The organism is Flavisolibacter ginsengiterrae DSM 18136 (genome assembly GCF_059568575.1).
This window is the reverse complement of the sequence record NZ_JCANTR010000006.1, coordinates 57,672-115,342: the sequence shown is the minus strand read 5'-3', so window position 1 is coordinate 115,342 and position 57,671 is coordinate 57,672. Positions and strand designations below refer to the sequence as shown.

General features: G+C 42.3%; 49 protein-coding genes (2 of these 49 cut by a window edge). 21 read left to right on the top strand and 28 right to left on the bottom strand.

What is annotated here, in order from left to right; translation table 11 throughout:
- Positions 1-478: the start of an SDR family NAD(P)-dependent oxidoreductase gene (locus BP74_RS08425; protein WP_496373017.1), read on the bottom strand. The gene continues 545 nt to the left of window position 1, outside the view; the window shows 478 of its 1,023 coding nt (coding positions 1-478); its start codon is at positions 476-478; its stop codon lies beyond the left edge, outside the window.
- 51 nt (positions 479-529) lie between these two features.
- Entirely contained in the window at positions 530-1,369 is an 840-nt protein-coding gene (locus BP74_RS08420) for a 3-hydroxyacyl-CoA dehydrogenase NAD-binding domain-containing protein (RefSeq protein WP_496373015.1), read from the bottom strand.
- A gap of 68 nt (positions 1,370-1,437) precedes the next feature.
- Here BP74_RS08420 and BP74_RS08415 point away from each other — a divergent pair, with 68 nt between their 5' ends.
- Positions 1,438-1,632, top strand: a complete 195-nt coding sequence (locus tag BP74_RS08415; protein WP_496373013.1) for an LPXTG cell wall anchor domain-containing protein — start codon at positions 1,438-1,440, stop codon at positions 1,630-1,632.
- A gap of 80 nt (positions 1,633-1,712) precedes the next feature.
- Complete coding sequence (locus BP74_RS08410) at positions 1,713-2,330, top strand: hypothetical protein (RefSeq protein WP_496373011.1); 618 nt, start codon at positions 1,713-1,715, stop codon at positions 2,328-2,330.
- 67 nt (positions 2,331-2,397) lie between these two features.
- On the opposite strand, the gene pheS is transcribed toward BP74_RS08410, so the two are convergent.
- Both pheS and ypfJ read right to left on the bottom strand, forming a co-directional pair.
- Positions 2,398-3,429: a phenylalanine--tRNA ligase subunit alpha gene (pheS, locus tag BP74_RS08405; RefSeq protein ID WP_496373009.1), complete on the bottom strand. Its 1,032-nt coding sequence runs from the start codon at positions 3,427-3,429 to the stop codon at positions 2,398-2,400.
- 80 nt (positions 3,430-3,509) lie between these two features.
- Positions 3,510-4,349 carry a KPN_02809 family neutral zinc metallopeptidase gene (ypfJ, locus tag BP74_RS08400; RefSeq protein WP_496373007.1) on the bottom strand — a complete coding sequence of 280 codons (840 nt, stop codon included), beginning with the start codon at positions 4,347-4,349 and terminating at the stop codon, positions 3,510-3,512.
- 147 nt (positions 4,350-4,496) lie between these two features.
- Here ypfJ and BP74_RS08395 point away from each other — a divergent pair, with 147 nt between their 5' ends.
- Both BP74_RS08395 and BP74_RS08390 read left to right on the top strand, forming a co-directional pair.
- Complete coding sequence (locus BP74_RS08395; protein ID WP_496373005.1) at positions 4,497-6,032, top strand: bifunctional metallophosphatase/5'-nucleotidase; 1,536 nt, start codon at positions 4,497-4,499, stop codon at positions 6,030-6,032.
- 55 nt (positions 6,033-6,087) lie between these two features.
- A complete protein-coding gene (locus tag BP74_RS08390; RefSeq protein WP_496373003.1) occupies positions 6,088-6,702 on the top strand; it encodes a c-type cytochrome in 615 nt (204 codons plus the stop codon).
- Positions 6,703-6,954: 252 nt separating this feature from the next.
- On the opposite strand, the gene BP74_RS08385 is transcribed toward BP74_RS08390, so the two are convergent.
- Positions 6,955-7,503 (bottom strand): hypothetical protein, encoded by a 549-nt coding sequence (locus BP74_RS08385; RefSeq protein ID WP_496373001.1) that lies wholly within the window; start codon positions 7,501-7,503, stop codon positions 6,955-6,957.
- A gap of 180 nt (positions 7,504-7,683) precedes the next feature.
- Between BP74_RS08385 and BP74_RS08380 the strand changes: the two genes are divergently transcribed.
- The gene (locus BP74_RS08380; protein WP_496372999.1) at positions 7,684-9,048 is read left to right on the top strand and encodes an alpha-amylase family glycosyl hydrolase; all 1,365 of its coding nucleotides are present in this window, start codon (positions 7,684-7,686) and stop codon (positions 9,046-9,048) included.
- 29 nt (positions 9,049-9,077) lie between these two features.
- A complete protein-coding gene (locus BP74_RS08375) occupies positions 9,078-10,205 on the top strand; it encodes an arginase family protein (protein WP_496372997.1) in 1,128 nt (375 codons plus the stop codon).
- Between the two features lie 255 nt (positions 10,206-10,460).
- Here the strand turns inward: BP74_RS08375 and BP74_RS08370 are convergent, their stop codons facing one another.
- From BP74_RS08370 to BP74_RS08345, 6 genes are all read right to left on the bottom strand, one after another.
- The gene (locus BP74_RS08370; RefSeq protein ID WP_496372995.1) at positions 10,461-11,678 is read right to left on the bottom strand and encodes a ScyD/ScyE family protein; all 1,218 of its coding nucleotides are present in this window, start codon (positions 11,676-11,678) and stop codon (positions 10,461-10,463) included.
- Positions 11,679-11,873: 195 nt separating this feature from the next.
- Entirely contained in the window at positions 11,874-12,890 is a 1,017-nt protein-coding gene (locus BP74_RS08365; protein ID WP_496372993.1) for an alpha/beta hydrolase, read from the bottom strand.
- A gap of 308 nt (positions 12,891-13,198) precedes the next feature.
- Entirely contained in the window at positions 13,199-14,551 is a 1,353-nt protein-coding gene (locus BP74_RS08360; RefSeq protein WP_496372991.1) for a vanadium-dependent haloperoxidase, read from the bottom strand.
- A gap of 928 nt (positions 14,552-15,479) precedes the next feature.
- The gene (locus tag BP74_RS08355) at positions 15,480-16,094 is read right to left on the bottom strand and encodes an HD domain-containing protein (RefSeq protein ID WP_496372989.1); all 615 of its coding nucleotides are present in this window, start codon (positions 16,092-16,094) and stop codon (positions 15,480-15,482) included.
- 142 nt (positions 16,095-16,236) lie between these two features.
- Positions 16,237-17,094: a lytic transglycosylase domain-containing protein gene (locus BP74_RS08350; RefSeq protein ID WP_496372987.1), complete on the bottom strand. Its 858-nt coding sequence runs from the start codon at positions 17,092-17,094 to the stop codon at positions 16,237-16,239.
- A gap of 436 nt (positions 17,095-17,530) precedes the next feature.
- Positions 17,531-18,052: a dihydrofolate reductase family protein gene (locus BP74_RS08345; protein WP_496372985.1), complete on the bottom strand. Its 522-nt coding sequence runs from the start codon at positions 18,050-18,052 to the stop codon at positions 17,531-17,533.
- 147 nt (positions 18,053-18,199) lie between these two features.
- Between BP74_RS08345 and BP74_RS08340 the strand changes: the two genes are divergently transcribed.
- The 3 genes from BP74_RS08340 (at position 18,200) to BP74_RS08330 (ending at position 21,535) form a co-directional block, all read left to right on the top strand.
- Entirely contained in the window at positions 18,200-19,555 is a 1,356-nt protein-coding gene (locus BP74_RS08340) for a glycoside hydrolase family 30 protein (protein WP_496372983.1), read from the top strand.
- Between the two features lie 200 nt (positions 19,556-19,755).
- A complete protein-coding gene (locus BP74_RS08335; protein WP_496372981.1) occupies positions 19,756-20,235 on the top strand; it encodes a hypothetical protein in 480 nt (159 codons plus the stop codon).
- A 91-nt stretch (positions 20,236-20,326) separates the two neighbouring features.
- Positions 20,327-21,535 carry a hypothetical protein gene (locus BP74_RS08330; protein ID WP_496372979.1) on the top strand — a complete coding sequence of 403 codons (1,209 nt, stop codon included), beginning with the start codon at positions 20,327-20,329 and terminating at the stop codon, positions 21,533-21,535.
- 39 nt (positions 21,536-21,574) lie between these two features.
- Here BP74_RS08330 and BP74_RS08325 read toward each other — a convergent pair whose 3' ends face one another.
- The 3 genes from BP74_RS08325 to BP74_RS08315 all read right to left on the bottom strand — a co-directional run bounded on the left by BP74_RS08325 (position 21,575) and on the right by BP74_RS08315 (position 25,597).
- Entirely contained in the window at positions 21,575-22,903 is a 1,329-nt protein-coding gene (locus tag BP74_RS08325; protein ID WP_496372977.1) for a DEAD/DEAH box helicase, read from the bottom strand.
- A gap of 117 nt (positions 22,904-23,020) precedes the next feature.
- Positions 23,021-23,422, bottom strand: a complete 402-nt coding sequence (locus tag BP74_RS08320) for a hypothetical protein (protein WP_496372975.1) — start codon at positions 23,420-23,422, stop codon at positions 23,021-23,023.
- 135 nt (positions 23,423-23,557) lie between these two features.
- Positions 23,558-25,597 carry a M13 family metallopeptidase gene (locus tag BP74_RS08315; RefSeq protein WP_496372973.1) on the bottom strand — a complete coding sequence of 680 codons (2,040 nt, stop codon included), beginning with the start codon at positions 25,595-25,597 and terminating at the stop codon, positions 23,558-23,560.
- A gap of 194 nt (positions 25,598-25,791) precedes the next feature.
- Here BP74_RS08315 and BP74_RS08310 point away from each other — a divergent pair, with 194 nt between their 5' ends.
- Positions 25,792-27,084 carry a D-alanyl-D-alanine carboxypeptidase/D-alanyl-D-alanine-endopeptidase gene (locus BP74_RS08310; protein ID WP_496372971.1) on the top strand — a complete coding sequence of 431 codons (1,293 nt, stop codon included), beginning with the start codon at positions 25,792-25,794 and terminating at the stop codon, positions 27,082-27,084.
- Between the two features lie 108 nt (positions 27,085-27,192).
- Here the strand turns inward: BP74_RS08310 and mutL are convergent, their stop codons facing one another.
- Complete coding sequence (gene mutL / locus BP74_RS08305; RefSeq protein WP_496372969.1) at positions 27,193-29,058, bottom strand: DNA mismatch repair endonuclease MutL; 1,866 nt, start codon at positions 29,056-29,058, stop codon at positions 27,193-27,195.
- 253 nt (positions 29,059-29,311) lie between these two features.
- On the opposite strand from mutL, the gene BP74_RS08300 reads away from it, so the two are divergent.
- Entirely contained in the window at positions 29,312-29,908 is a 597-nt protein-coding gene (locus tag BP74_RS08300) for a hypothetical protein (RefSeq protein WP_496372967.1), read from the top strand.
- 155 nt (positions 29,909-30,063) lie between these two features.
- Positions 30,064-32,979: a serine hydrolase domain-containing protein gene (locus BP74_RS08295; protein WP_496372965.1), complete on the top strand. Its 2,916-nt coding sequence runs from the start codon at positions 30,064-30,066 to the stop codon at positions 32,977-32,979.
- On the opposite strand, the gene BP74_RS08290 is transcribed toward BP74_RS08295, so the two are convergent.
- The 6 genes from BP74_RS08290 to radA all read right to left on the bottom strand — a co-directional run bounded on the left by BP74_RS08290 (position 32,976) and on the right by radA (position 40,222).
- Positions 32,976-34,367, bottom strand: coding sequence for a PSP1 domain-containing protein (locus BP74_RS08290; RefSeq protein WP_496372963.1), 1,392 nt, complete (start codon positions 34,365-34,367; stop codon positions 32,976-32,978). The genes BP74_RS08295 and BP74_RS08290 overlap by 4 nt on opposite strands.
- Positions 34,368-34,688: 321 nt before the next feature.
- Complete coding sequence (locus BP74_RS08285; RefSeq protein WP_496372961.1) at positions 34,689-35,921, bottom strand: DNA polymerase III subunit; 1,233 nt, start codon at positions 35,919-35,921, stop codon at positions 34,689-34,691.
- 96 nt (positions 35,922-36,017) lie between these two features.
- Entirely contained in the window at positions 36,018-36,536 is a 519-nt protein-coding gene (locus tag BP74_RS08280; protein WP_496372959.1) for a glutathione peroxidase, read from the bottom strand.
- A gap of 119 nt (positions 36,537-36,655) precedes the next feature.
- A complete protein-coding gene (locus tag BP74_RS08275) occupies positions 36,656-38,056 on the bottom strand; it encodes a choice-of-anchor Q domain-containing protein (RefSeq protein ID WP_496372957.1) in 1,401 nt (466 codons plus the stop codon).
- Between the two features lie 16 nt (positions 38,057-38,072).
- Positions 38,073-38,792 carry a ComF family protein gene (locus BP74_RS08270; protein ID WP_496372955.1) on the bottom strand — a complete coding sequence of 240 codons (720 nt, stop codon included), beginning with the start codon at positions 38,790-38,792 and terminating at the stop codon, positions 38,073-38,075.
- 53 nt (positions 38,793-38,845) lie between these two features.
- Positions 38,846-40,222, bottom strand: a complete 1,377-nt coding sequence (gene radA / locus BP74_RS08265; RefSeq protein WP_496372953.1) for a DNA repair protein RadA — start codon at positions 40,220-40,222, stop codon at positions 38,846-38,848.
- 430 nt (positions 40,223-40,652) lie between these two features.
- Between radA and BP74_RS08260 the strand changes: the two genes are divergently transcribed.
- Positions 40,653-41,345: a zinc metallopeptidase gene (locus BP74_RS08260; RefSeq protein WP_496372951.1), complete on the top strand. Its 693-nt coding sequence runs from the start codon at positions 40,653-40,655 to the stop codon at positions 41,343-41,345.
- A 53-nt stretch (positions 41,346-41,398) separates the two neighbouring features.
- On the opposite strand, the gene BP74_RS08255 is transcribed toward BP74_RS08260, so the two are convergent.
- From BP74_RS08255 to BP74_RS08245, 3 genes are all read right to left on the bottom strand, one after another.
- A complete protein-coding gene (locus BP74_RS08255; RefSeq protein ID WP_496372949.1) occupies positions 41,399-42,949 on the bottom strand; it encodes an Rne/Rng family ribonuclease in 1,551 nt (516 codons plus the stop codon).
- A gap of 315 nt (positions 42,950-43,264) precedes the next feature.
- Complete coding sequence (locus BP74_RS08250) at positions 43,265-44,113, bottom strand: tetratricopeptide repeat protein (protein WP_496372947.1); 849 nt, start codon at positions 44,111-44,113, stop codon at positions 43,265-43,267.
- A 34-nt stretch (positions 44,114-44,147) separates the two neighbouring features.
- Positions 44,148-44,438 carry an HU family DNA-binding protein gene (locus tag BP74_RS08245; RefSeq protein ID WP_072834073.1) on the bottom strand — a complete coding sequence of 97 codons (291 nt, stop codon included), beginning with the start codon at positions 44,436-44,438 and terminating at the stop codon, positions 44,148-44,150.
- A gap of 117 nt (positions 44,439-44,555) precedes the next feature.
- Here BP74_RS08245 and mutY point away from each other — a divergent pair, with 117 nt between their 5' ends.
- From mutY to BP74_RS08210, 7 genes are all read left to right on the top strand, one after another.
- Positions 44,556-45,632 (top strand): A/G-specific adenine glycosylase, encoded by a 1,077-nt coding sequence (mutY, locus tag BP74_RS08240; protein WP_496372945.1) that lies wholly within the window; start codon positions 44,556-44,558, stop codon positions 45,630-45,632.
- 103 nt (positions 45,633-45,735) lie between these two features.
- Positions 45,736-46,170 (top strand): single-stranded DNA-binding protein, encoded by a 435-nt coding sequence (locus tag BP74_RS08235; protein ID WP_496372943.1) that lies wholly within the window; start codon positions 45,736-45,738, stop codon positions 46,168-46,170.
- An 82-nt stretch (positions 46,171-46,252) separates the two neighbouring features.
- Positions 46,253-47,596: a gliding motility-associated protein GldE gene (gene gldE / locus BP74_RS08230; protein WP_496372941.1), complete on the top strand. Its 1,344-nt coding sequence runs from the start codon at positions 46,253-46,255 to the stop codon at positions 47,594-47,596.
- Positions 47,586-48,170, top strand: a complete 585-nt coding sequence (gldD, locus tag BP74_RS08225; protein WP_496372939.1) for a gliding motility lipoprotein GldD — start codon at positions 47,586-47,588, stop codon at positions 48,168-48,170. Before gldE ends, gldD begins: the two co-directional genes overlap by 11 nt.
- 151 nt (positions 48,171-48,321) lie before the next feature.
- Positions 48,322-48,906: a DUF3109 family protein gene (locus BP74_RS08220; protein ID WP_496372937.1), complete on the top strand. Its 585-nt coding sequence runs from the start codon at positions 48,322-48,324 to the stop codon at positions 48,904-48,906.
- Between the two features lie 2 nt (positions 48,907-48,908).
- Complete coding sequence (locus BP74_RS08215) at positions 48,909-50,285, top strand: LutB/LldF family L-lactate oxidation iron-sulfur protein (RefSeq protein ID WP_496372935.1); 1,377 nt, start codon at positions 48,909-48,911, stop codon at positions 50,283-50,285.
- The gene (locus tag BP74_RS08210) at positions 50,285-51,634 is read left to right on the top strand and encodes a polysaccharide deacetylase family protein (RefSeq protein WP_496372933.1); all 1,350 of its coding nucleotides are present in this window, start codon (positions 50,285-50,287) and stop codon (positions 51,632-51,634) included. The genes BP74_RS08215 and BP74_RS08210 overlap by 1 nt, the downstream gene beginning before the upstream one ends.
- Here BP74_RS08210 and BP74_RS08205 read toward each other — a convergent pair.
- The 4 genes from BP74_RS08205 to BP74_RS08190 form a co-directional block, all read right to left on the bottom strand.
- Positions 51,621-52,610, bottom strand: coding sequence for a DMT family transporter (locus BP74_RS08205; RefSeq protein WP_496372931.1), 990 nt, complete (start codon positions 52,608-52,610; stop codon positions 51,621-51,623). The two genes, BP74_RS08210 and BP74_RS08205, sit on opposite strands and share 14 nt — an antisense overlap.
- A gap of 96 nt (positions 52,611-52,706) precedes the next feature.
- Positions 52,707-54,215: a bifunctional phosphoribosylaminoimidazolecarboxamide formyltransferase/IMP cyclohydrolase gene (gene purH / locus BP74_RS08200; protein ID WP_496372929.1), complete on the bottom strand. Its 1,509-nt coding sequence runs from the start codon at positions 54,213-54,215 to the stop codon at positions 52,707-52,709.
- A 156-nt stretch (positions 54,216-54,371) separates the two neighbouring features.
- A complete protein-coding gene (locus BP74_RS08195) occupies positions 54,372-56,441 on the bottom strand; it encodes a ComEC/Rec2 family competence protein (RefSeq protein WP_496372927.1) in 2,070 nt (689 codons plus the stop codon).
- A 23-nt stretch (positions 56,442-56,464) separates the two neighbouring features.
- The gene (locus BP74_RS08190; protein WP_496372925.1) at positions 56,465-57,637 is read right to left on the bottom strand and encodes an MFS transporter; all 1,173 of its coding nucleotides are present in this window, start codon (positions 57,635-57,637) and stop codon (positions 56,465-56,467) included.
- 17 nt (positions 57,638-57,654) lie between these two features.
- Between BP74_RS08190 and BP74_RS08185 the strand changes: the two genes are divergently transcribed.
- Positions 57,655-57,671: the 5' end (the start) of a hypothetical protein gene (locus BP74_RS08185; RefSeq protein ID WP_496372923.1), read on the top strand. It continues 217 nt past the right edge of the window; 17 of the gene's 234 nt are visible here — the first part of the coding sequence; its start codon is at positions 57,655-57,657; its stop codon lies off the right edge, out of view.

Sequence of the window (57,671 nt, the reverse complement as noted above, 5' to 3'; positions counted from 1 at the left end):
GCATTTCTGCATGGTGTTTTGATATCGCATAGTGCGTGTTGCTGCTATTTTCTTCCCATTTCCTTTCTTCTGTTACCATTCCTGCCTTTGTTGTTCTTCCCAGGGCCGCCACTGAACTCACATGGATCATCCTGGTAATACCGCTTTCAATAGCACAATTCACCACGTTGGCTGTGCCTTCCACATTGACCTGGTACATTCTATTGCGGTCCTTCTGGTCGAATGAAACAATGGCAGCAGCATGGATCAATGCCGACACATCCTCCATCGCTTCTTCAAGAGAAACCACGTCCAGCACCTCAGCTTCCACCCATTCCACTTTTTGCAGTATGGCTTCAGGAATAAAAGAAGGAAGTTTTGGGGATCGCCTGGTAGCTCTTACATCAAAACCTTTCTCAACAAGATTTTTTAAAATATAAGCGCCGAGAAAGCCCGTACCGCCGGTTACAAGAACTTTTCCTTTTTGATTGGTTGACATTGATGGGGGCGAAAATATTACGAATCAATGGTTTCACCTATCAACTTGTTACTAATAATCATAATAGCCTTTTTTGGTCTTCTTACCCAGGTGCCCCAATTTTACCTTTTCTTCCTGCAGGTAGGATGGTTTGAGGCGTGCAGGTTTATTTAGTTGCTCATACACCGAGCAGCTCACAGCATAATTAACATCATTGCCTATCAGGTCCATTAATTTAAATGGCCCCATCTTAAAACCCCTGCTTTCCAGTATCCTGTCAATGGTGCCATAATCTGCAATTCCTTCTTCTGCAATGCGCAGGGATTCAATATAAAAGGGTCTTGCCACCCGGTTGACAATAAACCCGGGAGCATCTTTGCATACAACGGGTTGCTTACCCAACTTTTGGGTAAATTCCACCAATGCGCTTATTGTCGCGTCACTCGTTTGTTCACCCCTGACCACTTCCACCAGTTTCATTAACGGTGCAGGATTAAAAAAATGCAGGCCTGCAAATCGACCGGGAATTGGAATATGTTGGGCTATGGCGTTGATGGAAAGTGAGGAAGTGTTGGATGCAAAGATGGTCTGCCCTGTATTGATCGCACCAAGTTGATCAAACAGCCCGGTCTTGACTTCCATTTTTTCAATGATGGCTTCTATCACCAGGTCGGCCCTGCAATCTGTAATGGATGTAGTGAACCGGAGATTGTGGTAGATATTATCTTTTTCTTTTGCCGTGAGCTTTCCTTTCTCTACCAGCTTATCAAGGTCACTATTGATCTTCTGTTTCGCTTTTTCCAATACTTCTTCATTCAGATCATAAAGTAGGGCAGTATAACCAGCACTGGCGCATACTTGTGCAATGCCGCTACCCATTGTTCCCGCCCCGCAAATGCAAATGATATTCATCTGTTGATATTAGTCAGTAAAAATATGGTACAATAATTTCTAACTTTATAAAGACCAAAGAAATCAAGATGAAATATAAAAATACCATATTGGTCGCAGTGGGTGCTGCCCTGGCCGCGTTGGCAACCATTTTCCTGGTAAGAAAAAAGCAGGAAATGGCAGGTGAAAGGCCTCCGCGTAAAGCACCCCAATTAAAGAATGTGGAGAATCCGGGTGACCAGTCGGAGTTCTTAACTTCTCCCAGTGATTCTGAAATTGGATAGCCAAAAAGATTCGGGATGACCGCGGAGAACCCTTTGCTGAAGATGCAATGCCTTTCATACAAATAATATAAATCTTCATTATGCCAACAACTGCCGGGAGAGACCTGTTTCAAAGAAGATATACCAGTTCTGTGGCTTTCCTGGTAGGACTGCTGCTTTTCTTCCTTCCATTTGTAGTGATCAAATGCAACAATACCCCCTATGCTGAAAACACCGGGCTGGGATTGGCATTTGGCACCAATTACAAGGTCATGGCTCAAAAAGATCTCCCGGATATATTGCAAAATAAAAACCATAAAGAGGTTGCCAGTGAAGAAGAAAAAGGAAAATTATATGTCTTTGCTCTGGTTGCACTCCTGGCGGGTGTGGCCGGGCTGTTATTTTCTTTATCAAGAAACCGCACTGCATCCTCAGTTTCCATGTTCATGGGCATTTTGGGTGCTTTATGCCTGGTCGTTGTTATGTTCCAGATCAACAGTGATGTCAGGCGAAACTCGGGAGGTAACGGACCTGTTGATATTTCCAATAACATAAGGGTCACGGCCAATTATACGGTATGGTATTTCATAGCTATTGCCAGCTTCCTGGCTGCGGCTTTCTTCAACTATAAACGTGGAGATATCGATATTCATCATGAGGTCGATTCTCCCAGGCAGGCAGACAGGGAAGAAATCGCCAAACCTCCTGATGGTTGGTAAGAAAACTTTAGCATCAAAAAGACCCTCTGTCAAGAGGGTCTTTTTGATTATTTTAAATAGTTATTTTTTAAACCGCACTGTCAAATTGTTTCAGGAATCGTGCGTCATTTTCACTGAACAGTCGTATATCATTCACATCATACAGTAACAAGGCAGGTCGCTCTATCCCCATTCCAAATGCATAACCTGTATACTTATTGCTGTCAATACCACAGTTTTCCAACACTTTCGGATGAACCATGCCGCATCCAAGAATTTCCACCCAGCCAGTGTGCTTGCAAATACGGCAACCTTTGCCGCCACAGATAAAGCAGCTTACATCCATCTCCGCACTTGGTTCTGTAAAAGGGAAATAGGAAGGCCTGAAACGCACCTTTGTATCCTTGCCAAACATTTCCTGGACAAAGAAATAAAGTGTTTGCTTCAGGTCAGCAAAGCTTACATTTTCATCAATATACAGTCCTTCGATCTGGTGAAAAAAGCAATGAGATCGGGCAGAAATGGTTTCATTGCGGTAAACACGCCCGGGACAAATGATCCTGATAGGCAGTTTTCCTTTTTGCATCTCCCTTATCTGTACATTGCTTGTATGTGTGCGCAATAACCAGTCAGGATTTTGATGAATATAAAATGTATCCTGCATATCACGGGCAGGGTGATTCTCCGGCAGGTTTAAAGCTGTGAAGTTATGCCAGTCATCCTCTATCTCAGGTCCGTCAGCTACAGAAAATCCTAATCGCTGGAAAATGTTGACCATGCGGTTGCGTACCAGCGTTATAGGGTGCCGGGAACCAATGGCAATGGCATCTCCGGGCAGGGAAAGGTCCACTTCTTCTTTTGTTGTAGTGGTGGTACCTGCAGATGATTCTTTGGCCTGTTCATACCTGGCTTCGGCAAACTGCTTGAATTCGTTCAGCACCTGGCCAAACTCTTTTTTGCGATCGTTGGGTACATTACGCATCTCACCAAAAAGGCTTTTCACCAGTCCTTTAGTGCCCAGGTATTTGATCCGGTATTCCTCCAGTTGTTGTGGTGTTACGATCTCGTAACCCTCAATATCCTTTCGGTAACCTTCAATTTGCTGTAACAATCCTTCCATGCCCGCAAAGATAGGAGATGAAGCATTAGAGCCCTAAGCATGGGAGGCCCAGGATAGTTCAGGAACAAAATAGTACATAGCTATAATTCTGTAGCGTTAAAAGTGTCGCCCTGGTTAATGTCTCCGGTATCAAACCCTTTTTTGAACCAATACATCCTTTGAGCAGAAGTGCCATGAGTAAAGGACTCCGGAACGACATATCCCTGTGCTTCCTTCTGTAGCCTGTCATCACCAATGGCATTGGCAGCATTTAAGGCTTCCTCAATGTCGTTGGCTTCCAGGTAGCCCTTTCCTTTTTCATAATGCGCCCATACGCCGGCAAAAAAGTCTGCCTGCAACTCCAGCCGCACGGAATATTGATTGTATTCTTCTTCACTAAGCCGGCTTCTTAGTCTCTGTACCTTATCGGAGATGCCAAGGAGATACTGGATATGATGACCCACTTCGTGAGCAACTACGTATGCCATGGCAAAATCACCAGGTGCACCAAAGCGTTCTTTGAGATCATCATAAAATGAAAGATCGATATATAACTTCTGGTCGGCAGGGCAATAAAAAGGTCCTGAAGATGCACTGGCATTACCACAACCGGATTGCGTAACACCACTAAACAAGACCAGGGTGGGTTTTGGATAATCCTTTCCCGCTTTCGACAAAATCTGTTGCCAGGTATCTTCCAAATCTTTTAATACCACGGTTACAAATTGGGCTTCCTGGTCCTGGGCGCCCTTCTGCTCTGTACTCATTGGCTGTCCCTGGTTGGGCAGGGGTAGTTGCGTGTTGCTCCCGTCGCCTCCCAATAATAGATTCAATACCAGGACGATAACTCCCAATATACCCCCACCGACAGCCACCTGCCCGCCGGATACCCCTCTTCTGTCTTCAACGTTATCGCTGCCCTTTCTTCCTTGCCAAAGCATAATTGATTGTTTTATAATTATGTATAAAAAAACGTGCCCAACAGGGTTGAACTTGAACCATTGCCCAACCTAATTTACTGCATGTTTGTCAATTTCAGTATCCACAGAAGATCAGTTTCCCCTAAAAACCATTTTATTTGCCTCCTAATGAAATCATTCATGAAACTGGTGAGGTGTATTGTCCTTTTTTTTATCCTGGTTAGCTCTGTTTCTTGTTCAGTCTTTAAAACCGGGCGTAACGAAAATAAACTTGATATCACGTTTATTCACATCAACGATGTTTATGAGATAGCTCCTTTGGCGGGAGGTACACAGGGAGGAATGGCCAGGGTAGCCACATTGAAGAAGAAGTATAAAGCTAGAAACCCCAATACCCTGTTGGTAATAGGTGGAGATTTTTTGAGTCCTTCTGTTTACAACAGCCTTCAATACGGAGGGAAAGCCATCAGGGGCAAACAAATGGTGGAGTCTATGAATGTTGCCGGTATGGACCTGGCGGTATTCGGTAACCATGAATTTGATATTAAAGAATCTGAGCTTCAGCAGCGCATCAATGAATCTGGATTTCAATGGATAGCTTCCAATGCTTTTCACCGCGAGAATAGTGCAGTAAAGCCTTTTGCAAAAAATGATACTGCATTTCCCAGGACCTTTATAATGAATTTTCGTGATGCCGATGGCACCACAGCACGCATTGGTTTCATGGGTATCGTCCTTCCTTTCAACAAGGCAGATTATGTTTCCTACACTGATCCGCTGAAGTCTGCCAAAGAGGCTTATAATTCGCTGAAAGATTCTGTGGATGCTGTAATAGCCCTAACCCACCAGGCTGTATACGAAGACAGCATACTGGCTAAGGAAATACCAGGACTGGCATTGATATTGGGCGGTCACGAACACGATATGCGTTTCCTGCAGGTCGGTAATATATACATAGCTAAAGCACATGCTAATGCCAAATCCGCATATGTAGTTAACCTGACCATTAATAAAAAGAAAAGGTCAACCCTGGTAAAGCCTAAGCTTGTTTACCTGGACCAAACTGTGGCCCTGGACAGCGCCACCAATGTAGTGGTACAAAAATGGACGGGCATTGCCAATGAAAATTATAAAAACCTGGGGTTTGACGCTGCAAAAGTGGTCATGGACCATAATGGGCCCCTGGATGGACGGGAAACAGAGATCCGGTCTCACGCTACCAATCTTACCCAACTGATAATGTCTTCTATTAAAGAGGCAGTTCCTACAGCCGAAGTTGTCCTGATGAATGCGGGATCTATAAGGGTTGATGATTTCCTGCAGATGCCTTTAACTGAATATGATATTATCCGCACCATGCCCTTTGGCGGTGGCATCAGGGAGGCAGATATGAAGGGTAGCCTGCTGATCAAAACCCTGGAACAGGGAAAAAAGAACAGGGGCAATGGTGGCTTCCTGCAATACAATAGCGAAGTAACACGCGAAGAGGGTACCTGGAAGATCAACGGTGAACCTATTATTCCTGGGAAAACCTACCATGTTGGTATCACGGAATTTCTTTTAACAGGCAAAGAAGCCAACCTGGATTTTTTGAATCCAGGCAACCCCGATGTAATAAGGATATATAAAGCTGAAACTTCCAACAATGATCCCCGTTCTGATGTAAGATTAGCTGTAGTTAGTTACCTGGAAAAACACAGGTAAAATGCTGTTGGAAAAATGGTTATCTTAAAGCTTGATAAAACCAAAACCAACACTCATGCGCACACTCTTTTACCTCCCGGCAATGGCCGCATTGGCTTTTGCATCCTGTAACGGCAGTAATGAGCAACCGTTTGTTACAAAAAACGATGATATTGATCAAGCAAGGAAACTGGAAGGCGAAGCCCTTGTCAAAAGAGGCAATTACATTGTTACCGCAGCTGCCTGTAATGACTGTCATTCACCTAAGGTCATGACAGCCCATGGCCCTGTAGTAGATTCTTCTAAAATGCTTTCAGGCCATCCTGCCACTTCACAATTGCCACCTGTAGAGGCCGCAGCTTACAAGCCAGGAAATTGGATGAGCATGGCTCCGGATGCAACGGCCTTTGTTGGACCATGGGGAATTTCTTACGCAGCTAATCTTACTTCAGATTCTGCTACAGGCATTGGTGCCTGGACAAAAGAAGTATTTATCCAAACCCTGAGAACCGGTAAACACCTTGGCCTTGCTAATGGCCGACCGATCATGCCACCCATGCCCTGGAACTATATCAATCAATACACAGATGAAGATCTTGGTGCCATTTACGCCTACCTGAAATCCTTACCAGCCGTGCCTAACAGGGTTCCGGAATACGCACCGCCACCAATGCCCACAGCTTCTAAATGATAAATGTAAAGCCCCTGGAGCCAGGGGCTATTAGTTTCTTGCATAGGGCTTAAAATAGAAAAGCCCCGGTCTCTTTCGAGCTAGGGAGCTTCCTACAGTTTAATTTTTATAAGGTAGATATACTATAATAGTAAAAAACCATGCCAACCTTATAATACATTACAATCCTGTTACCATGAGATGATTAACCCCGGGCAATAAACGAAGAATAGGGATAAACAAAGAATAAATCATGCATTTGCCACAAACATCTTACATCTTCTTCTTCGCAAATTTTCTGGTCTTTTCATCCAGCAGTGCGATCTTACCGTTTTGAATGCGCATATCATCCATTACTGATATAGAATCCCAAACGCCTTTTTGATCCTGCCATTTTTGGGTGTACCAAAGGGAAACGTATTCTTCCTTACCATCTTTGGATTTAACCGATTCGAAATCATGCATGTTGATCTGCATAGCCTTCAACCCACTGCGTTCGCGCTTGAACATGCTGGCAATACTGTCCTTTGAATATTTGCCTTCCATTTCATTAAATCGCAACTCCACTGAGTCTGCAAAGGCCGTTAATGACTTGTCGACATCGCCATTTTCAAAATCCTTAAGAGATTGCAACACCATTTTGGTATTTTCTTTAGGGCCTGCCACCCAATTATCCGGGTGTTCTATCGTATAGGCATAATCCATTTTGGGTTCTTCCGTGGTTGTGGCTGACTTTGCCCCGGTATCTGTGGTTTTAGTTTGATCACCGCTGTTGCAGGATGCCATGCCGGCAATAATAAAGAGAACTAATACTTGTTTCATTGTATGTGAAGTTTTGGTTGAAAATGACCAGGACGGTTATTGTCTTCAAAGGAAAAAGATCATTGCAAGTGGAACAGATCTTCTTTCAAGATATCGATTTCAAATCATTATATAAGAAATGCAACCATGAATTTTAGAGATGCAAAATCAAATGGAGTAATTTTATTGCAAATCAAACCTATGCGCAGATATATATTCCTGCTCTCCTCCATAAGCTTTTTCTTTTTTTCCTGCTCTGTTACACATCCTTCCACTACTGGTAGTAATTCCTCTTCCAGCATTGATGGTCATCCCGCCTGGATAGAACAGGGAAATATCTATGAAGTGAATACAAGGCAATACACACCCCAGGGAACATTCAAAGCTTTTGAAGCCAGCCTTCCCCGGTTAAAAGATATGGGTGTTCAAACACTCTGGTTCATGCCCATTAATCCTATTTCTGTTAAGGATCGCAAAGGACCTCTTGGAAGTTATTATGCCGTTTCCAGTTATACTGACATTAACCCGGAATATGGAACTATGGACGACTGGAAACAACTGGTGAAGCATGCACATGATATGGGTTTTAAGGTCATTATAGATTGGGTGCCCAATCATACAGGTGGTGACCACCCCTGGCTGACAACACACCCTGATTTTTTTGTAAGAGATAGCATTACCGGCCAACCGGTTTCGCAATCCGATTGGACAGATACTCGTAAACTGAATTACAAGAATCCTGAACTGGTTGACAGCATGATCGCCTCGATGAAATTCTGGGTCACGCAAACAGATATCGATGGCTTTCGCTGCGACGTAGCACCTGCTGTTCCTAAAGAATTCTGGACAAAATGCATCACCGGGTTGCACCAGCTAAAGAATGTTTTTATGCTGGCTGAAGGCAACGACGCCTGGCTGCATGAAGCTGGTTTTGATGCCTCTTATCCCTGGGATGCATTCAACATGATGAAACTGATTGCAAAAGGTCAACGGCCCGCATTTGGTATGGATAGCATCCTTCAAAAAGTAAATGCAACTTATCCAAAGAACGCCATACGCATGTATTTTACATCCAACCATGACGAGAACAGCTGGAATGGTGCAGATTGGCAAACCATGCCAGGGGCCATTCATGCACCTTTTGCCGTTCTGAGCCAGACCATTGAACGTTCCGTTCCTCTCATTTACAGCGGCCAGGAAGAACCTTTCCTCGATAGCATCCGTTTCTTTTATAAGGATACCATCACCTTTGGCAAATTCCAACGTGCGGGTTTCTACAAAACATTGCTGAACCTAAGGAAAACAAACCAGGCACTGGCAGCCAACGCTTCCTTTAAAAAGCTGGCGACCAACAACGATGCAGCCCTGTATGCTTTTGAGAGAATGAAAGGAGGCGACAAGGTGCTGGTGATTTTAAACCTCAGTAAAGACCCACAACAATTTAGCTGGAAAGAGCAGCCATCTGAAAAAGAGTGGAATAATGTATTTGCCGGAAATAAGGAACCTGTGGATAAAGGTTTTGGTATTGAACCCTGGGGATATGCTGTTTATCAACTTCATCAATAACTGTTGACGGAACTCCCTAAACTTGCAGAATGTTTGAATCAATAGTTGATTTTTTAGATCCTGTCAACCTTGGTATGATCTCTAATGATACCGGGTACAAGGAAGGCCAGATAGGAAAGGTGATCAAGGTTTACGAGGATGAGTTTCCTGATCTTGATAATGTGGATATTGTGCTTGTAGGTTGCGGGGAGCAAAGGGGGGCAGCGCTGCTGCAGCCTGGCACTGCGGCTGATGTGATCCGGAATGAATTTTACAATCTCTATTACTGGCACCAGGACATCAGGTTGGCAGACATTGGGAATGTGAAGATCGGCAAGGCTAACACTGACACCTATGCGGCATTAAAGATTGTGCTGCACGAAATGATGCTGGACGGCAAGACAGTGATAGTCCTTGGTGGCTCGCATGACCTGACATTGTCTCAATACTATGCGTTTGCAGATGAAAAAAGACAGGTGGACGCGGTGGGAGTTGATGCTGTTATCGACATCAATATTGATTCTCCATTCCGCAGCGATAATTTTTTAATGGAGCTGCTCACTGCCGATCCCAACTACATGAGGCATTATAATCATATTGCTTTCCAGAGTTATTTCGTGCATCCCCGTATGCTGGAAACTATGGACAAATTGCGGTTTGATTGCTTCCGCGTAGGGACGGTGAAGGAGCATATTGATGAAATGGAACCAGTGATCCGCAACTGCCAGATCTTCTCTTTTGATATTTCAGCACTGGCCAATGCGTTTGCTCCGGCCAACACCATTACACCTAATGGGCTAAATGGTGAAGAGGCCTGCACGTTGATGCAATATGCAGGCATGAGCAGCAACATGCAAAGTGTGGGCATCTATAGTTATCGACCTGAAAAAGATGTAGAGCAACTAACAGCCAAACAAATCAGCCAGATGCTTTGGTATTTTATGGATGGCCGAAGCCGGGGCAGCCGTGAAGCTGTAATTGATGAAAGAGAATCCTTTAACGAGTTTCATACAGCCTTTGCGGAGGTTGAGACTACATTTTTGCAAAGCAAAAAGACCGGCAGGTGGTGGATGCAGCTTCCCGACAAGCAATTCATTGCCTGCTCCTATAAAGATTACCTGCTTGCCAGCAGTAACGAGATCCCCGAGCGATGGCTGCGTTTCCAGGAAAGGCCGTGAGATGATATTGACAGATTGACTAGTTGAAAAGTTGACAGGGTAGAAAACAGCGTCAAACTGTACAAGTTTAGAGTAAAAGCATGTAAACAGATGATGTAATGTTACCATGCTTTCTTTATTCTTTTAAACTTGCCGATTCTAATCCTTTACTTAATACTTTGATCAAAGAAAAACCCCGCGTGATCCTTCAGTGACACGCGGGGGAAGAAAAATGTGCCAGGTAATAAAATGAACTATTAGTATAAATCTGTTTGTTTAGCCATGCCGGTGAAGCAAACGTTTTGTATTATTTCTGCCAAATGGCGGACTGGCGATGTTATCTACCGTCCATATCTCACCCCCGAGTGTAACGATGTATGCGGTGTTACCTATGATCTCAAAAGAAGTGGGACGATCAAGTTTGTCGGCGATTACGCTGACAGTTCCGTCTGCATTAACCCTCACCAATGAGCCGGAATTAGGCACCGCAGGTGAACCTTCGGGATCACCACTGCCGGGTCCTTGTGAAAGAGCAAAGAGTGTTTCTCCACGACCAAACTCCACGTCAACAAGAAGGGGGGCGCCTGAGGCAACAGTTGTAACCATTGGGGAATTAAGGCTGAATGACAAAATCTTCCCGTTTTCTGGAAGATGAGGAATTGGACCTGCCTGCGACATGTAAATATCGTTTCCTTTTACAGCCAGGCCAGTTGGAACAATATCACCAAAGCTCTTAATTATCTCAATATTACCATCAAGTGTTACGTATAACACCCGGTTCAGGTGACCGTCAGTGACAAGAAATCCTCCACGGTAAGTTTGAATGGAATATTGAACACCGGTTGAAACATCAAATTCAAAGCCGCTTGGGGGATGGGCTACGTTGAAAGCGCCAATATCAGATATTACCGTAAAACTGTTCGGGCCATCGATCCGGTAAATGCCGTTGACCTGCCCGGTCGGAAAGAGAGTAGGATCATCTACCAGTGTGACAAGCGCGTAAGCTTTCCCGCCAAAGAATGCCACATCTGAGATCCCGCCAATTCCAACATCCGGGATTAATTGGGGTAATCCGCTGGCAAATGTAGTATACTGGCCGGTTTTAGGGTCTACACGTAAGATAGCACCTGCCTTTCCGTCAGGAATAAAAAGGTCTCCACCTGGTCCCACAGTGCTACCCCAACCGCCTCCAAGGCCAGTTACCAGTTGCGCTTTCATGCTGGCCTGGATTGACTTTACTTTTGCTTTTGCCAATACATTACTATTATCATTAATTACAGTTTTATCAACAATCTGTTCCCGTTTGCATCCCGGCATTAGCATTGTAAAAAATAATAAAGAGAAGCAGAAAAGAATTAGTTTTTTCAAGGAGATGGGAGGCTTCTCAGCCGTAGGCTTGATACGGTTCAGAACTTCCTTTCTTATAGAAAGTGAGCCCTTTGATACAGCAGCATTGGTATCCGTATCGGTGATTACCTTTTGGAATGTACGCATGATGTATTATTTAAGGTTAAAAAATACTTGCTGACAATAAGCGGATTGTACGTACAGGAAAAGTATAGTCAAAAAAGTACTGGAGGAATAGTTTGGAGGGATCGGGGTATTAAGGTACTTCTTTTTGCATACTTATACAAAAGTATTTGAATGCATCGTGCAAAGAAGCATGTTGGTTTATGATACGCATCAGCATCAGTTTTTTTCACACAAGTCAATGATCCACTGAAACATTTTTTCGTTGGCAGCCCTGGCCATTTGTGTAGGGAAAAAATTAAAAGCATGGGAACTTTCCGGGTATACTGCAAGGAAGGTTTTATTGCCTGCCAGTCTCCATCTTGCTTCCATAAAGTAAGTATCGTCTATTAAAGGATCTGCAGTTCCTATAGTAAATAATGCAGGCGGCAAATTCTTCAGGTCAGCATACAATGGTGAATATTGTGGATTCCGCAATTGTTCCTTGCTCATTCCATGAAACACCAGTTCATAAGTTTCATCCATATACTTCTTAGTAAGTAGAAGTGTACTATCAGTTGCCATTCTGCACGATGGTGTACGTGAAAGATCATAACAACCATAAATAAGATTTACACCTTTTACCTTATTAATTGCATGCAGTGAATCCCTGATGTATAGAGTGGTTATAGCGCTTAAATGTCCGCCGGCAGAAGCGCCTGAAATAAATAACTTGTCTGTGCCAAAATCTTCTTTTGCATGATTAACTAACCATTTTGCTGCGGCTTTACAATCGTTGATACAAGCTGGAAAAGGATCTTCAGGAGCCAACCGGTAATCAACGCTCACAACTGCTACTTTACATGATCTTGCCATGTCATCATTCGAAATATCATCGCTGGCGGCTGTGCCCAAAGACCATCCTCCCCCGTGAATTTGCAGCACTATGGCACGTATGGTGTCAGGTTTGAAAATTCTGAGTGCAAGATTTCCTGCAGGCCCTGGAATGTATTTTACAAATGGATGTAGCTGTGGTTTCAAATTGCCTGGCACCATGGAATTCCGGGCAGCCGACAAACCTTCTTTGGTTAATATAGAGGCTCCCTGCGGTATCTGAGCCAGTTGCTGGTTGAAGGCTCTAACTTCCGGCAGGTAGGCTGAGTAATTTTCACTGGAATTTGTTTGCTGGGCAAATGAGCTGTTTATAAATAGTAAAAGTGATAGGATAAAAAAGGAACTATAAACTTGCTTTGCCATGATACCGTTTTATAGTGGTGAATATAAAGAATATGTTTCCTTATTATAAAATCAGCGAAGGATTATAAAGAACATAAGGTTAACGGGTGTTGCTTACAAACAGACCGTTCTGTGTGCTGATTTTATAAAAGCCGCACAACTTAATAGCGTCCCGCAGTTACATAGGAAATCCGTGTTTTCAGAGCGAGAACGTATTGTATGTGAAAGACGCACCTTATCGCTTACAAGCAATAAGATGCGTCTATTCGATGAGCGGTTAACTATTATCTAATGACGTAGTGGTTTTTGGCAAAAGTCATTACAAATTATTATTTCATAAACTTCACCTTACTCAATATATTCTCTGCCACTTTTTTGCCTTGTTGGATACTTTTAACTAAGGTAGCCCTGTAATGCAAGCCACTATAAAAACGGCTGTCGGATATATCGTTACTCATTTGAGTAAAGCTGGTATAACTGCGGGAAGGATACTGAAGATAATCGTACGTATGCAGCGTGATATGGAAATCCTCACCAAAGATTTTGCTCATCATGGTGAGAATAGCGCCCCCTGATGTTGAATGGCCGGAAGGAAATTCCGGATGATTTGGTGTAGGAATATAGCTCGACCAATTAGGATCAATATACGCACGGATATAAGTGACAGGACGAATCAGGTTGAAGTGGTATTTATTGGTAAAGAGCACGATACTGGCATCACGTGTTGCTAATCCAATTTTCACATAATCAAGAGCTGCCATATCCAGTGTGGGTTTTGTGATGTCCAGTAACTGCGTCATTAGGGCAAGATAAGTACCTCCTGGGGTATAGCCTGGTACATCTTTAAAGTAATCAGCCAGCGCTTTTTGTTCGGGTGTTATATTAACACGTGCGTCATACACTTCTTTTACCATATTATAAAATGGCGAACCTGGAACTGTTGAAAAAGCAGGAGGCGGCTCCAGTGTAGTGTTGTCTGCAGAGCCCGGAACTAATAACCGTAGTTGATATGCATAAGGGTTAACAATTGGGGTAGTCGATGTTGGTATCCAAAGACCCGGACCTACAGGAGGCACATATGGCGGATTAGTATTGGTTGTACCATCAGTAGCGGCCCAATTATAAACTCTTGTCGCTACTTCTTTTCCAAATGCAATTGAGCGTTGTAATGTTGCGTCATCTGTTTCTGTACTATAAGTTGCCTGGAACGAATTTTCAAGATTAGTCATGGCTGTTTTATTAGCAATGGCAGTTCCTGGAAAAAGCCTCCGGTTCATTTCTGCAAGTGCAGCATTTGCACTTGCTGCCCAATGGTAGGCTTTACCCGGCTCGGTTGAAGGCATTTCTGGAAAATCGGTTAGCTGGCCAGAGAGTGATTGATAAGCGGGCATGCCCGGAACTACTGACTCGTAAAGTGCAATACCGCAGTATGCCTGGCATCTGTCTGTAGCTTGACCAGTAGTACCAGCTGGCATTGGCACTTTTACCATTTGGAGTTGCATATTAAGCCAACTTACTACGACATCTGAAGAAAAAGTTTTTGATTGTTTTAAATGGCCATGTTCCTTGTTTTGTTTGGCGGCTATTGTCATCTGTTCCTGTGATGCTGGCGTATCTATATTCTTTTTACAAGAAAACAAAAAAACTACTAATACAGCAGTGATAAAAGAAATCCTTTTCATAATGCTAGTTGTTTTGGTTAATTAATAAATGCTTTGTGTCTTGATTTCAATGATGAATTATTCTTATTACAGAAAAATGTTTCATTTCATTGTCGGCATTCAAAACATCATGCGTATGCCTGGATTTGCATGCCTTAAAGGATCATGTAGTTATGAGTTACGGAAAAAGCTTAAACAGGTGCAGGACTGGCGTAAGGAGATATTTAGCTAACTAGCAAAAAGTAAGAAGCAACTAAACAGTTGTAACAGAAAAAAATCTACTGTTTTGCATAATAGAACTCCTTTATAGTGAGTAAATCAATTACTCATTTAGAAATTGGAGATAAACAACCTTTCTATAAAATAGTTTGGATTTCTGGTTCTATGCATATTGAAGTTAAAGTTTTTATTAATGCAGACATCTAATTCTTGATAGTTTTTGCATGCTCTACCGTAGGAAGCTGAACAGTAAAAGGGCTGCACAAAGGAAATGATAATAGACAAAACCAGGGCAGGCACCCATTTGGTTAAAATTTGTTGTCGGCCAGGAGGTTATAGTACCCAAGGCAACGTGTAAACCCAAATAAGGTATACATGATAAACTGGCAACTTTTACTGGAATAAATTAAAACTGACAACCTATTTTGGAATTACACAACCTGATACCAACTCCTGACTTCCGGGTAGTATGAGCCGCCTTTGAGCCGTGTATGAAACGCCTTTGAGCCGCCTTTGAACCGCCCCTTTAAAGAGGCGGCACATACACGGCACATTCATGGGATAAAAAGAACTAAAAGCCGGAGTATAATCGCCGGTGCCTATTTTCAGCTTTTTAGGCAACGGTCATTACCCGGGGATGTCATAGTGGTGGTGTATGCGTTAAGTGGCATGTATGGCTTTTGACAAGTTGCTTCGATGGAATCCTTCACACATGGAGAGCATATAAGAGTTAAAGACCTGACAATTCTCTCTGCAGGTTTTCTTTTGCCTGTTGTTCGTATTTCTGGTAAAAATATTCTGTTTTGAATATGGGGTCGAGGGAAAGGAAATGTTGTACTACGGCCTTTCGGCCTGGCTTATAAAGCATGTCAGAATACAGGATGTACTCTTTACGGATACCCTCAGTATACGCATCATACACTGCAGGTGGTTGACCCAGAATAGACAGGTCTGCATCTATGAAGATATTGGTATCTGTATTGTCAGATCGGTCATGAGATTTGGTAGCCATAATAAGATCCATGCAGGTATTGATCATAGGCTGTGGTACATCTAACGTAGCAAGCCTATTCTCTGCTATGATCTTACTTCTTTCCTCGTTATCCCGGCGCAGGGGATTGTACACCAGGTCGTGAAAAAAAAGGCTGAACAGAAGGGTATCCCAGTTTTGAATTGTATCCCTGGATGCTGTCAGTTCATTGTAAAACTGTTGTAAATGGGCCAGGTTATGATAGGATCGTTTGGGATTGGAATAGCTTTTTTCTATTTCAGCCCAAACCTGTTCGATCAGTCGTTTATTGCTACAATAGCGTGCAGCAAGGTCAGTAAAGGTTGCTTGCATCATAGGGAATCATTCTTCCTTGGGTCAGTACGGAAAGCTTTGCTCACAAAATAAGCTACCAGGATCACAATTATAAAAAACTTAAGCATCAATAAAAATAACAACAAAGGGTTATGTAAAAACACAACCCTTTGTTAGTTCATTTTTAGCGTACTGCAATTATGGTATTTTCATCCATCTGCAGGTTTTGTTTCACTTTATAATCTGATATTTCTTTCAGGTATTTACTGGTCTCTGACTTGGTTAGCATGGTCAGGCTTCCTTCCTGCTGGAAATAGTAATGGGTGGCAATGAATCTTTTGACATGTCCCCTGGTCTCAGCTGGCAGAAAGGCCTGCAACTTCCAGAAATTGTGACTGCCAGAGCGTTTGATAGCTTTTAATACCGGTCCTGAGCCACTGTTATAAGCAGCTATTACCAGCAGCCAGTCGCCAAATTCGTTATACAGGTCTTTTAAATGTTTGGCCGCTGCAACCGTGCTTTTGTAATAATGAGTGCGCTCATCGCGTTTGCCACTCACCTTCAGGCCCAGGTCGCGGGCTGTGGAAGCCATTAACTGCCAGGGACCCCTTGCGCCGGCATGTGACAAGGCCGAAGCTTTCAGCTGCGATTCTACCACTGCCAGGTATTTCAGTTCCACCGGCAGGTCATACTTTTTAAAGATAGGTTCGATGATGTTAAAATAAACGCCGCTCCTTTTTTCTACGATCTCAAGGGCTTCCGTGTTCTTTTTAATGAACTGGCCGGCATATTTGGCCGCCATGGCATTCATGGTGATTTTCGGGGCTGCAGGTTCTGCTTCTGCAGCAGTCAAAACTACTGTATCTGCAGCCTGTAGCACCGAAGTGTCAATGCTTACAGCCTGGTGAACAATGGAGTTGCCGGAAAGAGCTGAGTCATTACCGAGGGTTTGAGCCTTGGGGCTAACGCTAAATGGGGATACCATAATAAACAAAGCGCCATGACCAAAGAACCCTGCTTTAACTAATTTTCTTTTCAACATTGTTTTCTTTTAAGGGTTAAACAATGCCGACCCTAAGAACATGGATTACAGCAAGGGTAATTTCAAAAGGATAATTGATCGGGTTAGATCAGAGAATATTGGTAGGGGTAATTCAGGGAAAGTGGATCTTTTGAGAACTCAGATCTTCCGGGGGACGGACATATTGGGTTTTTCGCGTCCGGAGAACTGGGTTGATGTTACCTAAAGCATCAAATGTAATCTCCGGCTTTCGTAAGTCATAGCTTTTGGAGATATGAAAATTTACGATTGATATATAAGTAGTTGATAATAAAGGGTATTGCCTTATGGAATAGGTACCGTAAACTTATTCACATTGGAGAATGTTATGGTAATAAATTATTATTTGAGGCTTAAATAATGAATGAAGACTTCTAATAACTCTGTAGAAAAGGTATCGAATTCATAACTGGGGCCTTTATTTCTTTAGGTCATACTTCAGGGAGACCAGGCCTGTTTCGTAGGTTTTTGTTTCAACAAGTTGTAATAGCGTGCGGTGATCACTTTCCAGGAACAATCGCTTTCCACTGCCCAACAGGATGGGATGTACACTCAGCCAGAGATGATCTATCAATCCATGTTCAAGAAAATAGGCTGTTAGATTTGCGCCTCCAAAAAGCCAGATGTCTTTTCCAGGTTCTTGTCGGATGTTTCTGGCGGCTTCTGCGGCATCGCTTTTAACCAGTATAGCCCCTGGCTTAACTTCCTCTAAGCTATTGGAGAAAATATATTCTTTCATCTTAGGAAAACCGGGGCTGGCATTTTCACCCATAGCCTGCATCAGTTCATAGGTTTTGCGCCCAATAAAAAGACTGTCTACTTGGGTAAAGAATTCTGACATGCCATAATCCTGGTCGGTAAAACACCAATCAAATTCTCCTTTGGGACCCTCAATGAATCCATCCAGGCTAATGGCCAGTCCAAGGATGACCTTTCTCATAATGAAGTATTTGTAATTGCAAAGTAGGAAAATGGGTTAGTAAATAGTTTTGATACTACAAGAGTCTTACTGGTTTTAGATTAATGTTTGTGTAACTTATTAATTTCATATGAAGAGAACCTGTTTTTTATATTTTAATTTGAAGGAATGAAGCAATTGATAGTTCTGCATTTACTGATGGTATTCAACCTGTCATTAAATGCCCAGACCAGGGCCAGTTGGGTATCCAGTTCTCCGATAGCACAATGGAAAATTCAAAAAAGTTTGCCGGTTACCAAAGCAGCTGCAAAGGCAGATGTGGTTATTCATCCCGATCAGCCCCAACAGACTATTGAAGGCTTCGGTACCTGTTTCAATGAACTCGGCTGGACCTCTTTAGGCCTGCTGAGCGCCTCTGACAGGGAAAGCATCCTGCATGAATTATTTGCTCCTGGGGCAGGGGCTAATTTCACCCTTTGCAGGATGCCGGTGGGCGCCAATGATTTTTCCAGGCAATGGTACTCTTATAATGAAACGGAAGGCGATTTTGAAATGAAAAATTTCAGCATCAACAATGACCTGGAAACTCTTATTCCCTTTATTAAGGCAGCAAAGCATTACAATCCTTCACTCAGGCTATGGGCATCGCCCTGGTCGCCACCCACCTGGATGAAGTATAATCATCACTATGCAGCCAAAAGTGTTTTGGGAAACAGCAATTTTCAATCTGAAGACTGGGGTATGGACATGAGAGGCATCAATAATGGGTTGTCACCTGATAAGGAAGGACAGGAAGGAACCAATATGTTCATACAGGAAGAAAAATACTTTAAGGCCTATGCCCTGTATTTTGCCAGGTTCATTGAAGCTTACCGCAGGCAAAATATCAATATTGACATGGTAATGCCACAAAACGAGTTCAATTCGGCACAACCTTTCCCAAGCTGCACCTGGACTGCAGCTGGTCTTGCCAGGTTTATTTCTTACCTCGGCCCGCAGATGCAGCAACTGGGTGTTAAGCTATTTTTTGGTACTATGGAAAGACCTAATCCAAAACTGGTGGACAGTATTCTGAATGATCCGCAAAGCAGCCCTTTTGTAAAAGGTGTGGGCTTCCAGTGGGCAGGTAAAGAAGCCATTCCTGTCATCCATAAGGAACATCCTCAACTTACGCTGTACCAAACAGAACAGGAGTGTGGTAACAGTAAAAATGATTGGAAATATTGTGTGTATGCCTGGAACTTAATGAAGCATTACCTGGGCAACGGTGCCAATGCTTATATGTATTGGAATACTTCTTTGAATCAGGGCGGCATCAGCACCTGGGGCTGGAAGCAAAATTCTTTGGTGAGTGTGGATACAGTTAAAAAAACCTACCAATACAATTACGAATACTTCCTGATGAAGCACCTGAGTTATTTTGTTAAACCACAAGCCAGGCTATTGAAAACAAGTGGCCAGTTCAATAACCTGCTGGCCTTTATAAATCCTGATAAATCTATTGTTATTATGTTGCAAAATTAAAGTACTACAGACAGGCAGATACGCATTAAATTGGGCAACAGGAGCATTAGCCCCTTCCTTAAGGCGAACAGTTTTAATACCTTTTTAATTCAATAGCGCATAACCAGTATGAAGGAATTGAGAAAGCGAACAAATTATAATTTAACGTAAAAGAACAAACGCAGATTTATTTTACACTACATTAAACCATCTTATTCAGAATGAACCAGGATACACTATCAACAGGGGTAGATATAACCAACAGGAAGGAGCTTAATACTTTTTTAAGCAGGCTGACGGAATTAACAGTGGCAAAATGGGGCATCATGGAGCCTCAAAACATGATCGAACACTTAATTAAAACCCTACAGTATTCCAATGGTAAAAAAGAGATTGGCCAAAAGACAACCGAAGAAGAAGGGAGGCAAGCAAAAGCGGCATTTATTTATACAGATGTTGAAATGCCTTTGGGTTTAAAAAGCTCATTAGCTGGAGAAATACCTGATCCTTTTGTATTTGCAGACCTGCAGGCGGCCAAAAATCAACTTAACCAGGAGTTGGATGATTTTGAAATTTTTTTTGCCAATAATCCCATGGCTGAATTCGTGCAACCCAGGTTAGGAAAGCTAAATCATAATGAATGGATCATCTTGCACAATAAACATTTTACACATCATTTTAAACAGTTTGGCTTATTATAAAATGTTGGTTCGGTATTAATGCACGGAAACAGATCAAGTGTCTATATCTTTTTAATTATCTTTCACAGTAAGTACTAATTAGCCTCTATTCATGACTATTCGATTTTTCTTTTTCATCCTCTTATTGCATTTTTCACTGGAAAACGTACATGCCCAAAATATTCCTGCTAAATGGTATAAAGGCAATACACATACTCATTCATTATGGAGTGATGGAGATGATTTCCCCGAGATGATCATGGATTATTATAAATCTCATGGTTATGATTTTATTTCACTTTCTGATCATAATACTCTGGCCAAAGGAGAAAAATGGGTGGAGATACCGGCTCATCCTTTTCGTCAGCACCGTTACAATGAATATCTTGAGAAATACGGAAAAGATTGGGTGGTCTCTAAAACTGATTCTGCAGGCCGGATCAGCGTTAAACTTAAAGCCTTGCAGGAATACAGGCCTTTGTTTGAAGAGCCTGGAAAATTCCTGCTGATGCAGGCCGAAGAAATAACAGATTCCTATAAAGGCAAGCCATTGCATATGGGAGCTGTTAACGTAAAAAATGTGATCAAGCCCCAGGGTGGGAATAGTGTGACAGAAGTGATGCAGAACAATCTTAATGCCGTTTACGAACAGCGGGCACAAACTGGCCAGCCCATGTTTGCCCATATCAATCATCCCAACTATGGCTGGGCCATAAAGATCGAAGATATGTTCCACCTGACAGGCGAACGATTTTTCGAAGTGTATAACGGGCATCCTCATGTGCATAATTATGGAGACTCAGTAGTGATGGGCATGGAAGAATTGTGGGACAAATTGCTGATAAGATTTATACAGGATAATAAGCCACTTGTATTTGGCCTGGCAACAGATGATGCGCACAATTACCTGGAGCACAGGGTAGGTATGAGTAATCCTGGCAGGGGATGGATCAGGGTGAAAGCCAAAGAACTGACGCCTGCTGCCCTGATCGCTGCCATGGAGAATGGTGATTTTTATGCAAGCACCGGCGTAGAGCTCGATGATGTAAAATTTAGTAATGGAACACTAACGATAAAAATTGCAGCAAAGCAGGGTGAGACCTATGCCATCCAGTTTTGGGGTGCAGAAAGATCAGGTATGACAGGCAAAATATTAAAAGAAGTAAAAGGAACCAGTGCCAGCTATAAACTGGCAAAGAATATTCTGTATATAAGGGCTAAGGTCATTTCCAGCAAGCTTCAGGAAAATCCTTTTCAAACCGGTGACCTGGAAAGAGCGTGGACGCAACCTGTAACTTTATCATCCCATTCCTATCAATAAAGGAAGCTGTGATAAATACTCATCAAATTCCTTTTCCCATTACCTTGCTACATCGATCCGCACCTTTTTGTTCTTCATCCTTTGTTCCTTGATCATTTGAAGCACATGGCTCGCTTTTACTTTGCGAACGGCTGCAAAAGAAAAGAAATCCTTTACTTCTATAAGACCCAGGTCTTCTTTCTTCAACTCTCCCTTGTTGGTTAGAAACCCAACGATATCCACTTTGTTTACTTTATCTTTTTTCCCGGCACCAATAAATAGGGTGGTCCATTTTGGTTTTTCAGGAACGGTTAGATCAGCGGGTAATTTAATTTGTTCAACGGGAGCAGTAATGTATGCAGGCAGTTTTTCTTCATCGTTCAGGATCAGGATGGCGGTTCCGGTAGCATCCATGCGCGCTGTCCGGCCATTGCGGTGCGTAAATATTTCCTGTGTTGAGGGCAGATGGTAGTGAATAATGTATCTGATATTTGGTATGTCCAGTCCACGTGCTGCTAGATCTGTGGTCACCAGGAAGTTTACAGTTCCATTTCTAAAGCGAGCCAATGCTATTTCCCTATCTCGCTGTTCCATGGCACCGTGGTAAAATGTATTAATGATTCCTTTGTCAGCCAACAATTCTGATGTTCGTTCCACAGCTTCCCGGTGGTTACAAAAGATAATAGAAGAACGGTTGCCCAGGTAACAAATGAGTTTGAAGAGCGTATTTATTTTATCTTTTTCCGGTGAATGAATGGATTGAATGGCCAAAGCGGGAGTGGTAACTCCACCCTCCGGTAGAAAGTTCAATTCCTCAGCACCTGTTGCACCAATGAATTCAGGTATCTCCACTGCGGCTGTGGCTGAGGTCAGGATCCTTTTTTTAATGGAAGGCAGTGATTGAACAATAAAGGATATTTCTTCAAGAAAGCCCAGCTCCAGCGATTTGTCAAATTCATCAAGCACCAGTGTATGAATGCTGTCAGCAGTAATATTTCCCCTGCGCAAGTGGTCGGCAATACGCCCCGGTGTACCAATTAGCAATGCAGGTGGCTGCACCAGGTTATTTTCTTCTATTTCCCTTTTGTGTCCGCCATAGCAGCAGGAAGATTTAAAGCCTGTACCCATGGATTTGAACACCTGCTCTATCTGCAGGGCCAGTTCCCGTGAAGGAACAACGATCATGGCTGCTGTCTTCTTATCGGCGTGCTTTAATGATTTTAATATAGGTAGGAGGAAGGCTAATGTTTTTCCAGAGCCAGTTGCAGAAAGAATAATGACATTGTCGTGTTTAGCAGTGGCTTCAATAGAAGCTTGCTGCATTTCATTCAGGGATTCAATATTGAGATTAGAAAGTATAGATTCAACCGAAAAGTTCTTATTCTGCATGGGTAAAGGTACAAAAATGAAGGTGGGTGGTGATGTTAAGAGCTCATAGCTTAACATTTGATAGGGTAATTGCGTGTGCCATTCAAATATGAACCGCAAGGCCGCAAATATTGTTCATTAGATCCTGACTACCATTTCTTCTCCTGTAAGGGCATAATAAAGATTTTGCAACTGGTGCAGGTTGAAAATGTTATTGCTGACAGGAAGTCCATTGACCGTGGCCCGTGCAAAGCATTCTTTGTTGTTTTTGATATAGGCACAGATCTCATTCTTGTTATTACCAATGACAGGTAATTGTAATTTAAATTCCCTTGCCTGGGGATTTAAGGGATAGTCTTTGTTTTCCTGGAAACCAGCGCCTTCCAGTACGGAAACCTTTAAAACAATAGGAAACATGTCCTTATCCTGTCCTTTTGCTATTAATTCGAAATGTTGAAGAGCGCAACGGGTGGTAGTGATGCGGGTATTTACTTTTTGCATGATATAATTACCCAGCCTTAATTCATTGGCATCGATCATTTGGTAAAAATAGAGACAGGGCTTCAATAATCAGTTTTGATCTTAATCTAACAGTTGTTTCTTTCTTTTGGTTGCTATTATATTAAGACAAAACCCCGCAACTGCGGGGCTTTGAGATCAATTATTCCATATATCTTACCAGATGTGTATCCTTTTTTCAGGTGCCACATACATTTTATCTCCGGGTTGAATATTGAAAGCCTGGTACCAGGCATCCATATTCACCAGCGGTCCATTAGCACGGTGCATGCCAGGAGAATGGGGGTCAGTCAGTATCAACTGAGCCTGTGTTTCGGGCAGAGCATTGTTGCGCCAAACCTGGGCCCAGTTTAAAAAGAAACGTTGTGTTGGTGTCAATCCATCAATGGTTTTTCCTTTTTTAAATTGCTCTTTATTCATGAAGGCGGAATATGCCATATTCAATCCACCCAGGTCAGCCAGGTTCTCACCCAGTGTTAGTTTCCCATTCACATGAATTGTATCCAGGACAGTATAACCATTGTACTGGTTTACTACCATTGTGGTTCTTTCCTTGAATTGGTCTGCGTCTATTTTAGACCACCAGTTCTTCAAATTTCCATCGGCAGCATACTGGCTACCCTGGTCATCAAAACCATGTGTCATTTCATGACCGATCACAGCTCCAATGCCACCATAGTTTACTGCATCGTCAGCACCAAAGTCAAAGAAGGGGAATTGCAAAATGCCGGCAGGGAAAACAATCTCGTTATTGGACGGGTTGTAATAAGCATTTATGGTAGGAGGGGTCATGCTCCAGCGGGTCTTATCTACGGGCTTACCATATCGGCTGATCATATCATTGTACATCCACTGGCTTACCCTGCGTGCATTGCCCAGGTAATCATTCCGGGAAATAGTGATCTCTTTATAATCTCTCCATGTATCAGGGTAAGCAATCTTTTTGGTAAAGGCATTGAGCTTTTCCAAAGCTTTTGTTTTTGTTTCATCGCTCATCCAGTCAAGCTGCCGGATGCGGCCTGCAAAGGTTTGCTGCAGGTTATTCACCAGGTCGAGCATGCGCTTTTTGGCCTCTGGCTTGAAATATTTATTTACATACAACTGACCTAGAAGGTCGCCCAGCGATCCATCTATCAACCCGCTTACTCTTTGCCAGCGTGGTGTTTGTTCTTTCTGACCTGTAAGTACCTTAGTAAAGTCAAAATTCTCCTTTACAAAAGAACTGCTTAAAAAATCGGCAGAACTGTTGATCAAATGCCATTTGAGATAAGTTTTCCAGTCTTCCAGGGGTAAAGCAGTCAATAAAATATCCATGCTTTTGAAGAAGCCGGGATTGGTAACGATCATGCTATCGGCACCATTCAGACCAAACTGTCCCATCATCCAGTTCCAGTCTATGGAAGGTGTAGAGGAAGTGAATTCTTTAATTCCGTACTTATTATAGGTCTTATAAGGGTCGCGCATTTCTACCCTGCTCATTTGAGCTTTTGCCAGGGCTGTTTCGATACGCAATACAGTACTGGCATCTTTTTGTGCTTTCTCAGATCCTTCACCAACCAGAGAAAACATATTGGAAAGGTGTTGCTTATAGGCGTTGCGAATAGCGGAGCTGCGGGCATCATTCTTCAAATAGTAATCCCGGTCGGGCAGGGAGGTACCTCCCTGGCCAAGGCTGGGAATATAGACATTCACATTTTTGCGGTCGGGGGTAATACCAAAACCAAACAAGGCACCACCGATACCCTGCTTACGGTTTTCAGCTACCAGGGATAGTAGGTCATTAATGGAATTGACAGCATCAATACGCTGAAGATCGGCTTTGATAGGTTCGGCACCCATTCTTTCAATCGCTGCACTGTCCATGCCGCTCATGTAAAACTCACCGATCTTCTGCATAGTAGGATCTGTGGCTGATTTGGCCGATGCCTCAGTAAGTAAGGAACGAAGCCTTTTGCTGCTTTCTTCCCTTAATTCATCGAAACTTCCCCACCGGGTCTTTGAGGCAGGAACAGCGTGGGTCTTCAGCCAGTTTCCATTGGCATATAAATAAAAATTATCACCAGGTTTCACAGACAGGTCCATATTGGCCTTATCAATGTATTTGAAAGGCTTATCCTTCTTTCCACCAGGCGGAGTAAATGCAACAATGCCGGCGGCTGAAACGCCCAGCATCAGTACCTTGACATAATTATTCATTGTGTATTTTTATTTTGGGAGGGCTAATGTAATACAGAAGCAGTATAACCCATTGCTAAAAACAGTGATTTAAGACAGTTGTAAAAATTTAGGGGTTTGCTCTTAGCCTGTATATTGTGGTATCTTTTAAACTGGTGCCTGGAATACTAAACAAAATTCTTTAAGAAGTACATTTGAAGAAACTGCTGGTACTGATGAAAACAAAACTGCTTGTCCTGGTCTCTGTTATTTCCGCCTTACTGAGTTGTTCGCCCGCCCGCAAGATCGGGCAGTGGGCAAGAAAGGATGTGATCAACGATTCAGCATTGAAATCAGCGCATGTGGGTATCAGTGTATTTGATCCTGCAACAGCCAGCTTTTTGTACAATTACCAGGGTGACAAATATTTTGTTCCAGCCAGTAATACAAAGTTGCCAACCTGTTATGCAGCCATGAAATACCTCGGTGATAGCTTGCCAGGTCTGCGTTATCAACAGCGGGGTAATGACCTTTATATTATACCAACAGGTGATCCAACATTTCTACACCCTGAGTTCAGCAAGCAAAGGGTTTACGAATTTTTAAAAAATACAACACTTCATTTGAATCTTTCTCTTTCAGCATGGAAAGATGAACGATGGGGCAGTGGCTGGTCATGGAATGATTACAGTGAAAGTTATATGCCTGAAAGAAGTGCCTTCCCAGTATATGGGAATGTTGTGCGCTTTAGCGGTGGCAATAGTTTACAGGTCTTTCCATCTTTTTTCAAACAGGGAGTAGAGATCAAAGATCCGGCAAGTAACCTGTCTTCCTTCAATGTAAACCGCGATATTGCTTCCAACCGTTTCGTGGTGCAAGGCCAGGCGCAGGGAAAGCCTGTAGAAACGCCTTATTTCACAGCAAACAGCCAACTGGCGCTTGACTTATTATCAGATACTTTGCACAGGCAGGTATTGCTGTCTAATGAACAATTAACGGCGGACAAAGTCATTTATAGCCAGCCTACGGATTCAATGTTGAAGCCCATGATGCACAGAAGTGATAATTTCTTTGCTGAACAATCCCTGATGATGGTAAGTCAAAATGTATTGGGAGAAATGAATGATGCCCATATTATCAACAGGTTGCTCCAAACAGATTTAAAAGACCTTCCTCAGAAGCCTCATTGGGTGGATGGATCTGGACTGAGCAGGTATAATTTATTTACACCCCAGGACATGGTCACCATCCTGAATAAGATGCGACTGGAATTTGGAATGGTCCGTATGAAAGAAATTCTTCCTACAGGAAATGAAGGGACACTTACCAATTACTATAAGAATGAAACGGGCTATTTGTTTGCCAAGACCGGAACCTTATCTGGTGTAGTGGCTTTCAGCGGTTTTTTATTCACCAAAAAGAATAAGCTGTTCATCGTCTCTGTTCTTGTCAATAACCACCAGGCATCTGCCACTGCTGTTAGAAGGGCTGTGGAAAAGTTCGTGGAGCAATTACGGGATAAGAATTAATAAATCCGGTTGAAAAGGAGTGTCGCTATATTACCCGGGAATGATGTGCCATAGAAAAGAGTGCCATCTCCTCATTAATCTTATAAAATCCTGTCAATCCTGGTTCTATCACCGCCCGAACATCTTTTCCAGTTGGTCTTTTTTAAATTCGAGATAAGTAGGTCTGCCTGATGGGGTCACATTAGGTGTTTGACAGGCAAACAGATCTCTGGCCAGGTTTTGCATTTCTTTTTCAGAAAGCGTGGTGCCTGGTTTGATGGCCTGCTGCCAGGCGATGGTACGCATCAGCATTTCTCTTTTGGAAAGTTTCAGATCGCTGTTGAAATGCTTGTATTGTTCCAGAATTTTTTCCAATGCTCCTTTTTCATTGCCAACTTCCATATCGGCGGGGGTTCCCTGTATGACAAAGGCTGACTTACCAAAAGGTTCAATGGCATAACCCATTTGCAACAGGTCTGGTAATAACTCTGTCAGCAATACCGCATCGGCCGGCGTCAATTCTATAGAGGCAGGAAAAAGGCTTCGTTGTGTAGCCACAGGTTTCCCCTGCAGTGCCAGGGCCAGCCGTTCGTAAATAACACGTTCATGTGCAGATTGCTGGTGAAGTAATATAAATCCAACAGGTGAAGGGGCCAGGATATAGGTTTGTAAAAGCTGCGTCAGTTTTGTATCATCAGTGATCAGCGAATTTTTAGCAGGCAATGCTATTCCCTGGGTTGAAGTTGAAGGCTGTTCATCAAATTCCAGGAACTTCCTGCCAAGGGAAACAAAGGCTGGATCTTTGGGTTCGCTTTGGTTGGACCCCATATCACTCCAGTGCCTGAAGGAACTGCCTTCGATCTTGTGCGCCTGGTTGGCCTCCGTAAATGCTTGAAAAATGGAAGAAGATCGGGTAAAGGACTGTTTGTCTTCTGTAAAAGGTTTCTGAACTGATTCTAATTGTTGTATGTCAGCATTCAGGTTGAAATCAAGTGTTGGGGTGATGCTGAATTGTGCTAATGCATGTTTTACGGCCGCCTGAACAAATGCATACACGATCTTTTCATCCTCAAATTTAATTTCCTGCTTGGTGGGATGCACATTCACATCCACCTGGGTCGGGTCAAGGTCAATAAAGAGCACATACATGGGAAAGCTCTCAGAAGGGATCATTTCCTGGTAGGCATTCTGCAATGCGTGGTTCAGGTAAGCGCTTTTAATAAAACGGTTGTTGACGAAAAAGTACTGGTCGCCCCTGGTCCTTTTGGCTGTTTCAGGCTTTCCCACAAAACCCTGGATGTTCAGGTAGTCAGTATCTTCTTTTACAGCTACCAGTTTGGCAGCGTAGTTATTGCCTAATAGCTGGACGATGCGTTGTTTCAGTGTGCCAGCCTCCAGGTGAAACAATTGTTGTCCATTGCTGGTAAGTGAAAAAAATACTCCGGGAAATGCTAATGCCACACGAATAAATTCATCGACAATGTGCCTCATTTCTGAAGCGTTACTTTTTAAGAAATTCCTGCGTGCCGGCACATTGAAGAAAAGGTTTTTCATGCTAATGCTGGTACCCACCGGTGAGGCTACTGGTTGTTGTGTAAGAACCAGGCTGTTCTCTATTTCAATGCAGGTTCCTATTTCATTCTCTGCTTTACGGGTTCTGAGCTCCACTTGTGCTACAGCAGCAATGGATGCAAGTGCCTCACCCCTGAATCCCATAGTGCGAATATGGAAAAGATCATCAATGTGTTTGATCTTAGAGGTAGCATGGCGTTCAAATGCCATGCGTGCATCTGTTTCGCTCATGCCACTTCCATTATCTACCACCTGGATCAGGGATTTGCCGGCATCTGCCACGATTAGGCGGATCTCTGTAGCTCCGGCATCCACAGCGTTTTCCAGTAACTCTTTAACGGCACTGGCAGGTCTTTGGATCACTTCACCTGCCGCTATCTGGTTGGCAATATTGTCGGGAAGCAGTAATATTCTATCAGCCACGGTTTCTTTCCTTAAGGTTTCAAAAATACGGTTTAGGTCTCTATGTGTTGAGAATTAATTGGGTGGCCTGAAACGTGCGTCCTGAACTTAAATGGATTGTGGGCTGGTCTATATTTTCCATTATCCCGGCTGGGCTGCCAGGGGCTTTTCCTTACATGGTAGAAAAAGAAATCTTAATACTATCAACTTCATTTGTTAATACAATATCCATTAATACCTTCGTATAATCCACATTCCAATTCCAGAAATTACGATGAAAAACACCATTCTGATTGCGCTTTTAAGCCTGGTGATCCTGCCAGGTTGTAAAAAAGCGGTTGAAGCCATAATTGAAAAGAGCAATTCTTCCACATCTGCTAAATCCGTAATTAAATACACAATTGCCAAAGGCAGCCAGTATTGCGACCAAAATGGTTATAGGCCAGTAGAAACCCCGGAGATGAAGTTTATTGTGAAATTTGACAGTACTGCTATCTACCAGACTGCAAGCGCCGAGAACCAATATGATATCAATAAGCTCTATGGGTTTTCGGACAACAATGCAGATCACCACCAGTTCAGCGCCCGATTTGGTTGGAGATGGAGTAATAATGCGCTGCATCTTTTTGCCTATGTATATAATAATGCAGCTGTAATTTCCCGGGAGTTGGCCATTGTGGATATTGGTAAAGAGATCAGCTGTTCCATCCAGGTGACATCCAGCAGCTATTTATTTTCTGTGAATGGAGTGACTGAGAGAATGCCCAGGATGGCTACAACAGCTAATGGAAAGGGCTACCAGCTGTACCCTTATTTCGGTGGCGACGAAGTGGCCCCACACGATGTACATATCTGGATCAGGGAGCTGTAATGTTTGAGATCTTGAATAGTTACTGAACTTTTATTTGCAATAAGATATGGAATGATGATGGGCAGGAATCATTGTTTCTTAAGCCTTCCTTTCACAACCTTTTAAGTCTTCGCTATTTGTTTTGTTTTAAATTGTGGACTCCTTTTTAAGTAACTATGAAGAAGATTGTAGCCCTTTCCCTGTTCACTTTATTTGTTTCCGTTTCCTTTGCCCAGTACAAAAGCCAGCTACCTGCCAAAGCGTGGGTGGATAGCGTTTTTAAATCATTGTCAAAAGAAGAAAAGATCGCACAGCTGATGGTTGTTCGTGCACACAGTAACCTGGGCCCGGAACATGTGGAGAAAGTTGTGGAAGAAATAACTAAATATAATGTTGGTGCTCTTTGCTTTTTCCAGGGTGGCCCCTTGCGCCAGGCCAACCTGACTAATTATTACCAGTCCATAGCAAAAACGCCATTGATGGTAACCATTGATGGAGAGTGGGGGTTGGGCATGCGCCTGGATAGCATCACCAAATTTCCCTACCAGCTGACGCTGGGTGCTATCAATGATGATAAGATCATTTACCAGATGGGCCAGGCCATTGGAGAACAAATGAAAAGAATAGGGGTGCATGTGAACTTTGCACCGGTAGTTGATGTGAACAATAACCCCGACAATCCTGTGATTGGTTACCGTTCATTTGGCGAGGACAAGTTCAAGGTAGCCCGTTTTGGAGTAGCTTATATGAAGGGAATGCAGGATGCAGGCATCATGGCCTGCGCAAAGCATTTTCCGGGTCATGGTGATGTGAATGTAGATTCTCACCTGGATCTTCCGGTTATCAATAAATCAAAGGATCAGCTGGATTCTTTAGAACTGTATCCATTTAAACAATTATTCAATAATGGTGTGGGCAGTGTCATGATCGCACACCTTTCCATTCCTGCCATTGACACTACCGAACATTTGCCTACTTCTCTATCAAAGAATAATGTGCATGGCCTTCTGCAGGATGAACTGAATTTCAAAGGCCTGTCCTTTACCGATGCCTTGGAGATGAAAGGCGTAAGCAAATATTTTCCAGGAGGAGAAGCAGCAGTGCTGGCCCTGGTCGCTGGCAATGACATGCTTTGCCTGCCAGAAGATGTTCCTGCTGCTATAGATGCCATTAAAACAGCCGTAAAACAGAAACGTTTGAAATGGAAGGATATTGATGCAAAAGTAAAAAAGGTGCTTTGGGCTAAATACACCCTGGGGCTAAACCACGCACAGGTTATAGATACAACAAATTTATTGGCAGATCTGAATGCAAAGACTGATGATATCAGGAAGCAGGTAGCAAGGAATAGTGTAACTGTAATGAATAATAAGACAGGCTTTTTCCCACTGTTTCATAAAGGAAGGATTGCTTACCTGGGTATAGGATCTGACAGCACTGAAATGGGCAAACGCCTCCACGATGAAATGCATGCTGATTCCTATTATGTAAACTATAAGGATTCAACTGATAGAACGACTTTATTACTGGATTCTATCCGTTCGGGTAATTATGAAAAACTGATCATAGGCATTCATAATATCAGCACAAGGCCTGCAAAGAATTATGGGCTGTCTTCCTTTGCTTTGGCATTATGGGACTCGCTGCAATCAAACAGCACGGCCACTTTCGTTTTTGGCAATGTGTATGCTGCTGCCAATTTCTGCAATGCAGCTAACCTGGTCGCCATGCACCAGGACGATGATATTACCCAGCATACTGCAGTTGACTTTTTAGAAGGTAAGATAGCTGCCAGGGGCACACTCCCGGTGACTGTTTGTAATATTCCCTATGGCTCTGGTATTGTCATTCGGCGCTTTCTTCCTGTAGGCACTTCACCGGCCTGGCTGGCTATTGATAGCATAGTGAATGATGGCCTGGCCAAAAAAGCCTTCCCTGGTTGTGAAGTGCTGGCCGTGCAGAATGGTGAGATCAAATACCATAAAGCGTTCGGACATATAGAATTTGACCCAAGGTCATTACCTGTAACATTAGAAAGCATTTATGACCTGGCATCGGTTACCAAGATCTCTGCTACTACTGTATCTATTATGAAACTGTATGAGCAGGGTAGAATAGGATTAGATCATACCTTGGGAGATTATTTACCTTTTACCCGGGGCACTGACAAGGCAGGATTGAAGATCAGGGATGTATTGCTGCACCAGGCAGGTTTGAATCCTTACATTTCTTTTTACCGTGAGACGATAGATCCGCAATCAGGTATGCCTTCGCCTGAATTGTACAGCGATAAAAGAGATACTTTATTTACCATTCCTGTGGCCCGTAATGTTTGGTTGCGCAGGGACTGGAATGACACCATGTTGAAAAGGATCGTGCAAAGCAAACTTGGACCGGCCCCTAAATATGTATATAGCGATAATGATTTTATTTTATTGGGAAAAGTAGTTGAAGCCGTTTCAGGAATGCCACTGGACCAGTTTACGCAAAAGACATTTTATAATCCTTTGGGCATGACCACTACGGGTTTCAAACCCTGGCAGCGTTTTGGTTCTGAAAGGACAGTGCCTACAGAAGAAGAAAAATATTTCCGCCGCCAGTTGTTAAGGGGTTATGTGCATGATGAAGGAGCCGCCATGTTTGGAGGAGTATCAGGTCATGCGGGTCTTTTCTCCAATGCATACGATCTTTCCCTTTTATACCAGATGTTATTGAATGGCGGTGAATTAAACGGCGAGCACTATTTAAAACCTGAGACGATCAAACTGTTTACTGCTTACAGCAGTGATATCAGCAGGAGAGGGCTAGGTTTTGACAAACCAGAAAAAGATAATGCTGGTCGTGAAGAACCATATCCTTCAGCACTGGCTTCGCCCTCCACATTTGGTCATACAGGGTTTACAGGCACCTGTGTCTGGGTGGACCCCCAGTCAAAGCTGGTATATATCTTCTTATCGAACAGGGTGTATAATACCCGTGACAACAATCTGCTGGGTAAGATGAACATCAGGGGCAAGATACAGGACGCTATATATAAAGCCCTTAAAAGCGAAGAGGCTGCAGATGCAGCCCCTACTCAGAAAGTATATTAATCCTTAGGATCATTTGATGTTGGAGAATTTGGAGGTCGTCGCTGTTGCGGCGGCCTTTGTTGATTAGTGCCCTTTTGTTGTTGCTGTTGTCCCGGTGGGCGTGGCTGTTGCGTTCTTTTTTGAGGTGGTCTTTGTTGCTGTTGTTGTTGAGGAGGTCTTTGTTGAGGAACAGGTTTCTGTGGTCCCTGCGCCTGTGGCCCCCTCGGTAATTGTTTATTTATAGCAGGTAATGGACGGTTGGCCTGCGTGCCTTTCTGTTGTTGGCGCTGATCCCTGCCTTTCTGTTGTCTTTTCTTGTCTGCTTTTTCAAGACTTTTTAATGTAATGTGACCCACAACATCTACAAACTCGGGTTCCACTTCTTTTGGTTTGCCTGAAACTACTTCTACGGCTTCCAATTCATCAGGTACAATATTCTGGTTGTTTAAAGACCGGATCTTTTTAACTCTTTCAATGGTCAATGGATATTGCTTACTGCTATCAGGCAACACGTACCACATGAGGTTTTTAAAAATATCTTTTTTAATCAGCGTTGCCGTACCTCTTTGAACCTGTAGCATATCTGCATTTTCAGGGAATCCCTGTAAGGCATCCAGGTAGGTATCCAGTTCGTAGTTCAGGCAGCATTTCAACCTGCCGCACTGGCCACTAAGTTTGGTTTGATTAATGGAAAGGTTCTGGTACCGTGCAGCGGTAGTATTGACAGATTTAAAATCGGTAAGCCAGGTAGCACAACATAGCTCGCGTCCACAGCTACCAATGCCACCCACTTTACCCGCTTCCTGGCGGGAACCAATCTGTCTCATTTCGACCTTGACCCTGAATTCCGAAGCATAGATCTTGATCAGTTCGCGGAAATCTACACGGTCATCAGCAATATAAAAGAAAGTAGCTTTTTTGCCATCAGCCTGTATCTCCACCTGGCTCATTTTCATGTTCAGGTTTAATTGCCTGGCTATGGCCCTGCTCCTGATCAATGCTTCCTTTTCCCTTGCTTTATTCTGCTTCCAGATATCTATATCCCTGTCAGTAGCCCGGCGAAGGATCCTTTTCATTTCTGTGCTGAATTCATCAACACCTTTTTTCTTTAGCTGCAGCCTTACCGCTTCGCCAGTGAGGGAAACCTCACCTACATCAAAGCCGCTGACACCTTCTATGGCTACCAGTTCTCCTTTTTCGAATAATTGTAAAGCACTATTGCGATAGAAGTCCTTTCTGCTACCCTGGCTGAAGCTGATCTCGACTACCCTGCAGGCGGTTTCCGCATCGCTGATCGGGAGGTTCACCAGCCAATCGTAAGTATTCATCCTGTTGCATCCACCTGTACTGCAGCCTCCGTTGCTTTTACAGCCATTAGGTTTGCCTGTTCCACATGTACCACATCCCATACTATTTCAATTCCTTAATTGTTGTTATTAAAATTGTTTACAGGAGCAGGCTGTAGAGTAGCTATGAAATTTCATTGTATGTACGGCAAGCCAATGGCAAACCGGAACTTACTCTTATACGTTGATATTATCGCTATATGCTGAGAGCAAGCAACTACCTGAGGATGAGAAAAACGTCAACATCAATCAGTGTATATATAGAAAATTCAGTAGCTAATTAAATCACTCTTCACCAGCCAAAATGCCCCGGATATATATAGAGGCCTCTTGCGAGACGTACGCAAATATAATTTTTTTATGCCAGTGGCGCTAGCAGGATTTTCAGACGGAAACTACCACGTTGTTTTTGACGATATGAAATATCTTGATGGTAAGGGCGTGAAAAAGGATCTTGGCATTGGCATTTCGCTCAATATAATACGTGGCTTTGTCTAACTCTTCAGCCAACGCTTCTTTTTGTTCCAGGCTCATTGCCTTGTTCAGGCGGCCGGTAAAGTCTTGTTCTGCGGGCGAGAGGCCTGCCAGGATCTTTGTTTTCATATCCTCATCTGCTGCCTGTATCCTGACTGCCTGTTCTATTTGCTGGGTAAAATGCTTTAGAAATTGCTTTTGTTTTTCGCGTCCCAGCCTGGCGATTTCTTCTATCACCTTAACCTGGACGATGGGTTGATTCTTTAAAGTGGCATTGAGCCATTCCTTAAGGAGGCTATGAAAGTCCTCATCAGCATGTTGTAAAAGTTGCAAAGCTTCCCGGTAATTACCGTCACTGGCATTGGCAACCAGCCTGGCAGTATCCGGATTACTGCCAGACCTGCGGATAAGGGATTCTTCTATAGCCAAAGGATCAAGGGCGGGTACCTTTACCAGTTGACACCTTGATAAAATAGTGGAAAGAATGCTGCTTTCGCTTTCCGCTACCAGGATGAACAGGGTATCTGCGGGTGGCTCCTCTATAAGCTTTAAAAGCTTATTGCCTTCTTTCCCTAAATATTCAGGCATCCACATCAGCAATATCTTATACCCGCTTTCAAAGCTTTTCAGGTTTAGCTTACGGATGATATCATTACACTCATTCGCTGTTATGTTTCCCTGTTTGTTCTCTGCCCCAATAAATTGCAACCAGTCGTAAATATTGCCATAAGGATACTGCCTGATGAATTCTCTCCAATCTGCTGCATAATCAACACTCAAGGGTGGACTGCCTGGCTTTTTGGTTACCACAGGATAAGAGAAATGAATATCGGGATGGACCAGGTTTTGTGCTTTGGAAAAAGAGGGCTGCTTTTGCATCCAGGCATCTGCTTCTTCTACATTGGATGGTAACTTCACTTCAATAGCTTCTCCGAATAAGGAAGCACCATCCTGTGCATCTCCTCCTGCATTATTGTTGGGCGGAAGACTGGCGATGTATTGGGCAAAAGATATGGCCAGTGCTAAAGCGCCACTGCCTTCCCTTCCTAAGAACAATAAAGCATGACTGAGGCGATTATGCTGAACCATCTCAACCAATTGCTGCTTCACCTGCTGTTGCCCGATCACATCTTTAAATAACATAGGATCTTTTTGACTTAATCGTCTTGAATAAAAAAAGCTGCCTTCCGGCAGCTTCAAATATCAGGATAATATCAGAATTGCTATTCTTTACTAAGTTTAATTTAAATATTTGGTGATATCATCGCTCATAGGGTTCACCTTATGAAAGAAGACCTTTACCAGCTTTCCATTTTCATCAACCAGGAATTTGGTAAAGTTCCATTTGATAGGATCTTTTTCACCCATTTTTTCGGCTTCACCCACCAGGTATTTAAACAGGGGATGAATATCATCACCTTTAACTGAAACTTTTTCAGCCATAGGGAAGGTGACGCCATAATTTTTAGTGCAGAATTCCTTGATCTCAGAATTAGATCCCGGTTCCTGCTGCCCAAAATTATTGGCAGGGAATCCTATAATAACCAGTTTGTCTTTGTATTTCTCGTACAATTTTTCCAGGTCGGCATATTGTGGAGTGTTACCACATTGAGAAGCCGTATTTACAATCAGGATCTTCTTTCCCTTGTACTGTGAAAAATCAATAGTTCCGCCGGAAAGTCCCGGAACTTTAAAATCATATATAGATGTAGTACCCATAAATAAAGTGAACAATAAGGCTATAACCGCTGTTTTCATTGTAAATGAATTAAGTTGATTAATAAATAAAGGTAACAAAACTCTTATTGGCCCAATCGGGACATGGTTTTCATTCAACCAATAACATGTTAAAGAATGAATAGTTCAGTTGGAACTGACTATTGCTTTTCATAGGCGCCCAGGTCAGGTGATGCGACGGGGCGGGGCTTGCCATCAAGGTCATTGTTGATCCCTGCATCAGATCCTTTATTGATAGCGGGTGAATTTTCTTTTAAGCGAAAGCTGTACAGGTTTTCACTAACCTGTATGTTTTCAAATAAAGGATCATCAGAAATAATATTCCCGGCTGCATTCACATTGGCAGGGATTATAACTGAAGGCCATAGTACATTATTGAAATTTACAGTTGTATTACCGCCTTGTTTATCTACGAGTATTTCATTTTTAACCAGGCCTCCGCTTTGGGCCCAAAAAATACAGTTGGTAAACAGTGCATTTAATGGCTGGGTTGTAATGTTATTATTTTCTTTTAAATAATCTGTTAGGATCACAATGGGTTCTTTGTGCTGGATAAAATTGTTGGAATAAGAAGCTACCGTGCAATGGGTGAAATTATAATTACCTCCTTTCACCAGCAGGATGTTCTTTCCGCAATTGCTGATTAAAAGATTTCGGGCACTGATACTGGTATTGATACCAAAGATGCCTGCATCATAGGCATTGTCAATAATGGTCTCATTGAGTGTAAGCTTCGTGCTGCCTCCATGATCGATGGCAACTATTCCCTGGTATGCATTCTTTATAATACCATAGTTGATAGTATTGTTAGTACTTGTTTCTGTAAATATGAGCCCGGGATAACTTGCCGGGAAGTCACGGTAAGGTTCATCGAGCCTGTCACCAGCAAATACTACCCTTGTGCTGTCAAATTTATCTCCATTTACCTTTAGTGTTCCATTAACTATAAAAGGAGCGTCTGCATGAATGAATATATTGCATCCTTCTTCAATGGAAAGGGTTGCGCCAGGTGCCACAGTCAGGTTTCCAAGGATCACATAAGGCAGATCCCTGACCCATGATGTATTGGAGGTGATTGTATTGTTTCTTAAGAAATGCGCATTGCGACCATATGCATCCAGTTGAACCCACGAGCTGTTTCCATTATAATTCAATTCCACACTATCCTGCACTATAAAAGGTAGTGGTCTGCCTGAGGGATCAATTTTCACGGTAACAAAAACATAGGCGCTATCGCCCGATGCAATCTCGATGTTGTTTGCTTCCGGACCTGTAACACCATCAACATTGATCTTGAAAGGAGATGCGGATCCTCCTGCCAATCGGACAGAATTGATCCTTACACCTTTATTATTTGGATTGAAGATCTTGAATACCTGTGAAGCAGAGCCGGTGGTGGTAAAGACAGTATCGAAATGAAGTGTGTCCACATCCGTTCTCAAAATTGCCTGCCTGTCAGTTGTAAAACCTTCTTTTTTACATGAAAGGAAGATCAATACCAGGACTGAAAAGAAGGATAGGTTTCTCAAGGAAAACTTCATATAGTATAAAAATACACTAGTGCGATGAAAAACAAAGGGTAGCGATACTTAATTGCATATTTTCTGCTTTCAGCAATTCACGTGCGCAGGCCTCAAGTGTTGCCCCCGTCGTTACCACATCGTCAACCAACAGCACGTGTTTACCGGAAATGCTTGCAGCATCTTTTAATTCAAACTTACCTTCCATATTTTGCCAGCGTTCAACACGGTTCTTTTTGGTCTGGCTTTCGGTATGGGTAGTTCGTATAACAATTCTATCCAGGACAGGTTTGTCCAAAACCATAGAGATTCCTTCACATAACAACCTGGATTGGTTATAACCTCGCTTCTTTTCTTTTGCTGGAAATAAAGGAAGCGCCACCAGTGCATCAATATCACTAAAGCGTGTTTTGAGTGCATGCCCAGCCAGTTTTCCCATATAAATTCCTAAATCCTTTTGGCTTCTATATTTCAATTGGTGCACCAGGTGCTGCATCAATGATTCCTTTGTAAAATAATAAAGGGCGGCTGCCCCTCGTATAGGTATCCTGCCCCAGAATAATTTTTCCATGGGATTGTCGGGGTGCAGGTGAAAGTTCGTTTCGGGCAAGGCAGAAAGGCACCTGAGGCATATTTCATTCTCCAGGTCAATGATATCGCTGCCGCAACCTTTACAAACATGTGGAAATGCAAGATGTAATAGGGATTCTTTGATAAGACCCAACCAGGATCCGGCTGTTTTGACTGATGGTAACATGAAGATGAAATACAAAATAGCAACATTTCATCTGCCTGCAAAGTAGCTGTATACTAAAAAAGATGGCGGTATACTTCTTCCACCCTGCCCATGGTAACAATTTCTATATTGAATCTTTGCCTGGATAGAACATTTTGATTGTATTTGGAAACAATGATCTTTTGAAAGCCTAACTTCTCTGCTTCGGCAATTCTTTGTTCTATCCTGTTTACGGCCCTGATCTCTCCACTCAGGCCAACCTCTCCCGCAAAACAAACTTCATGAGGGATGGGCGTATCCTCGTAAGAAGAAAGAAGCGCACAAAGCACCGCAAGGTCTATTGAAGGGTCTTCCACTTTTAATCCACCGGCGATATTTAAGAATACATCCTTTACTCCAAAATGAAAGCCGCCTCTTTTTTCCAATACTGCCAATAATAGTTGTAACCTCCTTAGATCAAATCCGGTAACAGTTCGCTGCGGAGTGCCATAAACAGACTGGGTCACCAATGCCTGCACTTCTATCAATAAGGGTCTTTGTCCTTCAATGGTAGCGGCAATTGCTATCCCGCTTAACTGGTCTTCTTTTTGAGTGATTAGAATTTCGCTTGGATTTAAAACAGGGTTCATGCCTGTTTCATTCATTTGGTAAATACCCAACTCGGCTGTGCTTCCAAACCTGTTCTTTAGAGTACGGAGAATGCGATAAGCATAATGCCTGTCACCTTCAAATTGCAATACCGTGTCTACCATATGTTCCAGTACTTTCGGACCTGCAATACTTCCTTCCTTTGTTATATGACCAATTAAAAAAACAGGCGTATGAGTTTCTTTTGCAAACTGCTGGAATTCTGCAGCACATTCCCTGATCTGTGATACACTGCCTGGTGAGGATTCTATAAAAGGTGATTGAAGTGTTTGAATTGAATCAACAATGATCAGGGAGGGCTTCAGCTTTTTGATCTCCTGGAAGATCACCTGTGTAGATGATTCGGTTAATAAATAAAAGTTTTCATTTTGCATATTCAGCCTGTCAGCTCTCATCTTTATTTGCTGTTCGCTTTCTTCACCACTGATATATAAAGTGGTGCCTTCCTGCATTTGAAGTCCCATCTGTAAAAACAAAGTTGACTTACCTATGCCTGGTTCACCAGCTACTAATACAATACTGCCGGGAACGATGCCTCCACCCAATACCCTGTTTAACTCTGTATCAGTTGTGGTAATTCTTGGTGTGTCTTTGGTGATGACCGTATTTAATAGCTGTGTTTTTTTAGTGGAAGTATCAGCATGATACGATTGCCAATCATTAGCTGAAGTTTTTTTATTGTCTTTTTGAATCAGTTCCTCAACAAACGTATTCCATTGATTGCATGACGGACATTTACCTAACCATTTAGCACTTTCGTATCCACAATTCTGACAGAAATATGCTGTTTTGATTTTCGACATGAAACTAAATTACTCGATGATAAATAAAAATTGAGGACACAAACCAATCGTTGTGGAAGAAAATAAACTGAGAGAAAAATCAAGTAAAAAGGGCTGATCTTGCGACCAACCCTTTTACTTACTAACCCATTAAATTCTGACACTAAATTACAAATCTGCCCCACATTACAAAATTATTTTTTGGCCTTGTGCATAACTTTTGCATCATTTTATATAAGAGATCTTAACAAATAACTTGATCTAAGTCATTGAATATCAAATACTAATAATGTTGAGTTTTTTGCCTGTAAAGATTATGATTGCTGCTAAACTGTCACTGTAATCACCATTTTTGTTAGAGGTATGACAAAACGTTAGATAAGCCCGCTCCAGGGAGTGAAAAAGGAGTTTTGGTTGTAGATTTGATCATTAAGAAATAAAGGTTTTATACATGACACCATCAATTTTTTTAGTTTCCCTGTTATTTGTCGGTATCAGTATGATCGTTTCAATGATCCTGAAGAGCCGGTTTGCTGCCTATAGTAAAATTCCGCTGGCCTCCAGGCTGACGGGAAAGGAAGTTGCAGAAAAAATGCTTAGGGAAAATGGCATATATGACGTAAAAGTTACATCCGTAGATGGCTTTTTAACAGACCACTACAACCCGATTAATAAAACTATCAATCTAAGCCCTGAAGTGTATAACAATTACAATGTGGCTTCGGCAGCCATTGCAGCCCACGAAACGGGACATGCTGTTCAGCACGCTACAGCTTATGCCTGGCTGAACCTGAGAAGTAAGCTAGTACCTGCTGTTCAGTTTAGCTCCAGTATTGTGAACTGGATCCTCCTGATTGGGATATTTATGGCTAGTTCAGGAAATTCAACCTTGCTGTTGGTTGGTATAGCCCTGTTTGCCATGACTGTGATCTTCTCTGTTGTTACCCTTCCTGTTGAGTTTGATGCCAGTCGCAGAGCCCTGGCCTGGCTGGAGCATACCAATGTTACCAATTCACAGGAATTTCCAAAAGCTAAAAATGCATTAACCTGGGCAGCAATGACTTATGTGGTAGCAGCACTGGCAGCGGTAGTTACCCTGGTACAATATATCATGATCTTTATGGGTAGCCGAAACAGGAATTAATACTTTTTGAAATATAGTAAATGAAAAAGGGCCCGTTTGGAGCCCTTTTTCATTTACATTTTTATTTCTTCACCATTCTGGTCAAAAAACCTGAATTCGGTTAGATGATAGTTGTTGTCGGAAGTAATGGTAATATTCTGCCTAAACTTACGCTTCCATTTGGAAGCCCTCGACCATAGCCAGCCTTTTGTAAGATAAGCGTAAACTATTGGATGCACATTCAACGTCAGGTTACGGTGTTTATGAGTGATCAGGTAATTTAAATTCTTTTCTATCTCATCCTCCAGTATCAGGGTTGAGGCTATTTTACCTGTTCCATTACAGGTTGGGCATACTTCCTGGGTATTAATATTCATTTCCGGCTTCATGCGCTGCCGGGTGATCTGCATCAGCCCAAACTTTGAAATGGGGAGAACGGCATGCTTGGCCCTGTCTGGGCGCATGAATTCTTCCATATACTCAACCAGCTTCTTTTTGTTATCTGGTAGCTTCATATCGATGAAGTCCACCACGATAATGCCTCCAATATCACGCAATCGCAACTGGCGGGAAATCTCTTCGGCGGCTTCCAGGTTGGTTTCCAAAGCATTTTGCTCCTGGTTGTTGCTTACACTTTTATAACCGCTGTTCACGTCTATAACATGCAAAGCCTCGGTATGTTCAATGATCAGGTAGGCCCCACTGTTCAGGTTTACGGTTTTGCCAAAGCTGGCTTTTACCTGTTTGGTAATTCCAAAAGTGTCGAATATGGGTGATCCATTCTGGTGAAAGGCGACTATTTCCGCTTTTTCCGGGGCAATCCGTTGTATATAGCTTTTGGCATCCGCGTAAATGCCCTTGTCGTTGGTAACTATGCGGTTAAAGTCCTCATTCAGCAGATCACGAAGGATACTTGTAGTCTTTGTTTGCTCGCTTAAGATCTTTGTCGGAGCCACTGCACCATGTAGGTTGGTTTGGATAGACTTCCACATATCGGTGAGTTCAGAAAGGTCTTCATGCAGTTCTGCGGTATTTTTCCCTTCGGCAGCAGTACGAACGATCACTCCAAAATTCTTGGGCTTGATAGATTCAACAATACGCTGAAGGCGCTTTCTTTCTTCTGATGAATGGATCTTTCGGGAAACAGCAACAATATCATTAAAAGGTGTAAGCACAACGAAACGGCCAGGGAGTGATATTTCACAACTTAACCTGGGACCTTTGGCGGCTATTGGTTCTTTCAGTATCTGAACGAGGATGTTAGGTTTACCACCCAGCACTTCGTTGATCTTGCCTGTTTTAATGATCTCTGGTTCCACCTGGAACTGGCCAAAGTCAAGACCTTCCGGAGACTTATCATTTATGGTCTGTTGGGTAAACTTCAGCAGGGACTTTGCATAGGGGCTCAGATCTGTATAATGAAGGAAGGCATCTTTTTCATAGCCTACATCCACAAATGCGGCATTTAAGCCAGGAATAAGTTTCTTTACCTTTCCTAAATACAGGTCCCCGACAGCGAAACGGGCATCCGTTTTTTCACTGTGTAGTTCAACTAGCTTTTTATCTTCTAATAGAGCAATCTCTACGCCGTGGGCAGTAGAATTAATTATCAATTCCTTATTCACATTACTACAGCTTTATTAATATGCTTTATGGTAATGCTAATTGCTTGTACCGTACTGCTGCAGTAATTTTTCAAAACTAAATTATAGCGGGGCAAATTGATGGGAGGTGCAAACGGCAATAAGGCAATCAGCTATAAAACAGATAAACCGGGAACAATTCAATTGTTCCCGGCTATGTTTAGAACCAACTATTTCCTTTTCTTATGACGGTTCTTTCTTAATCTTTTTTTACGCTTGTGCGTCGCAATTTTATGACGCTTTCTTTTTTTACCACAAGGCATACTTCGTTAATGTTTTGTATTAATTAAAATGAGTTTATTTATTAAGCTGGCTGATTCTTTTCTCAACCTCTTGTTTTAACCCGGTAGCTTTAATGAATGGCAGGCTTTTGCGGTACCACTCAACGGCTGCAGTCTTGTTTCCCAACTGTTCGTACGTTTCAGCTATTCGGAAAATAGCTTCCAGGTTTCCAGGGTTTTGCCGGGCAACAGTCTGAAAACGCTCATTCGCTTTCTCCAGTTGTCCTGATACAAGGCTTGCTTCACCCAGGGTCATTTGTGCATGTATATTAGTGGAATCTTTATCTGCAACTTCTTTAATAAGCCTGATACCTTCCATTGGGGTGGAAAGCCCTCCATATAAATATACCGCTCCCAAATTCACCTTTGATGAATCGTTTGCCGGATTAATTTTCAAAGAACGTTCAAACAGATCTTTTGATTGAACTGCTTCCCATTGTCTTAATTGAGGATCCTGTTCGTTTTTCAGACCTTCTAAAAACAAGCGGGCTGCAAATGTGAGGGATTTTTCTGAATTTTCCAACCTTGCTGCTTCAGCAGTGTACCATGCGAAGGGGGCAAATACTTTAGCAGTATCTTTCCAGAAGCTAGCCAACTGGTGAAAAAGATGCAATTTTTGATTATTTACATCACCCCTTGAGATGCTGTTTTCCAATTGGCTTAACCTGCTAACCTGTTCGTTGGTTAGACTTTCCTTACTGTGGAATAAAATCGTATCTACAGAGAGCGTTTGGGAAGGAGCAGCAGAAGCCCTGGGCGTAGCCATGCGTTTGTGCTCGCCAAAAAGCTGTTTTTGTGTTGCTGCATATAAGCCAAGAACTAATAGGATAGCGATGCTAAGCGTGATCCACTGAGATCTGTTCATAGAAACCCCTCATTTATCTAAGGGGTGGGCAAAGTTACTCCACAGTAGTGGTTTTCTTTACCTCTGCAACAAATTCTTTAGCGGGCTTAAATGCAGGAATGAAATGCTCCGGAATATGCACAGCTACATTCTTCTTGATATTACGTCCTATTTTGGCTGCTCTTTTTTTAGTTATAAAGCTGCCAAAACCACGGATGTAAATGTTTTCGCCTTTAGAAAGCGAATCCTTGATTTCCTTGAACATAGCTTCAAGCGTTACCAGCACATCCACCTTGGGAATGCCTGTTTTTTCTGAGATCTGGTTGACTAAATCTGCTTTTCTCATAGCAAAGTTTTAGGCGTAATTTGAAGCCAATATAATACAAAAAATAGTGATTGTCAATAAAATAGCGATATTCTTGAATTAATTTACGCACTTATTTTATCTCTGTAAAAAAAATTGGTGAAACAAGGGGACCTAAACGGGAAAGAGAAGCAGATCGATCAAATCTTTGTAAAACGGTTGCTTTACTGGAACAAAAAGGATAATAAGCGAGAGATGCCCTGGAAAGGTGAAAAGGATCCCTATAAGATTTGGCTCAGCGAGATCATATTGCAACAAACGAGGGTAGAGCAGGGCCTCAAATATTATGAAAACTTTATCACTGCATTCCCTAATATACAGGCTCTTGCCAATGCTCCTGATGAAAAAGTCTTCAAACTATGGGAAGGTTTGGGTTACTATTCCCGTTGCAGGAACATTCTTGCTACAGCAAGGCATATTTGCAGAAACCTTGAAGGCGAATTTCCAAAAGATCATGCATCCATATTGCAATTGAAAGGGGTAGGTCCTTACACCGCAGCTGCCATAGCTTCCTTTGCGTACAATTTGCCATTTGCTGTTGTTGATGGAAATGTTTTCAGGATCCTATCCCGCGTTTTTGATATTGAAACACCAGTTGATTCCACCCAGGGAAAAAAAGAGATTAATACGATAGCCCAGGAACTGTTACCACTAAAACGTGCGGGTGAATATAACCAGGCGATCATGGACTTTGGTGCATTAGTATGCAAACCATCGCCAGAATGCAGCCAATGTTTCTTAAATGACCTGTGCAAGGCCTACCTGGTTGGTAAACAGCAACTGTTACCCGTAAAAGAAAAAAGGATTGCCATCAAAGAAAGATGGTTTAATTACGTGGTAGTAAAGTATAAAAATGAAATAGCAGTTCACAAGAGAAATGAAAAAGATATCTGGCAGCAATTGTTTGAATTTGCATTGATTGAAACCGCGGAAAGGTATAATACCAGGCAGGTTTTGCAATTATTTGAAAAGCAATTCGGCATCTCTGAATATACTGTTCAGGACACACCAACGGAAAATACCCAGAAATTAACCCATCAACTCATCCATTTCAGGTTTATAACTATTTCCCTTCCACGAAAACAGCCAATTCCTCATTGTAACTGGATTTCTATAGATAACATGCATGCATTAGCCTTTCCCAGGAGCTTAAAGAAATTTGTTGAAACCCTTTAGTCCGGATTATAAGCTATTTGCTGGCAGTAAATTTGATTAACTTTTTTTAAATTTATGTAGAATAGCCTTTAGACGATTTGTAAACAAGATAAATAGTTATTGTATGAGAGGAGTAAATAGAGTCATGCTTATTGGCAATTTAGGGAAAGATCCGGATGTACAATTCTTAGAAGGAAATATAGGAGTAGCAAAATTTCCATTAGCCACTACAGAAACTTTTAAAGACCGCTCAGGAAAATTGATCTCACAAACAGAATGGCATACCGTGGTTTTATGGAGAGGATTGGCGGAACTGGCTCAAAAGTACCTGCATAAAGGCAGTCTTGTTTACATAGAAGGACGTTTAAGAACCAGGAGTTGGGAAGATAAAGAAGGTAACCGCAAATTCGCCACGGAAGTGGTGGGTGATAACCTGATCATGCTGGATAAGCGTTCTGACGCTGCAGGTCCGGCGGCCGGGGGACACGTGGATTCCGGGTTGGAAGGATTTACAGGCCCTGATGCACCAATAGATGAACCAACTGATCTTTCATTCTAACAAATCTATTATTTTTACTTGTAAATACAGGGCAGGCCTTTGACCTGCCTTTGTGATTTATCTGTTCACCAAAACCTTTGCATTGGATCACTCGTCGGTAAAAAACTATTTATATCATTTCGCCCAGATCGCTCATACAGTAAATCCACAGAGCAGTGTATTCCTGGTAGTTTTATTATTAGTGCTCCTCTTACTAAGCTTTATTACCTCGGGTGCTGAAGTAGCCCTCTTCTCACTTCAAAACAGGGATCTTAATATGCTGAAGACTAAACAGCATGCAGCAGCCCGCCGTATTACCAACCTGCTTGAAGAGCGTAAAGCTGTGTATACCTCGCTGCTGATCGCGGGGGGTGTTTTTAATATCAGCATCATCATCCTGGCCAACTTCCTTCTATCTTCAGTTTTGCATATTGGAACCATCAACCTGTTCCTGCCTGTCAATATTGACATGCTTATCAAAATTATCATCATTGCCTTCGTTATAGTTTTCATTGGTAAGATGTTGCCTAAAGTTTGGGCCACTCAAAATACATTGCGTTTTGCCTATAGTACATCAGCGGTGGTGGAAGCATTGCATTTACTCTTACGCAGGATCAGTTTACGCATGGTAGCCATTGCAGACCAGATCAGTGAGACCAGTGGTGCCAATGAATCTGAAGCTGCAAGCATGAAGGAGCTGGATGATGCAATTGAGATCAATAATGTGCAGACTTCCATCGAAGAAAAGAATATCCTGAAAGGCATCGTTAAGTTCAGTAACATCACCGTAAAACAGATCATGAAATTCAGGCTGGACGTTAATGGAGTAGATTATACCACCAGCTTTCCCGACCTGATTAAAAAAGTTGAGGAGTTACATTATTCCAGGCTCCCTGTTTTCAAAAACAGTTTGGATGAAACCATTGGCATTTTAAATACAAAGGACCTTTTACCTTATTTAAATCAACCGGATTTTGACTGGCACCTTGTGATCAGGCCTACCTTATTTGTGCCTGAGTCAAAATTGATCAAAGACCTGCTCAAGGAATTTCAAACCAAGCGTATACATTTTGCCATCGTTGTGGATGAATTTGGAGGAACCAATGGTATCGTTACCATGGAGGATATACTGGAGGAGATCATTGGTGATATCAGGGATGAATTTGATGAAGAGGAGAATGCTATCAGAAAACTGGACGATGTTACCTATATAGCAGATGCCAAGATCATGTTATATGACCTTTGCCGTGCTATGAGCCTTCCCATTGATACCTTCGACCAGGTGAAAGGCGAAAGCGATTCGCTGGCCGGCCTGGTATTGGAAATTGCTGGTGAATTTCCTGCCATTAATGAAGTTGTGTCCAGCGGTGATTTTGATTTTACTGTTTTGGAAACAGAAAGGAACAGAATTAAAACAGTAAAGATTTTCATTAACCATGAAGCTTAGTTTTCTTTTAGCCTTATTGGGTTTCGTTATTATTAGCTGTAATAGTGAATACACGCAAAAGCCCCGGGGATACTATAAGATTGACCTGCCAAAGAAACAATACCAGTTGTTTGAGCAGCCGGGCTATCCTTATTCATTTGAATACCCTGTATATGGTAAGATCATTAAAGATTCCTTATTCTTTGATGAAAAAGCAGAGAACCCTTACTGGATAAATATTGATTTCCCTACGCTGAACGGCAGGTTTTATATCTCTTACAAGGAAATAGGTAAGAATAAATTTGATTCACTGGTAAATGACGCATATACCCTTTCTTACAAGCAGCATACATACAGGGCATCGGCCATTGAGCCTGAACCCTTTACCACTGCTTCAGGGATCGAAGGTGTATTTTTCACTTTGAAAGGTAATGCAGCCACCTCCAGCCAGTTCTTTGCCACTGATACAGTGAAGCATTTTTTGAGGGGCGCATTATACTTTAATGTAACACCTAATGAAGATTCATTGGCTCCGGTTACCAATTTCCTGCGTGAAGACCTTCGGCATCTCATCAACACACTTCGCTGGAAATAATTGACATTAAATAATAACCATTGTCATTATTTAACTATCAAACACGTGAATGCCTGTGTGCTCCGGTATATAATCGTGATGAAAATTAAATATCCCGTTAATACGCTTTATCACTGCCACAGGGAAGATTACCTTTGTTAAAACCTTTTTTGTGATTGCAATTGATAAAATATTGGTCAGTGATGAAGTGGTAGAGGCTCAATTTGTTTGCGACCTTCATAAATGTAAAGGTGGCTGTTGTGAAGATGGAGACGCCGGCGCACCTCTTCTGCCTGAAGAAAAGAAGTTACTGGATGAAAATTTTGGAGTGATCAAACCTTACATGACCCGCGAAGGCCTCCAGGAAATAGAAAGGCAGGGAAAATATTTATATGACCGGGAGTTTGGATGGGTAACACCTACTGTCAATGGCAAGATCTGTGCGTATGGCTACAGGGATAAGCAAGGCATTATTAAATGCTCTATAGAGCAGGCCTGTAATGATGGTAAATTAGAATGGAAAAAGCCAATAAGCTGTCACCTTTACCCCATTAAGCTCACAAAAAGCAAGGAATACACAATGCTCAATTATGAGCCCAGGGAGACCATGTGCAAACCCGCCTGCACTTTAGGTAAGAAATTAAAATTACCTGTTTACAAATTTTTAAAGGAAGCGATCGTTCGTAAGTTTGGAAATGATTTTTATGATGCCCTTCACCAGGTGGCGATAGAGCATTTTGATGAACAAAAGAAGTAACCATGTCTGAGCAATCTTTGGATTTCAACGCAAAAAGCGCCATCAAGGCAGCCGACAGGGACCATCGTCGAAAGATCAACTTCAATATGTCACGCTACAATGCTGTTGTACCTATGGGAAAGCAGCAATTCAAAGATGTGCACCTGGCGCGGGAAAAAGCAAAGAATATTAAGTGGAAGGCCATTGAAACGCTTGATAAGCAACTCGAAAACTTCGAAATGCAGATCAGCAGGAGAGGAGCTAAAGTGATCTGGGCAGAGACTGCAGATGAAGCCTTAGCTGAAATTTTAAAAATTTGCCAGGCCAAAAAATGCTCCACTATAGTTAAGAGCAAGAGCATGGTTACAGAGGAGATACACCTGAATCATTTCCTTGAAGAAAATGGTATTGAAAGCGTGGAGACCGACCTTGGCGAATACATCCAGCAATTGGATGGTGAGCCACCTTACCATATTGTCACACCTGCCATGCACAAAAGCAAGGAAGATGTGGCCAGGGTGTTTGCCCATAAATTAGGCACTTCTCCCCACCTGACACCAACCCAGCTTACCCTGGTTGCAAGGGAAAAATTGCGTGAAAAATATACTGAAGCACAAATAGGAATAACAGGAGCCAATTTTATCATAGCAGATATTGGCGGCATTGCTGTTACTGAAAATGAAGGGAATGCGCGTCTCAGTTCTGCCTTCCCCAAAACCCATATTGTAATTGTTGGCATCGAAAAAGTATTGCCTTCCATTACCGACCTTGGATTATTCTGGCCCTTGCTGGCCACCTATGGCACAGGACAAAAGGTTACAGTGTACAATTCTATCATCTCGGGGCCCCGGCAGGTGAATGAGAACGATGGCCCCACTGAAATGTTTGTGATACTTTTGGATAATGGCCGTACCAACCTCTTAGCCAATGAAAAGGCAAGGGAAGCATTATACTGTATCCGTTGCGGCGCCTGCCTGAACGCATGCCCGGTTTATAAAAATATAGGTGGACATACTTATGGAACCACGTATAGTGGCCCTATAGGTTCCGTCATTACACCACACCTTCGGAATATGGATGAATGGAAGCATTTGAGTTATGCTTCTTCACTATGCGGAAACTGTACCGAAGTTTGTGCGGTTAAAATAAACCTGCACGAATTGCTGCTTGAAAACCGTCATGAGGCGGTTGACGAAGGAGCTGCATCCTTTGGAGAAAAGATGGCCTGGAGGTTCTGGAAAAAGGCTATGTTGAACAGGAAAATTATGAATATGGGTTCAGCGCCTATAAAAACCTGGGTGGTCAATAGCTTTGTAAAAGAATGGAAGAAGAACCGAAGTGAACTCCAATTTCCTAAAAAATCCTTCAATCAATTGTGGAAAGAAAGAAATAACCTGTAATGATCTTTGCAGCTCTGATCTTTAGTCATAGTATTACTCCAAGACTGGAATATATAGCTGCTTTCCTTTCAAGATATTACGGAGCCTTATTTAAATTGACCAGTGATGAAGATGGTTATATAAAATCGGGCTGTTTATGCAAGATCAATTACAGCTACCATCCTCTAGATAAGGGGGAGATATGGATGCATTCACATGCCCTGCTGACTGAATCCGCCATTCATCCTGTAAAGCTTGAGCTATTTGATCATGCGCCATTTTCGGGTGCGCCTGGTAGCTATAAGGCATTTTTTAAAACAGAAGGGAATACGGGCTTTGACCTTTTTGCTGCTATCTTTTTCCTGATCACCAGGTACGAAGAATATTTACCACATAAAAAAGATATGTATGGCAGGTATGCCCATGTGAATTCTTTCGCTTTTAAAGAACAATTTCTTTCAGAGCCTTTGGTGAACACCTGGCTTGAAGATTTCAGGATCTTACTGGCAGAACGGGACCCTTTATTTCGAAAGAATATACCTTCATTTACATTCACGCCTACCTATGATATTGACATGGCCTGGAGTTATATGCACAAGGGGTTAAAAAGGAATGGAGGCGCTTTTTTAAAATCATTTGTAAAAGGTAGTTGGCGTTCTGTATCTGAAAGATCTAAAGTGCTCAGGGGAAAACAGCCAGATCCTTACGATTCCTACGAATGGATGGAGGCTTTGCATAGTCAATATCAATTGGATCCCATTTATTTTTTCCTTGTTGCACATCAACCTGGTAAGTATGATAAGAATATTTCTCTGCATAACCAGGCATTCAAAGAATTGATCAGGAATACAGCTGACAAATATAAAGTTGGATTACACCCTTCCTGGCATAGTGGAGATGTACCGCATTGGTTGATCAGGGAAAAAGAATGGCTGGAACATACTTCAGGCAAGGCCATTAATTCATCAAGACAACATTATATCCGTTTTGAATTGCCCCAAACATACCGGAGGCTGATCACCGCAGGTATCAGGAATGACTATTCCATGGGATATGGCAGTATCAACGGATTCAGGGCTTCTATAGCCTCTTCCTATTACTGGTATGACCTTAAAAATGACGAAGCTACCAACCTGCTTATTCATCCTTTCTGCTTTATGGACGCCAATTCATTTTATGAGCAGGGACAAACGGCAGATGAAGCTGCCAAAGAACTTGCCAGGTATTATGAAACTATTCGTGCAGTAAATGGTACCATGATCACGATCTGGCACAATAGCTTTTTAGGCAATGCAAAGGAATTTAATGGCTGGCGGGAAATTTACCAAATGTTCATAGAAAAGATTAACAGCGATCTCATTTCAGCTTGATGATGGACCTGTTCACGAGGTAAACACCGTACAAAGTGACCAGTACACCCGCAATGATAAAAGGTGTCAGCATTTCTCCAAAAAGGATCCATCCTAATATAACAGCCACTATCGGGTTGATATACGCATAAATGGAAACCTGTTCGGTTGGTAGATTTTGCAAAGCATATAAATAGGCAATAAAGGAAATTACCGAACCAAAGACCACCAGGTAGGCAATGCCCGTCCATGATTGCCAGGGTATTTCTTTATACGGTAGGGCATCATTAGATATATGGGAAACTCCGATAAGGGCAATTCCTGAAATGAACATTTGTAACCCAAGGCCAAAATAGGGATTGAAGATGGCAGCATGTTTTTTGGTGTAGAGAGTGCCAAACGCCCAGGACCATGTAGCTGCTACTGAAAGAAAAATACCCAACCTGAAATCTCCAATGAAAAAATCATTCAGATGTTCATAGAAGATGATGCAAATACCAACAAATCCTATTAAAAGGCCTGTGATCGTTTTCTTATTTAGCCTGGAATGGGAAGAGAACAATCCTATGACCACCAGCCATAAAGGAAAAATGGCACCAATAATTGATCCTAAGCCTGCTGAAATAAACTTAACTCCCCAGGTGGATAGGCCATTGCTCAGCGTAAAATTGAGAAAACCCAATACGAAGATGGTTATCCATTCTTTGCCCCTGGGAAATTTAGCTCCTTTAAATAAAAAGAACAGGATATAACAGGTGCCTCCAAAAAACTGTCGCATGCCTGCCATTTGGAGAGCCGGCATATGACTTACTGCTTCCTTGGATGCTACCCAGGTAGTGCCCCAAAAGAAACAGACCAATGCCAGCGCAATAAATGCTTTGACCTTTGTGCCCTGCTTCTTAAAATTAAAAGGATTCAGGTAAGTAAAATACCGTAAAGGAACATTACTCTTCCGGTCAGGATCAAGGGAAGTTAAGTTAGGTTCCTTATTGTTCATTTATTTTACTGTGGCGCCTATTACATCGCCTTTAAAAATCCTGAGTTGTTTTGGTTTCGTTGCAATCCTTGTTACACTGCTCTTAAAAGCTGCGTATCAATGCCGGAAATGTCTCATGCCAGTCATTACCATTGCCAGGTTGTTAGCCTTACAATATTCAATACTGTCTTTATCTCTTATTGATCCTCCGGGTTGAATGAATGCTGTAATACCTGCCTCGTGCCCTAATTGTACACAGTCATTAAAAGGGAAGAAAGCATCACTGGCCATCACTGCACCGTTCAGGTCAAAATGAAATTGTTTGGCTTTTTCCACAGCATGACGCAGGGCATCTATGCGGCTGGTCTGCCCACAACCTTTTCCAACCAATTGCTGGTTTTTCACCAGTGCGATGGCATTAGATTTCAAATGTTTGCATACCAGGTTGGCAAATTCAAGATCTTTTCTTTCGGCTTCGGTAGAGCCACGGGCTCCAACTTCTTCCCATTTTTCAAAATTGCCCTTGTCCTTCTGCTGTTGCAGTGTTCCGTTTACAGCATTTTTATAAATATTATGGGTCGTGTTGGTATTCTTCAGTTGCAACAATATCCTGTTCTTTTTAGATTTCAATTTATCCAGCGCATCTGAACTAAATGATGGTGCGATCAATACTTCAAAAAATATTTCGCTGATAGCATCTGCAGTAGCCCCGTCAACCTCTTTGTTGCAGACCAAAACACCGCCAAACGCGCTTTCAGGATCACCTGCCAGTGCATCTTTCCATGACTCAAATACTGTATCTCTTGATGCTATGCCACAGACATTGGTATGCTTGATAATGGCAAATGTGGTACCCAGAAATTCCTGTATCAGTTCTATGGCAGCATCAATATCAACCAGGTTGTTGTAAGATATTTCCTTTCCATGCAACTGGTCAAAGCATGCGGAAAGGTCTCCAAAAAATACTGCCTGTTGATGTGGATTCTCCCCGTAACGCAATGGACTCTGAGGACCGCTGCCAATTACGTTTAATGGAGCATCCTGGTGGAAATAATTATGAATGGCAATATCATAATCTGCAACTATACTGAAGGCCCTGGCTGCAAAACTACGCCGTTGATCAAGCCTTGTTTCACCGTTTTGTTGTTGTAATATGTCTATTAATTTCTGGTAATCATCTTTTGATGCCACTACGGTTACATCACTGAAATTCTTAGCAGCTGCCCGTATCATGCTGGGACCACCAATATCGATCTTTTCAATGATCAGTTTTTCTTCATTTGTCTGTGCTACAGTTTCCTGGAAGGGATACAGGTCTACAATAACCAGGTCAATGACCGGGATATTATATTGTTTCATTTCTTCCAGGTCCGTTTCATTATCCCTGCGTCCAAGGATTCCACCAAATACCGATGGATGAAGCGTCTTTACACGTCCGCCCAAAATCGATGGATAGGTGGTCAGCTCTTCAACTGGAACAACACCAATGCCAAGATTCTGAATATAATTTTGAGTTCCGCCTGTGGAATAAATGGTTACCCCGTGGTTGTGAAGTTCTTTTACCAATGGCTCCAGACCTTCTTTATAAAAAACAGATATGAGTGCAGAGGAAATTTTCTTGTTCATGGAAATTGATTGAGCAATTCAGTTTACCTGGAATATAAGAGCCGCAAAGGTACTCCACTGCATTTTTACCACAAAAGTGGAAAATATACAATGGTGGATAACTAAAGAGATAACTTAACAATGAAGTAGTATTTCACTGCTATATAAATCAGCATTCTAGAGTTCCAGTATATAGGCGCCTTTTTCTGTTACATTAAAACATGGGATGTGGAGAGAATCGCAATCATGTTGCCACAGCCTTGCTTTCCAGTCTGGCACTGAGCCGTCAATCACCACCTGCCCGGGTCGGCCAGTTGCAATTAATTTCGAAATATACAACCGTGGGTTTTTAGAAAGGATCAACAGGTCAACATTTGTTTTTTGTGGAAAGATTGTAGGGTTCTGCCCATCAATTATGAAGATATATTTACCCTGCACCTCCAGATTTTTGGCCTGTACAGGTATTTCCTGGTTCCATGCCACTCTTTGTATTAACCTCGAAGGTTGTAAATGAAAGTTCCTGTTGAAATTATCATAAAGCAATTCTGAATCTCCTATGAAGTTGTATTGCATTCCCTGAATAATATCTATGGCCTGCAACTTTGGCACATTATAAACTATGATTCTTTTTTGTTGACCAGCCTGTATAAACGAAATGGATCTCAACCCCATAAATAGCAGTGAACTAAACACAGCCAGGTACAATAAATGTCTTTTTCTGTTAAGAAGCCAGTAACTAGCGCTAAGTATCAATATCACCAGCAGGGTTGCCTGTAATGGAGTGATCGATAAACCTTTCCATAATGCGAAGGGCATATCATTCCATTGTTCAATATAGCTGTTCATCCAATAGATAAGCCAGTGCAATAACTTTCCCGTGGCTTGTGCTAATGGCGTAATAAAAAAGAAAGCACATAAAAATATTTCACCAAAAAGTATAACACTTGATAGGGGCACTGCCACTATATTGGTAATTAGGAAAAGTAAAGGCAATTGGTGAAAATGATATATGCTGACAGGTAAAGTAAGTAGCTGCGCAGCTAAAGTAATAGCCACCAGCTTCCAGAAAAAATCAATGCCTTTATTGGTAAAATAGAACCAGTTATATATAGGTTTGTAAAAAGCACTGATGCTAATAACTGCCGCGTAGGAAAGTTGGAAGCCTGCATCCCATAACCAGAAAGGATCATAACAAAGCAAGACAAAAGCAGACAGGGCAAGGTTGTTATATACTTTGCTTTGCCGTGAAATAATTTCTCCCAGAGCAAGAAATGAAAACATAACCGCCGAGCGCATTACGGAAGGCTGGGCACCTGAAAGAATGCTAAATAGCCATAAGGATGAAAGTATGATGATAAGTCGTAACCATTTAGACCATTTATTTTTTGCAAGAGGCTGGGTAAGCAGTAATAATAACCAGTAGATCAATCCAAGGTGAAGTCCCGAAATGGCAATGATATGAACTACACCAGTATTGGTATAGGATTGCACCAGGCTTTTGTCCAAATCATTCTTATAGCCAATCAATAGGGCAGATGCCAGGCCTTGTTCTTTTTCACCGTCAATGTATTTTTTGATGGTACGAATGACCCATTCCCTGCTATCAAAAATAAATGTCTCAAAAGCTGTTTGGGATTGGTTTAACAATACAAAATCATTTGCTGTCAAATACGCCTGGTGGGTAATGCCCTGGAATAAACAATACTGTTTGTAATCAAAACTGCCCGGGTTGCCTGTGTTTTTTATTTCCTGTAGTTTGTTTTTGATCAGGATCTGTGATCCGAAGCTGAGTGTTTTGAATGCCTGATCTTTTTGAAAATACAAAATCACTTTACCCTGGCTAGCTTCCATTTTTTCCTTGTCCTTTATAGCTTGTATGGTGCCTAAAGCCTTAAAAGAGTTGGGCTTTACCTGTAAAGGCTCTTCAAGTTTAACCAAAATATACCCGGCATGGCTGGCATGGCCAAACCAATCCCCGGAATGCCTGATATCTTTTACAAACACCAGCAAGCATCCAAAAATGATGCAGAGCAGGTTTATACTTATTCCATTAAGTGTTTGAAACCTGAATTTATTTTTTAAGGTTAGAATGGAAAATATACTTACTGCCAGGATGCAAACTACAATTCCAAATTGCAACCAGGAGGCCCTGAACTGTGCATGCCATTGAATCATAATACCAACGGCCAGGGGAATAAGTAGCCGCACAAATGGCGCTTCTTTCCAGGCTGGTATTCTTGGAGGCATTCTGAAAGATAAAATGCCTGTTGTTATTTTTCAACCCTTTTTCTCGTGGTTGTCAATAAATATATCATTGAGACTATGGCAGCTGCCGCGGTAACCATGAATGTCGATTTGCTTCCAAAACCTGTCCACAATGCTCCTGCAATGACGCTTGCCAGTAATGTGCAAAGGCTTTCGCAGGATGTGTAAAACCCTACTGCGGTGCCCGTGTTGGCATTATGGGCTGTATTAGTGATCCATGCTTTAGCTATGCCTTCTGTGGCTGCCGCATAAAAACCATAAAGGACAAAGGCTCCTCCAATGACCCAGACCGAATGGGTGGTTCCGAAAAGATAGTAGACAAGCGCAAAAACAGAAAGGCCCGAGACCAATACCTGCCTGATGCCAATTCTGTCGGCAAGCATACCCAGAGGGAAGGAGGCCAATGCATACACCAGGTTATATAATATATATGCGCCAATAGTCAGTTGATCGCTACCGGTTACTTCCCTGGTTTTTAAAAGCAAAAAAATATCAGAACTGTTAAAAAGCGCAAGAAACAATAAACCTATGACCACTCTCTTAAATTCAGGTGTTGCGATTTTCCAGTATTTGAAAAAAGAAAAGAAATTTCCTTTTCCCAGCGTAGATGATTGTTGGGGTGATTCTTTTATTAGAAATACCAGCAAAACAGAAACAAGTCCCGGAATGAAGGCAATGAGGAAAATATAGGTGTAATTATGCGGGTAAAAGAACAGGAGTGCCAGGGCAATGATGGGGCCTATAGCCGCTCCCAGGGTATCCATGCCCCGGTGAAAGCCAAAAACCCGGGCCTTGGTTTCAGGCGTGGCATTTTGTGACAACAAGGCATCCCTGGCAGCGGTTCGTAATCCTTTTCCCAGCCTGTCCACCGTTCTTGCCAGGAAGATCCAGAAGGGAAATGTAAAGGCAGCCATCATAGGTTTGGATATGGCACTCAGAAAATATCCTCCTTTAATAAAGGGTATGCGCAATCCTTTTTGATCACTTAATTTCCCAAAATATCCTTTACTGATACCGGCGGTAAAATTGGCTACACCTTCCAGGATGCCTATTAATAACACCGAAAATCCGATCTCTTTCAGGTAAACAGGTATCACCGGGTACAGCATTTCGCTGGCTATGTCTGCAAACAGGCTTACCAGCGATAGGATCAAAACCGTCCTGTTGATCACTTTCATTCTCCAAATGTAGGGGCTTGAAGACCAAAAAAGG

Bases quoted from the DNA above. Each gene is read 5' to 3' on its own strand.
- BP74_RS08420 (WP_496373015.1), bottom strand. From the start codon at position 1,369: ATGAATATCATTTGCATTTGCGGGGCGGGAACAATGGGTAGCGGCATT.
- BP74_RS08415 (WP_496373013.1), top strand. From the start codon at position 1,438: ATGAAATATAAAAATACCATATTGGTCGCAGTGGGTGCTGCCCTGGCC.
- BP74_RS08410 (WP_496373011.1), top strand. From the start codon at position 1,713: ATGCCAACAACTGCCGGGAGAGACCTGTTTCAAAGAAGATATACCAGT.
- pheS (WP_496373009.1), bottom strand. From the start codon at position 3,429: ATGGAAGGATTGTTACAGCAAATTGAAGGTTACCGAAAGGATATTGAG.
- ypfJ (WP_496373007.1), bottom strand. From the start codon at position 4,349: ATGCTTTGGCAAGGAAGAAAGGGCAGCGATAACGTTGAAGACAGAAGA.
- BP74_RS08395 (WP_496373005.1), top strand. From the start codon at position 4,497: ATGAAATCATTCATGAAACTGGTGAGGTGTATTGTCCTTTTTTTTATC.
- BP74_RS08390 (WP_496373003.1), top strand. From the start codon at position 6,088: ATGCGCACACTCTTTTACCTCCCGGCAATGGCCGCATTGGCTTTTGCA.
- BP74_RS08385 (WP_496373001.1), bottom strand. From the start codon at position 7,503: ATGAAACAAGTATTAGTTCTCTTTATTATTGCCGGCATGGCATCCTGC.
- BP74_RS08380 (WP_496372999.1), top strand. From the start codon at position 7,684: ATGCGCAGATATATATTCCTGCTCTCCTCCATAAGCTTTTTCTTTTTT.
- BP74_RS08375 (WP_496372997.1), top strand. From the start codon at position 9,078: ATGTTTGAATCAATAGTTGATTTTTTAGATCCTGTCAACCTTGGTATG.
- BP74_RS08370 (WP_496372995.1), bottom strand. From the start codon at position 11,678: ATGCGTACATTCCAAAAGGTAATCACCGATACGGATACCAATGCTGCT.
- BP74_RS08365 (WP_496372993.1), bottom strand. From the start codon at position 12,890: ATGGCAAAGCAAGTTTATAGTTCCTTTTTTATCCTATCACTTTTACTA.
- BP74_RS08360 (WP_496372991.1), bottom strand. From the start codon at position 14,551: ATGAAAAGGATTTCTTTTATCACTGCTGTATTAGTAGTTTTTTTGTTT.
- BP74_RS08355 (WP_496372989.1), bottom strand. From the start codon at position 16,094: ATGATGCAAGCAACCTTTACTGACCTTGCTGCACGCTATTGTAGCAAT.
- BP74_RS08350 (WP_496372987.1), bottom strand. From the start codon at position 17,094: ATGTTGAAAAGAAAATTAGTTAAAGCAGGGTTCTTTGGTCATGGCGCT.
- BP74_RS08345 (WP_496372985.1), bottom strand. From the start codon at position 18,052: ATGAGAAAGGTCATCCTTGGACTGGCCATTAGCCTGGATGGATTCATT.
- BP74_RS08340 (WP_496372983.1), top strand. From the start codon at position 18,200: ATGAAGCAATTGATAGTTCTGCATTTACTGATGGTATTCAACCTGTCA.
- BP74_RS08335 (WP_496372981.1), top strand. From the start codon at position 19,756: ATGAACCAGGATACACTATCAACAGGGGTAGATATAACCAACAGGAAG.
- BP74_RS08330 (WP_496372979.1), top strand. From the start codon at position 20,327: ATGACTATTCGATTTTTCTTTTTCATCCTCTTATTGCATTTTTCACTG.
- BP74_RS08325 (WP_496372977.1), bottom strand. From the start codon at position 22,903: ATGCAGAATAAGAACTTTTCGGTTGAATCTATACTTTCTAATCTCAAT.
- BP74_RS08320 (WP_496372975.1), bottom strand. From the start codon at position 23,422: ATGATCGATGCCAATGAATTAAGGCTGGGTAATTATATCATGCAAAAA.
- BP74_RS08315 (WP_496372973.1), bottom strand. From the start codon at position 25,597: ATGAATAATTATGTCAAGGTACTGATGCTGGGCGTTTCAGCCGCCGGC.
- BP74_RS08310 (WP_496372971.1), top strand. From the start codon at position 25,792: ATGAAAACAAAACTGCTTGTCCTGGTCTCTGTTATTTCCGCCTTACTG.
- BP74_RS08300 (WP_496372967.1), top strand. From the start codon at position 29,312: ATGAAAAACACCATTCTGATTGCGCTTTTAAGCCTGGTGATCCTGCCA.
- BP74_RS08295 (WP_496372965.1), top strand. From the start codon at position 30,064: ATGAAGAAGATTGTAGCCCTTTCCCTGTTCACTTTATTTGTTTCCGTT.
- BP74_RS08290 (WP_496372963.1), bottom strand. From the start codon at position 34,367: ATGGGATGTGGTACATGTGGAACAGGCAAACCTAATGGCTGTAAAAGC.
- BP74_RS08285 (WP_496372961.1), bottom strand. From the start codon at position 35,921: ATGTTATTTAAAGATGTGATCGGGCAACAGCAGGTGAAGCAGCAATTG.
- BP74_RS08280 (WP_496372959.1), bottom strand. From the start codon at position 36,536: ATGAAAACAGCGGTTATAGCCTTATTGTTCACTTTATTTATGGGTACT.
- BP74_RS08275 (WP_496372957.1), bottom strand. From the start codon at position 38,056: ATGAAGTTTTCCTTGAGAAACCTATCCTTCTTTTCAGTCCTGGTATTG.
- BP74_RS08270 (WP_496372955.1), bottom strand. From the start codon at position 38,792: ATGTTACCATCAGTCAAAACAGCCGGATCCTGGTTGGGTCTTATCAAA.
- radA (WP_496372953.1), bottom strand. From the start codon at position 40,222: ATGTCGAAAATCAAAACAGCATATTTCTGTCAGAATTGTGGATACGAA.
- BP74_RS08260 (WP_496372951.1), top strand. From the start codon at position 40,653: ATGACACCATCAATTTTTTTAGTTTCCCTGTTATTTGTCGGTATCAGT.
- BP74_RS08250 (WP_496372947.1), bottom strand. From the start codon at position 44,113: ATGAACAGATCTCAGTGGATCACGCTTAGCATCGCTATCCTATTAGTT.
- BP74_RS08245 (WP_072834073.1), bottom strand. From the start codon at position 44,438: ATGAGAAAAGCAGATTTAGTCAACCAGATCTCAGAAAAAACAGGCATT.
- BP74_RS08235 (WP_496372943.1), top strand. From the start codon at position 45,736: ATGAGAGGAGTAAATAGAGTCATGCTTATTGGCAATTTAGGGAAAGAT.
- gldD (WP_496372939.1), top strand. From the start codon at position 47,586: ATGAAGCTTAGTTTTCTTTTAGCCTTATTGGGTTTCGTTATTATTAGC.
- BP74_RS08215 (WP_496372935.1), top strand. From the start codon at position 48,909: ATGTCTGAGCAATCTTTGGATTTCAACGCAAAAAGCGCCATCAAGGCA.
- BP74_RS08210 (WP_496372933.1), top strand. From the start codon at position 50,285: ATGATCTTTGCAGCTCTGATCTTTAGTCATAGTATTACTCCAAGACTG.
- BP74_RS08205 (WP_496372931.1), bottom strand. From the start codon at position 52,610: ATGAACAATAAGGAACCTAACTTAACTTCCCTTGATCCTGACCGGAAG.
- purH (WP_496372929.1), bottom strand. From the start codon at position 54,215: ATGAACAAGAAAATTTCCTCTGCACTCATATCTGTTTTTTATAAAGAA.
- BP74_RS08195 (WP_496372927.1), bottom strand. From the start codon at position 56,441: ATGCCTCCAAGAATACCAGCCTGGAAAGAAGCGCCATTTGTGCGGCTA.
- BP74_RS08190 (WP_496372925.1), bottom strand. From the start codon at position 57,637: ATGAAAGTGATCAACAGGACGGTTTTGATCCTATCGCTGGTAAGCCTG.